The sequence below is a fragment of the Ensifer sp. ENS02 genome, from assembly GCF_014851885.1.
GTDB classification, from domain to species: Bacteria; Pseudomonadota; Alphaproteobacteria; order Rhizobiales; family Rhizobiaceae; genus Ensifer; species Ensifer adhaerens.
Genome location: NZ_JACVAO010000006.1, coordinates 113524 through 170988, shown reverse-complemented (window position 1 = coordinate 170988; position 57465 = coordinate 113524). Strand labels below are relative to the sequence as shown.

Below are 57465 nucleotides of genomic sequence, written 5' to 3'. Positions count from 1 at the left end.
GCGATGTTCCTCTCCACGTTCATATGCGGGAAGAGCGCGTAGGACTGGAACATCATGTTGACCGGACGCCTGTAGGGCGGAATCCCGGCCAGGCTCTGTCCGTCGAGAATGATCTCGCCCGACGTCGGCTGTTCGAAGCCGGCGAGCATGCGCAGAAGCGTCGACTTTCCGCAGCCGGACGCACCGAGCAGCGCAAAGAACTCGCGCGTATAAATATCCAGCGAAAGGTCGTCGACGGCGGTGAAATCGCCGAACCGCTTGGTCACGTTCTTAAAGGAAATGAATGGCTTGGAAGCGGGATCCGCCCAAGGGGCAAAGGACCGCCGGATACTGCCGAGAGACTTCATCATCTATCCCCGAATGATACAGCCGATGGGCACTCTCGTTTTCCCCGGTGCCCCCTTAAGAAAATTGCCCGGATTTTGAGGTCCGGGCAATTCGTTTTCCGCTCTTACTGGCCGGTTACGACCTTTGTCCAGAGTCGGGTCAATACCCTCTGCTCTTTCGCCTCGAAGGGCGTCACCGTGAACAGTTTCTGCATCACCTCTTCCGTCGGGTAGATGGCGGTATCTTCCATGACGGCCTTGTCGAGGAACTGCTGCGAGGCCTTGTTGCCGTTGGCGTAGAAGACATAGTTCGATGCCTTGGCGACGACCTCGGGCTTCATCATGTAATTGAGGAAGGCGTGCGCCTCCTCGACGTGCGGTGCATCAGCCGGGATCGCAAGCATATCGAACCACATCTGCGCGCCCTGGGACGGGATCGCGTAGTCGACGGTCACACCAGCCTTGGCTTCGGCCGCACGGTCGCGGGCCTGGAAGACGTCGCCGGAAAAGCCGATTGCAAGGCAGATGTCGCCGTTGGCGAGCGCGTTGATGTATTCCGAGGAATGGAACTTGCGCACATTGGGGCGGATGCTCGCCAGCAGCTCAGCCGCCTTTTCGAGATCGGCCGCCTCGTGGCTATCCGGGTTGAGGCCGAGATAGGCGAGCGCCGAAGGCATCACGTCGGTCGGGGAATCGAGGATGTGGATGCCGCAATCCTTGAACTTCGCCGCCAGTTCCGGCTTGAAGATGACGTCCCAGTTGGGCTTCTCGTCCGTGCCGAGGATCGCCTTCATCTTGTCGACATTGTAGCCGATGCCGGTGGTGCCCCACATGTAGTCGATGGCATAGTCGTTGCCCGGATCGTACTTGGCCGTACGCTCCATGATCACGTCCCACATATTGGAAAGGTTCGGCAGCTTCGACTTGTCGAGCTTCTGGAACACGCCCGCGGCGATCTGCCTCTGCAGGAAGGTTGCCGTCGGCACCACCACGTCGTAGCCGGAGCCACCTGCAAGCAGCTTCGTCTCCAGGATCTCGTTGGAATCGAAGACGTCGTAGACGACCTTGATGCCGGTCTCCTTGGTGAAATCTTCCAGAATGCTGCTGTCGATATAGTCCGACCAGTTGTAGACGTTGACCACGCGCTCCTGCGCCGAGGCCAGCATGGTCGAGCCGGCCAGAACGGCTGCCGCCAGGGTTGTGACGATGAGCTTGGACATACAACTCCCCTCTTGGTTTTTTCGTATCGGGCCCGGCACGCCGGGACACCGTCCAATCCGCTTCGTTCAGGCCGGAGGTTAGGCATCTTTCTCGATAACCTCAAGCGCTTTCGTGCCGATAAGAAGCGCCGCCCTGTGGGCTCATCAGTTTCACAAGTCGAAGAAAAACGGGCACTTATGGCGCCTTGCTTTCAGCCTGTCGCCTTCGACCCGGCCGCGGCGGCACCGTTAACCATAGCTTTGCCGCCTCTGTACGGACCGCCATTTACGATTGATTAACCATGATCGCCATGCGATTTTCCCGACAGTTGCGGTTCAGGATCTCAGGTGTCGTCATGGGTGAGCAGATCGTCGGCGGGAAAAGCCGCAGGATCGATCCGAAGCAGTTGAAGCGCCTGTCGGTGCTCGAGCCGCAAAAGGCCCTTGCGGCAATCGCATTCGACTGGGCGATGATCGCAGCAGCCATCGCCGTCAGCGAGTATTTCGGCAATGTCTTCGTCTACCTGATTGCCGTGGTGCTGATCGCCGGACGCATGCATGCGCTCGGCTGCATGATCCACGAGGCGGCGCACTATCGCATCATCCGCAACCGGAAACTCAGCGACTGGATGAGCGACCTGCTGCTCGCATGGCCGGTGCTGGCCACGGTCGATGGCTACCGCCAAAACCATCTCGCCCACCATCAGTACGCCAATAGCGACGAGGATCCGGACTGGACAGCGAAGCTCGGCATGCCGCAATTCACCTTTCCGCAAAAGGTTGCGCGCGGCGTCACGCAATTGCTCGGTTACCTCGTCGCGGTCAATTCGCTGCGCGACATGCTGCATATGGCCAAACGCATGGGCAAGAACGACCGTTCAACGCTGCAGTACAAGCTGCTGCGCGTCGGCTTCTACGTCGCAGCCGCCGCGATCTTCACGCTCTTCGGCATCTGGCGGGAAGTGGCGCTCTACTGGGTGGTGCCGTTCCTCACCTTCTTCTGCCTGTTCCTTTATATACGCAGCGTCGCCGAGCATTTCGGCAGCATGGACTATAGCGACGAACTGACGAGCTCACGCACCGTCTATCCGCACGCCTGGGAGAAGCTGTTCTTCGCGCCCCACAACATCAACTACCACCTGGAGCACCATCTGTATCCCGGTGTGCCGTTCTACAATCTACCGGAGCTGCACGCGGTCCTGATGCGCAACAAGGCCTATGCGGACACGGCCCATATCACCCGCGGCTATACTACCGGGCTACCGGCGGAATGCTTTGCCGCGAATGCGCCGCTTCTGCCCAACCAGCACCCCGTCAGCTACTGAAAATCGAAAACGCTGAGCCCGGTCGCCATCTCATCAAGTCCGAGCGGCCGGGTAACGGGCGGCTCGGCACGCGCCAGGCAGCCCTGGCGCTCGCAGAGCCGACAGCCGGCACCGATTTCGACCGCCGGCAGCAGCACCGAACCGTAGACGGTCTCGTCGGCAAACGAAGCTTCGCAGCCTAGAAGCAGGGCTGTGCGCCGGACGCGCTCGTGGAACGCCGCCTGCGGACCCTCCAGCGTGCGTGCGATGGTCAAGAACGCAGCGCCGTCGGGCATCTCGACACGATCGACCAGAAGCTGGCCCGGCACTGAGAAGGCGGCATGGATGTTGAGCTTGGGACAGCCACCGCCGAACTTTGCCTGAGGGAAGCCCGATGCGCCCGCCCTCCGCAAGCGGTGGCCGGCATTGTCGATCTCCATCAGGAAGAATGGCAGCCCTTGGGCGCCCGGCCGTTGCAGCATGGTCAGCCGGTTGGCCGCCTGTTCGAAGGAGACCTGGAAACGGGCGCGCAGGACATCGATGTCGTACTTCGCCCGTTGTGCGGCGGCTAGGAACGCAGCATAGGGCATCATCAGCGCATGCGCGCCATAGCGCGCCAGCTCGAAGCGAGCGATACGGCGTGCCTCCGCGGTCGAAAGCCGTAACGCCCCAAGCTCGGCCGTGATCGCCTCGTGGCAGGCAATCGACACGGCCTCCATCGCGATCTCGCGCAACTGGTCGTAGGGCGACAGCCGCTCGGAAACGAAGAGACGCATGGAGTGCCTGTCGAAGCGACGGCGCAGGTTCGGCATGGCATGGACCGGCAGGCTGCGCACGACGAGGCCATGCTCCTTCTTCAGCCAGGCCTTGAGCGCGCCGATGAGATCATCACCCGGCGAGAGCGCCTCGTGGAAGGCTTCCGCCGCCGCCTCGATGCCGGCAAAATAATTCGGCCGCCCCTCGAAGGTCTCGCGTACCTCGTCCATCGGCAACCGTGTGCCCGAAAGCGCCTCCATGTGCCCCTGCCCCGCCAGGAGGTCAGCCAAGTCCTTGAGGCGCGCTGCCTGCTCGCGATAGGCGCGATAGAGCTTGACGACGCCGCCGGCAGCATTGGGGGCCGCTTCCGCCACCTCGATCAGCTCCTGCTCTCCCGGCAGCTCGGCCGACAGCAGCGGATCGGCGAAAACCTCGCGCAATTGCGTGAGGCTGCCGCCGGTTTCGCCCTGCAACTCGTCGAGGTCGACCTTGTAGACCGAGGCAAGCTTCAAAAGCAGCTGCACCGTCAGCGGCCGCTGGTTGCGCTCGATCAGATTGAGATAGGACGGCGAGATACCGAGGGCCTCGGCCATGGCCGTCTGCGTCAGCGACAGGCCGTTACGAATGCGCCTGACCCGCGGGCCGGCAAAGATCTTGTTCTCGGCCATTTGTAACTACCTTTACAATCCGCTCAACGCAGGGCGCTTTACATTTTTTACAAATTTACTTCGCCGCCCTGTCAAAGGCAAGACAAGATAACCCTTTTGATCTCTGCAAACCACCGTTTCCAATAGCCGAATACTGCAGCGCAATGTAAAAACTGTCACATGAACTCGAAACACAAGTCGCCATACGACAAAAGTCGAATGGGTGTTTGATTTTGACAGGAGGAAGTAATGACTGATTTTTACAAGCTCGTTCCCAGCGCACCGCAAGGCCGCTTTGATGGCGTCGATCGCCCCTATACCGCAGAGACCGTGAAGCGGCTGCGCGGGTCGGTCGAGATCCGCTATTCGCTGGCCGAAATGGGCGCGAACCGCTTGTGGAAACTCATTCACGAAGACGACTTCGTCAACGCGCTCGGCGCACTTTCGGGCAACCAGGCCATGCAGATGGTGCGCGCCGGCCTGAAGGCGATCTACCTCTCCGGCTGGCAGGTCGCAGCCGATGCCAACACCGCTTCGGCCATGTATCCGGACCAGTCGCTTTATCCGGCCAATGCCGCGCCTGAGCTTGCCAAGCGCATCAATCGCACGCTGCAGCGCGCCGACCAGATCGAGACCTCAGAAGGCAAGGGCCTTTCGGTTGACACCTGGTTCGCACCGATCGTCGCCGATGCCGAAGCCGGTTTCGGCGGCCCGCTCAACGCCTTCGAGATCATGAAGGCCTTCATCGAGGCGGGCGCTGCCGGCGTCCACTACGAGGACCAGCTTGCTTCGGAAAAGAAGTGCGGCCATCTCGGCGGCAAGGTGCTGATCCCGACGGCAGCCCATATCCGCAACCTGAACGCGGCACGGCTTGCCGCCGACGTCATGGGCACGCCGACGCTGGTCATCGCCCGCACCGATGCGGAAGCGGCAAAGTTGCTCACCTCCGACATCGACGAGCGCGATCGCCCCTTCGTCGACTACGATGCCGGCCGCACGGTCGAAGGCTTCTACCAGGTGAAGAACGGGCTTGAGCCCTGCATTGCCCGCGCCATCGCCTATGCGCCGCATTGCGACCTGATCTGGTGTGAGACCTCCAAGCCGGACCTGGAACAGGCCCGCAAGTTCGCAGAGGGCGTGCACAAGGCGCATCCGGGCAAACTGCTCGCCTACAATTGCTCGCCGTCGTTCAACTGGAAAAAGAACCTCGACGACGCGACGATCGCCAAGTTCCAGCGAGAGCTGGGCGCAATGGGCTACAAGTTCCAGTTCATCACGCTTGCCGGCTTCCACCAGCTGAACTTCGGCATGTTCGAACTGGCGCGCGGCTACAAGGCACGGCAGATGGCCGCCTATTCGGAGCTGCAGGAGGCGGAATTCGCCGCCGAGGTCAACGGCTACACCGCGACCAAGCATCAACGCGAAGTCGGCACCGGCTACTTCGACGCCGTCTCGATGGCGATCACCGCCGGCCAGTCCTCGACAACAGCCATGAAGGAATCGACCGAGCACGATCAGTTCCGCCCGGCCGCAGAGTGAAAGCCCGGCGGGAGCGTGGCAATCCCTGCCCGCTGCGCTCCTGCCGACCCCTCGCAAGTGAAATGGATGCGGGCGGAAAACCGCAAGCACCTCCAGCCTCGAACCTCAAGGAGAAGTCCAATGACAGTCCAGACACGCGTCAAGGAACGGGCCGAGGAACAGTCTTCGGCGATGACCCCGGACCAGCAGGCGGCAATCCGCATGGTCGCCAACGACCTGCACCGCCTCAACCAGTCCGTCATGAAGGCCGTCGATGCCGGCGTTTCGGTCGAGCTCGTGCGCTCCGCCCGCCACCACGGCGGCGAAGGCAACTGGGGCGACCTGCTGATCCCGGTTATCGTCACCCAGGGCCGGCCATGATGCTCGCCACAACGCTGTTCGCGGCGATCCTGCTGTCGCCGCTAGTGCTCCGCCGCACAGCTGTGGCCGCGAGCGTGAAAGCAACCAAAAGTTGATTTCACCGAAACCGGTTGAAAGTGGGAGAAATTGGAATAGCCGGCTCTTTGCCGGCTATTCTGCGTTGTCAGGATGGCAGCGCACGCAACGAATGCTTGTCACCGCTATTTCAGGTTGATCGAACCCGTGATGCCTGACTATATTAGGCATACCTGTCTTAGGCAAAGGCACGCATGTATCGCTCGACGAAGCCTGCAGATACCGCCGAACTGACGGAGCTGATCTACGGCGCCGCCTTTGGCGATTGCGGCTGGCAGGATTTTCTCGACCGGCTGACGACGACCATGCCCGATGGATGCTCTGCGCTCCACTATCATGACCTCACAGCGCCAGCGTCGTGCGTGCCCTATGTCTCCGGCTTTACCTCTGATGCCATCGACCAGTTCAACGATCACTTCGCGGCGATCAATCCCTGGATACCGAAATCGGTTCTCGTGCCGGTGGGCCGCGGTCTCTCCGGCGAGCATATCGTCTCGCGCTCGGAGCTGATGAAATCGGAATTCTACAATGACTGGCTGAAGCGCCAGACCGGCAGCGAGACCACCGTCGGCGTGACCATCGTGCGCAGCCCGACGCGGACCCTGCTCGTGTCGACCTGCACCTCGTCGACGAACGCGGAACTCAACCAGCAGGCGGCCGATCAATACACGCTTCTCGCGCCTCACCTGAAGCGCGCCTTCGACTTCCTGCGGCGGCGCGACCTGATGATGGCCGAGCAGCATGAGGGCCGGACCCTGCTCGATACGATCGGCGTCGGCGTGATTTATGTGGGCGGCAATCTGCGCATCCGCTCGATGAACCACAATGCCGAGCGAATGGCGGCGAACGGCTCACCGTTCCGGGTCGCGGTCAACGGCCGCCTGTTCATGGACGAACCGGAAACCAATGCGGCGCTCGAGCTTCTGGCCTCGCCGGTCGGCGCACCGGCACAGCCGCAACTGCGTGTCGTCAGGACCGCGGAGCACGGCGCCTTCCGCATTACCTTGGTGCGGCGAAGCGCCAGCATCTTTACCGAACTTCTCGACGGACCGACTGTGGCGGTTCTGGTCGAGCCTGCGACGTCGCTGCTCGGCGATCTCAGGCACGACCATCTGAAGGACAATTATGGTCTGACCCCCGCCGAAATCCGCATCGCCTGCGGTATCGCCGCCGGCCTGACGCTGAAGGAAATGTCGCAGGCCAACGGCGTCAGCTATGAGACGATCCGGACGCAGCTCAAAAGCATCTACGCCAAGACCCGGGTCAACTCGCAGGCGGCACTCGTCAAGCTGCTGATGCGCTGACCCATATACAGAAAAGACCACGGCGGTAGCGTTCCCAGCAGCAGGGTTCAGTCCTTGCTCCGCCTCAGCTGCGGCGCGGTCGCTTTCCGGCAAAGATGTCCACGTGACTACGCAACAGCCTGGTCATGCGGTCGACAACCGTTCGTATTTCCTTGCGGTGCCGATCCTCATTGTTCATGACGATCCATTGCCGGTGCCGGAGCGCCGGGATCTCCTCGCCGGCGCGCTCCAGCATCGGATCGAGATCGCCGACGAAACAGGGAAGCACCGCACAGCCGGCGCCGGCGCGGGCGAGATCGAGCAGCGAGCGCGGCCGTGTGACCGTGGCGACGATCCGCCCCTCCCAGCCCCCTTTCACCTGCTCGTGCGGCCAGCGCAGATAGGCGGAGATCGCCTCCTCCTCGCCGACGGCCACCCAACGCGCGCTCGCGCCCGACGGCGCGTTCTTTTGACGATAGGCGGCATAGGCGACGTCGCCGACCGGACTCGCCGCCAGATAGGCCTCCTCGGGCTCGAAGGCGCGGATGCCGATATCGGTCTCGCGATAGGCGAGGCTGGCGCGTGTTTCGCCGACCGTGATCGCCAGACTGAAGCCGTCCCTTTCGGTGCAGAGCGCCGGAAAGTTCTCCGCCAGCAGCCAGGCGATCCAGGTACCGACGGTGATGCGGACCGTTACGCCCTCGCCTTCCTGCCGCCAGCTCTCGACCCGGCGCGCCGCCGATTCCATTTCCTGAAGCTGCTCGAACAGCAGTTCACCATCGCCGGTAAGCTGGTAGCCGGTCTGGCTGCGCAGAAACAGCGCGCGGCCCGTGCGCTCCTCGAGTTCCAGCATCCGCCGGCCAACGGTCGCCGGGCTGGAGCCGAGCGCCTGCGCCGCTCCGGTGAGCCCACCAGCGCGCGCCACGCTCATGAAACAGCGATAGATATCCCAATCCATGTCTTTCATCGGTGAAAAACATAGAGCGATATCCGATGTATGTAAAACTAGTTTTGCTGCATAAAAGAAGTGATGCCCATCAACTAAGGAGCATCACTATGGAAATGATGGCAATGGTCTACATCGCCGACATGGCCCTGAAAACGCGCCGCTGGGACGAGGATTTCGATCCGAAACCGCCCGGCCTTCTACGTCGGGCCTTCACAACACTCGCGGCCGCGGTCACCAAGCGACGCAAGAGCAGCCTCTACGCCGATAAAAAAAGCACCGCGAAGCCCTGCGGCCACGCGGTGCAATGTTAGCCCCTGCCCTTGTTATATCGCACGGCACCGGTTGCCGTACTTTCGGCTGGCGGCGTTGCCTGCCGCCAGCGAAACCGTCTACCGCACGCCTCAGGCCGCCCGGTAGTTGTCGTAGTCTTCCGCCGCCGGCTCCAGCCGGAACTGCTCGACCAGCATCATCAGCGTGTCGGCCTGGTTTGAGAGCGCGCGGCTCGTCGCCGTCGCCTCTTCCACCATCGAAGCGTTCTGCTGCGTCATCTGGTCCATCTGGTTGACTGAGCCGTTGACCTCGTTGAGCGCCACGGCCTGGTCGCGGCTGGCAGTCGCGATCATCTCGACGTGCTGGCTGACCGTGACGATCTGGGCGCTGATCGAGGCCAGCACTTCGCCGGTTTCCTTGACCAGGTGCGAGCCGGCATTGACCTCGTTGGTCGACTTGTTGATCAAGCCCTTGATCTCGCGCGCAGCTTCCGCCGAGCGCTGGGCCAGTTCACGCACTTCCTGGGCGACGACGGCAAAGCCCTTTCCGGCTTCACCCGCCCGTGCCGCCTCGATGCCGGCGTTCAGCGCCAGGAGGTTGGTCTGGAAGGCGATGTCGTCGATCACTTCGATGATTTGCTCGATCTGGCGCGAGGCCTCCTCGATGCGTCCCATGGCGGCGATCGCGTTGGTGACGACGGTCGCCGAGCTATCGGCGCTGCGTTTCGTCTGGATCACCGCATGGTTGGCTTCGCCGGCACGCTCGGCCGAGGAACGGACGGTGACGGTGATCTGGTCGACGGCGGCCGCCGTCTCTTCGAGGGAGGCGGCCTGGGCCTCCGTGCGCTTCGACAGCGAGTCTGCCGCATGGTGCATGCTGGAGCCGCTCTCCTGGATCGCCTGCGCATTGGCGCGGATCTGGGCGAGCGTGTCCTGCAGGCGGATCAGCGAACCGTTGAAGTCCTGGCGAAGCTGTTCGAGGCGACCATGGAACGGCACGTCGATCTGGCGCGACAGGTCGCCCTGGGCCAGGCGGCCGAGGCCAGCGGCAAGCTCGCTGACGGCGAGATCGATCTGGCGATCGAGCTCGCGCTTTTCCTGGTCGTTGCGGCTACGCTCGATTTCGGCGCGGCTGCGCTGCTCCTCGCTTTCCGCTTCGATGCGGACCTTGGAGAGCGCGTTCTCCTTGAACACGCCGAGCGCACGAGCCATGTCGCCGATTTCGTCGCGGCGACCGTCGCCATCGATCGTCGTGTCGAGGCGGCCATCGGCGAGACGACGCATCGCCGCGGTGATCTGACCGATCGGCTTCTTCAGCGTCAGCGTCAGCGCGATGCCGGCCAGAAGCGCGATGACGACGCCGGCAACGGTGGCGGCAACCGAGATCTGGTTCGCCTCGTTGCGCTCGGTCCCGGCGGCAACCTTCTGCTGTTCGGCAAATTCGGTGAGATCGGTCCAGATCTGGTTGATCGATTGTCCGGCGGCGTCGAAGTCCGCGGTGCGCTTGACCGTGATTTCGACAAGCGCTGCGGCATCTTTCTTCATCGCGGTCAGGATCGGCATCAGCGTGTCGGCGATCTTGTCGAAGGATGCGCCGTCGCTTGCGACACCGCGAAGCGTCGCCATGTTCTGCTGAACGGCGAGCGACTTGTCGAGCAGCTTCTGGCGATTGCCCTCGTTCGTCTGCCCCATGAAGGTGGCGGCGGAAATCTGGATATCGGTGATCGACGACGACAGCCTGCGGGTAGCGGTCAGAACCGATTCCGTCGTGACGATCTGTTCGTCGAGTTCGGCGAAAATCCGCGTGGCGTCGCGCATCTTGCCGACGGAAGCCGCTTCCAGGCGGAAGCTCGCAGTGCGGAAGCGGTCGACATATTTGGAAATGCCGGCAAGCGTTTCCGGTCCGGCGGGCGCCTTCAGGATCGAGCCGATCTCGCTCGAAGCCGAGGTGATGGTCTCGGTGAGCGACTTCTCGTCCTTCGGCAGCAGGCGGAAGATGTCACGCTCGGTGCGGCCGATCATCGGGAAGCGTTCCTTGACCGCCTTCAGCTTCTCCTCGACGGTGATCGCCTTGCTCACTTCGGTGCCGAACTCGTTGAAGAAGCGGCTTGCGCGCATCAGCTTTTCGGCTTCGCGCAGCATGGTCTTGGCGGCGTTCTCGCTCTTGCGAACGGCGTATTGCAGGCGGTTCGACTCTTCATTGATCTTGGCGCGCTCGATCAGCAAGGCGTCGAGGTTCGAGCTCATTGCCGTGCGCAAGTCCTGCTCGCCAACGTGCAGCGTCCAAAGGCCGCCAATGCGGGCCTCGATGTCGCTGGTCGCCGCGATCGCCGCCTTCAATTCGTCCTGGCCGTTCTGGCCGGCAACCTGTGCAGCGGTATCGGCGAGCACGTCCTTCTGCGCCGAGATCGTCGACTGCACGGCATCACGTGTTTCTTCGGTTGTCGAATGCAGGAAGGCGTTCATGCCCGCATAGACATCCTTGAAGCCGCTCAAGGTCTGCAACACGCTGTTGGAAATCTCCATGCGTCCCTGAAGCAGGCCGGATGCATAGAGGCCGGTGATACCGACGGCACAGATGCTGACGACGAAGGGCAGGATGAAAAACAGCACCTTTGTCTGGATCTTGAAGCGGGCAAGAATTCTATCGATGAACATGGAAAACACCTTGGCTCGCAGCTCGCATTCGCCTCCCCCGACGGCTCACTACGTCTTCGCACTCAACGACAAGGCGTGAATGTGCGAACGATCGAGAGCCACCCGATGCGCAAACAGGCTGATGTTTTTCGAAAAATCATGCGGCGCACACCGCCAGTCCGTCGGCAATCATTGCGGATCCACGGCGCCACTCCTCGGCAACGTGAACCTGACGAAACTCACATCGTCACACTATCTGTTTTGAACGATTAAAATTTGTATAAGCGCGTTCCGCCCGCGACAGAAAATCCGTAGGCGTGCGCGGACGCGTCAAATGCGCCCGAGAGACGGCCGCTCAGGGCCGATCCCCTGAACTCAGAACCAAAGAGCCGGGAGGGCTGCGAGGGCAGCAACGGCAAAGAATGCAATCAAGGCGAGGCGCGTGAGCACGGCCTTCTGCTGACGGCTTTCATCGGTGCGGGCGATCGCGATGGCGCGGGGACGGCGGCGGATTTGGTTCATGGCATCCTGTCCTTGTCACATTGACCGGCAACGTTCGGTCCGGATGACCCACATTGCCTGTCACAGTTATATTGCAGCCATGCCGTGGCGGAAGAAAGTCAAAAAATTAGAAACAGTGTTATTTCCGTTTACGCGACAATCCGATCCACCAACTGCCGGCTGTGCCGACAAGGATAAAGGTTCGGCGAGATACATTAACAATCACTGAAGCTCGATCCGCCAAAAGCGGGGAGATCAGGCGTCCTGGCCGGCCGCAAAGCCCGATGCCCAGGCCCATTGGAAATTGTAGCCGCCGAGCCATCCGGTCACATCGACGCACTCACCGATAAAATAGAGCCCCGGCACCGCCTTGGCCTGCATCGTCTTGGAGTCGAGCCCGTTGGTATCGACGCCGCCAAGCGTAACTTCGGCCGTCCGGTAGCCTTCCGAACCGGCTGGCTTGATGGTCCAGGCCTGGATCGAGGTAGCAAGCTGATTGATGGCCTTATCCGAGAGGTCGGCAAGCTGGCGCCCGGTCAGCTTTGCGCCGTCGGCGAAAAACTGTGCCAGCCGCCGCGGCAGGATATCGCCGAGCGCCGTCTGCACCGCCTGTTTGCCGTGGGTGCGGCGGATTTCTTTCAGGATCGCGGCAATGTCGATGTCGGGCATCAGCCTGAGCACGATCTCCTGCCCTTCGCGCCAATAGGAGGATATCTGCAGGATCGCAGGGCCGCTCAGGCCGCGATGGGTGATCAGCACCGCCTCGCGGAACGCCGTCTTGCCGGACCGCGCTTCCGCATCTGCGGCAACGCCGGCCAGTTCCCCGATCGCTTCGAGCTGCGCCGGGTCGAGCGTCAGCGGCACGAGACCGGGCCGCGTTTCTATGAGCCCGAGACCGAACTGCTCGGCGATCCGGTAGGCAAGCCCGGTCGCCCCCATCTTCGGGATCGACTTGCCGCCGCTGGCAACGACCAGCGACTGCGCATCGATCGGCCCCTCGCCCGTCATCACGCGAAAACCGGCACCATGGCGCTCGACACTCTCGATCGTCGTTTCGAGGCGAAGATCGGCATGCACGTCACGCATTTCGGAAAGCAGCATCTTGATGATGTCTTTCGCCGAATGGTCGCAGAAGAGTTGGCCGAGGGTCTTTTCGTGCCAGGCTATGCCATGCTTTTCGACAAGAGCCAGGAAATCGCGCGGGGTGTAGCGCGCCAGCGCCGACTTGCAAAAATGCGGGTTGGTCGACAGGAAGTTCTTCGGTCCCGCATGGATGTTCGTGAAATTGCAGCGGCCGCCGCCGGAGATGCGGATCTTTTCGCCCGGCGCCTTGGCATGGTCGAGCACGGCCACGCGGCGGCCGCGCTTGCCCGCCTCGATGGCGCACATCATGCCGGCGGCACCGGCGCCAATGATGACCACATCTGTCTTTTCAGCCACGAAACACTCCGCTCGTTTGTCCTTCCATTCCGGGGGCAAAGCAGAAAGTCAATGATCAAGCCCATCTAGCCAATTGCCAATCTGTGGTTATGATGCGCTATCCGAAGCCAAAACCGGTGATTTATGCCCTCCAAGAGAAGTGCTGCCCAACAAACAACGAAAATCAGCAAAACTTCGAAAATACCTCCCGCCCTCCACTCCCTCCGAGGTGTAAAGACCTGGAAGGAAGCCACGGACTGGCTCAAGATCCGCGGCATCGAAGACGTCGAATGCATCACGCCCGATCTTGCCGGCGTTCCGCGCGGCAAGATGATGCCGACCTCGAAGTTCACCTCCAATACCTCGCTGGCGCTGCCGTCCGCCGTCTATCGCCACACGATCTCGGGCGAATATCCAGACGAAACCGGCCAGTTCCGCTACGATTCCCGCGACAGCGACATCAAGCTCGTGCCCGATCTCTCGACCCTTTCGGTCGTGCCCTGGGAGACCGACCCGACGGCGCAGGTGATCTGCGACATCGTCGGCTCGCAGGGCGAACAGATCAGCTACACGCCGCGCAACGTGCTGAAGCGCGTGGTCGATCTCTACAAGCAGAAAGGCTGGAAGCCGGTCGTAGCACCCGAGATCGAATTCTACCTCGTCGCCACCAATGACGATCCGGATTATCCCCTGCATCCACCGAAAGGCCGCTCCGGTCGCTCGATTCTCGGCGGCCAGGGCTATTCGATCGCCGGCATCAACGAATTCGACGAACTGATCGACGACATCTACCACTTCTCGGAGAAGCAGGGTCTCGAGATCGATACGCTGATCCACGAAGAAGGGCCGGCGCAGCTGGAGATCAACCTACGCCATGGCGATCCGATCGAGCTGGCCGACCAGGTGTTCCTGTTCAAGCGCACCATCCGCGAGGCGGCGCTGAAACACGGCATCTACGCCACCTTCATGGCGAAGCCCATGCAGGGCCAGCCGGGCTCGGCGATGCACATTCACCAGTCGGTGGTCGAGATCAACACCGGCCGCAACCTGTTCTCCAACCCGGACGGTTCCGCATCGAAGGAATTCTTCCACTTCATTGGCGGCATGCAGCACTATGTGCCGCGCACGCTTGTGATGATGGCGCCCTATGTGAACTCCTTCCGCCGACTGACGCCCGACATGTCGGCGCCGGTGAACACCGCCTGGGGCTACGACAACCGCACCACCGCCTTCCGCATCCCGGTGTCGGAGCCGGTCGCCCGGCGTATCGAGAACCGGCTGCCGAGTTCAGATGCCAATCCCTATCTGGCGCTCGCGGCCTCGCTTGCCTGCGGTTATCTCGGCATCATCGAACAGCGCGAACCGACGGCGCCGACCGAGGACACGGCCAACGAGGGCGAGATCGACCTGCCCCGCGGCCTGCTCGAAGCCGTGGCCCTGCTGGAATCGGCACCGTCGCTGGCCGAGGTGCTGAGCCCGGAGTTCATCGCCATCTATGCCGGCGTCAAACGCGGCGAGTTCGAGACCTTCATGCAGGTCATCAGTCCCTGGGAACGCGAATTCCTGCTTCTCAACGTCTGACCTCAGAGGTTCTCCATGTCCTGGCAAAGCCCGATCTCGCCCGGTTATTCCTGGTATGAGGCGACGGTTCCGGATCGACCGGAGTATCCGGCCATGCCGGGATCGCGGAAAGCCAATGTCGCGATCGTGGGCGGCGGCTATACGGGATTGCAGGCGGCTTACAACCTTGCCAAGCAAGGCGTCGACGTCACCCTGATCGACGCCTGCCGCTTCGGCGACGGCGCCTCGGGCCGCAACGGCGGCCAGTTCGGCACCGGGCAACGCGCCTGGGCGGACGACACGGAAGAAAGTCTCGGCCATGAACGGGCGCAGGCACTGTTCGACATGGCCGAGAACGCCAAGCGTTACGTGCTCGATTTCGCGAACGGGAACGGGATCGACATCGAATTCGTGCCAGGCCAGCTCTCGGTCGGGCACAAGCAAAGCCTCGAAAAAGACTATCGCGACCATGCCGAAGCGATGGCGGCGCGCTTCGGCTATCCGCATCTGACTTTCATGGAGCGCGAGGAAACAGCAAGCCGGCTCGGATCGAACCACTACCACTTCGGCATTCGCGATGCCGGCACCGGCCATATCCACCCGATGAAGCTGCTGGTCGGCCTTGCGAAACAGGCAGCGCTTGCCGGCGCCAACCTTTTCGAGCAGACCAAGGCCCTGAAAATCGACCGCCAGGGTGGCGCGATCGTCATTGCCACCGACCGCGGCACCATCACCGCCGACCGCGTTCTCGTCGCCTGCAATGCCTATGTCGGCAACCTGGAGCCGGTGAGCGCCAGCCACGTCATGCCGATCCGTTCCTTCATCGGCGCGACGACGGTGCTTTCGGACCACCCTGATGTCATTCCCGGCGGCGAATCGGTCGACGATTCGCGCTTCGTCGTGCGCTACTTCCGGAAGTCGCGGGATGGGCGGCTTCTGTTCGGCGGCCGCGAAGCCTATACGGCCGATAATCCGCGCGACATCTCCACCCATATCCGCCGGCAGATCAGCGAGATCTACCCGCAGCTCGCCAATGTCGAGATCACCCACGCCTGGGGCGGCTCCGTCGGTATCACCATGCCGCGCACCCCCTTTTGTCGCGAGGTCATGCCGGGCGTCACCTCGATCGGCGGCTATTCCGGCCACGGTGTGATGCTCTCCAACTATTGCGGCAAGCTCTATGCGGACCTGGCGCTCGGCAAGGACACCGAGCTCGACCTCTTGAAGGCTCTGAAAATCCCGGCTTTTCCGGGCGGAACCCGGTTCCGCTCCGCCCTTCTCTTCTTCGCGCTTAGCTGGTACGCATTACGCGACAGGTTTTGAAAAACGCTTGCGGCGGCATTTTATTGCGCCGCACTCTAGCGCCTTTAAATCGATTAGATTATATGTGCCCCTGACCTGAACAGATCGAGATATCCCATGAGCAGCCAGATCATCCCCGTCGAACCATTTGACTATGTGGTGTTCGGGGGCACCGGCGATCTTGCGGAGCGCAAGCTGTTGCCGGCGCTCTATCACCGCCAGTTGGAAGGCCAGATCACCGAGCCGACGCGCATCATCGGCGCCTCGCGCGCGGCACTCAGCCATGAGGACTATCGCAAGTTCGCCGTCGATGCTCTGAAGGAACATCTGAAGGCGGAAGAGTACAAGGAAGAGGAAGTCGCGAAGTTCGCTGCACGCCTGTTCTACGTCTCCGTCGACGCCAAGTCCGACCAGGGTTGGGACTCGCTGAAGAAGATCCTCGAAGAGGGCAAGGAGCGCATCCGCGCCTTCTATCTCGCCGTCGGCCCTGCGATCTTCGGCGACATCTCCGAGCGCATCCGCGATCACAAGCTGATCACCAAGAACACCCGCATCGTCGTCGAAAAGCCGATCGGCCGCGACCTCGCCTCTGCGACCGAACTCAACGACACGATCGGCAAGGTTTTCCGCGAAGAGCAGATCTTCCGCATCGACCACTATCTCGGCAAGGAGACGGTGCAGAACCTGATGGCGCTGCGCTTTGCCAACGCGCTCTACGAGCCGCTGTGGAACTCGGCCCATATCGACCACGTGCAGATCACCGTGTCGGAAGCCGTCGGGCTTGAAAATCGTGCCGGCTACTACGACAAGGCCGGCGCGCTGCGCGACATGGTGCAGAACCACATCCTGCAGCTCGTCTGCTTCGTCGCCATGGAAGCGCCGACCTCGATGGACGCCGAAGCGGTGCGCGACGAGAAGCTGAAGGTTCTGCGCGCGCTGAAGCCGATCACCTCGTCGAATGTCGAGCAGGTGACGGTGCGCGGCCAGTACCGCGCCGGCGCTTCGGCCGGCGGCCCGGTCAAGGGCTACCTCGAAGAACTCGAAGGCGGCGTTTCGAACACCGAGACCTTTGTGGCGATCAAGGCGGAAGTCAGCAACTGGCGCTGGGCCGGCGTGCCTTTCTACATCCGCACCGGCAAGCGCCTTGCCGGCCGCATGTCGGAAATCGTCATCACCTTCAAGCAGATCCCGCATTCGATCTTCGACAACAATGCCGGCCGCATTTCGGCCAACCAACTGGTCATCCGCCTACAGCCGAACGAAGGCGTGAAGCAGTCGCTGATGATCAAGGACCCGGGCCCGGGCGGCATGCGCCTGCGCAGCGTCTCGCTGGACATGAGCTTTGCCGAAGCCTTCGCCGTGCGCAATGCGGACGCCTATGAGCGGCTGCTCTTCGACGTCATCCGCAACAACCAGACGCTGTTCGTGCGCCGCGACGAGGTCGAGGCCGCATGGAAGTGGGTCGATCCGATCCTGAAGGCCTGGGAAGAAACCGGGCAGCAGGTTCAGGGCTACACCGCCGGCACCTGGGGTCCGAGCCAGTCAATTGCGCTGATCGAGCGTGACGGCCGGACCTGGAACGACGCGATATAGGTGCGCCGATGACGTCTAAGCTTCATACATTCGAAAACGGCGCAGCACTGGCGCAAGGCCTTGCCGATGCGGTCAGCAGCGCTCTTGCTGCCGGTGTCGCCGCACGCGGCTCCGCAAGCATCGCCGTCTCCGGCGGCTCCACGCCCAAGGCATTCTTCCAGGCGCTTTCGAAGAAGGACATCGCCTGGGACAAGGTGACGGTGACGCTGGTCGACGAACGCTTCGTGCCGCCGGAAAGCGACCGCTCCAACCACGGCCTCGTGGCGGCCAACCTGCTTCAGGACAAGGCCGCTGCAGCAACTTTCCTGCCGCTCTACCAGGCGGCCCCGACAGCGGAGGCCGCGGCTGATCTCGCAAGCCGGGAAACGGCGAAGATCGGTGCACCGTTCGACGTGGCGATCCTCGGCATGGGAACGGATGGGCACACCGCATCGTTCTTCCCGGGCGGATCGCAGCTCGCGCGCGCCATCGATCCGGCAACGCCGCGCGGCGTGATCACGATGGAAGCCGAGGGTGCAGGCGAAACCCGGCTGACCTTTACTTTTGCCAGCCTTCAGGATGCGCGGCTTCTGGTGCTGCATATCGAAGGCGAGGGCAAGAAGGCGGTTCTCGCCAAGGCTGAAGATGCCGGCGACGAAAAGGACATGCCGATCCGCGCGATGCTGCGCCGCGCCGCGTCGCCGGTGCAGATTTACTGGGCGCCGTAGATCGGAATGATGTTGGGCCGAACCGGCCCGATAGGAACTTTGGAGACACGTTCAGCCGGTGGCGCGCTCCCGTCGGAATGGACAGGTGTTTCTGAGAAACGCCGGGACGCGGCTTGCGCTCTCCCAAGCTCGCCGCGCTCCGGACGATGACTGGATGAAGATGAGGAGTCTGAAGACTCCGGAACAGGATTTGTCATGTCCGCCGATTCCCGCATTGCCTCGATCACGGCTCGCATCGTCGAGCGCTCGAAACCCCACCGCGAGCCCTATCTCGATCGCGTCCGCCGGGCGGCATCGAGCGGTCCGCATCGCAGCGTGCTCGGCTGCGGCAACCTCGCGCATGGATTTGCGGTCTGTTCCCCCGCCGAGAAGGTGGCGCTTGCGGGCGACCGCGTGGCCAATCTCGGCATCATCACCTCCTACAATGACATGCTTTCGGCGCATCAGCCGTTCGAGACCTATCCGGCGCTGATCCGCCAGGCGGCAAGCGAGGCAGGTGGCGTCGCCCAGGTCGCCGGTGGCGTGCCGGCCATGTGCGACGGCGTAACGCAGGGGCAGCCGGGCATGGAGCTCTCGCTGTTTTCCCGCGACCTGATCGCCATGGCGGCCGGCGTCGGCCTGTCGCACAACATGTTTGATTCCACCGTCTATCTCGGCGTCTGCGACAAGATCGTGCCGGGCCTCGTGATCGCAGCGCTCACCTTCGGCCACCTGCCGGCGATCTTCGTGCCCGCCGGACCGATGACCTCGGGCCTGCCGAACGACGAGAAGGCGCGGGTGCGCCAGTTGTTCGCCGAAGGCAAGGTCGGCCGCGACGAACTGCTCGAGGCGGAATCCAAGTCCTACCACGGACCGGGAACCTGCACCTTCTACGGCACCGCCAACTCCAACCAGATGCTGATGGAGATCATGGGCTTCCACCTGCCCGGCGCCTCCTTCATCAATCCGGGCACGCCGCTGCGCGACGCGCTGACCAAGGAAGCCGCCAAGCGGGCGCTGGCGATCACCGCCATGGGCAACGAGTTCACCCCGGCGGGCGAAATGATCGACGAGCGCTCGATCGTCAACGGCGTTGTCGGCCTGCATGCGACCGGCGGCTCGACCAACCACACGATGCACCTCGTCGCCATGGCGCGGGCTGCCGGCATCGTGCTCACCTGGCAGGACATTTCAGAGCTCTCGGACATCGTTCCGCTGCTGGCCCGCGTCTATCCGAACGGGCTCGCCGACGTGAACCACTTCCACGCCGCCGGCGGCATGGGCTTCCTGATCAGCCAGCTGCTTCGCGCCGGCCTGCTGCACGACGACGTGCGCACCGTCGTCGGCCAGGGACTCGACGCCTACAAGATCGACGTCCGGCTTGGCGCCGACGGCAATGTCGAACGCGTGCCGACGCCGAAGGAAAGCGCTGACCCGAAGGTGCTTGCGACCATCGATCAGCCGTTCCAGCATTCGGGCGGCCTGAAAATGCTGACCGGCAATCTCGGCAAGGCCGTCATCAAGATCTCTGCCGTCAAGCCGGACCGTCACATCATCGAGGCGCCTGCCAAGATCTTCCACGACCAGGCCGAGCTCAATGCCGCCTTCAAGGCCGGCAAGCTCGAGGGCGACTTCGTCGCCGTCGTGCGCTTCCAGGGTCCGAAGGCGAACGGCATGCCGGAACTGCACAAGCTGACGACCGTGCTCGGCATTCTGCAGGACCGCGGCCAGCGCGTCGCCATCCTGACGGACGGCCGCATGTCCGGCGCCTCCGGCAAGGTGCCGGCAGCAATCCACGTGACGCCGGAGGCCAAGGACGGCGGCCCGATCGCTCGCATCCAGGAAGGCGATATCGTCCGCATCGACGCTGTTGCCGGAACGATCGAGGTGCTGGTCGAGGACATCGCACTCAAGACACGTGTGCCCGCGCATGCGGATCTTTCGGACAACGACTTCGGCATGGGCCGCGAGCTATTCGCGCCCTTCCGCGCGATCGCGGGTGCGGCTGATCAGGGCGCCAGCGTTCTCTTCCACTGACATAGAAAAGCGCCGCTCCCATTGGGGCGGCGCTTGGTCTTCAAACGATCGTGAAAAGCTCAGGGCAGTGGCCCGGGGAACATGTCGTTGCGCCCGTCATAGCGCTCGATTTCCAGCGTGAAGACATCGACCCCCTCGATGCAGCGCGCATTGATCGAGATCTTGTTATCCGGATAGCCGCTGCGCATGATCGGAGTCGAACAGGTCGGGCAGAAATGGTGCCCCTCGTTGAGGCCGCGCCAGATGTAGCTCGACAGGCGGCGCTTTTCGGTCAAGAGCTTTACCTTTGCGGCATCCACCTTCCAATGCAGGAAGCCGGAGCGCCGGCAGGTGGAGCAGTTGCAGTCGACGAGCCCACCAAGCTCTTCGTCGACTTCGACGGCGATATCGCCGCAATGGCACGAAAGCCGATAGGGTCGCTGCATGGTTCAGGTCCGAATCCGTTGATTGAGACTACAACCATCCATTGAGCGCCGTGGAGCCGTCAAGCCCAGCATGGCACTCAGCGGTAGATGTCGAGCGTCCGGTTGCGGTGGTTCGGATGGCTGCTGTAGACGAAGATACGATTGAGGTCGCGGTCCGTCAGCATGCGCAGGAAGCGCGCCTCGATGACGTTGTTGGCATGCACCCGCTTCAACAGGCAGCCGACCATCTGGATGCGTGCGCTCGGGATATCCAGGTAGAAATTCTGTGGCAGCTGGTACTGCGTGAGGATGCTGATCAGCGCGCCGCTTTTCGAAAGCTTGATGATTTCGCAGCGACGAGAGCTCAGTTGCGTCATGCCCTTCTCAGTGTATTCGATGCGCGCCTCGTTTCGCGTGTCCTCCATCGGGAAGCTGGTCTCCCGATCGTACATGAAGGACTCTTCCTTGTTCAGGAAGTGCTGCAAGACAGGTGCCGCGCCGTTCATCGAAATGCCTTTCCATATCCCCTTTTGATACAGACTAGCGGCAGAGATTTAACAGACGGTTGGTCCGACGACCGGATGAAAAACCGCCCGGCAAAAACCGGGCGGAGCAAGTTCGTGACCAGGAATCTTGGTTACGCAATCCTCAACGCAAAGCCGCTTCGCACGTTTCCTTGGAAGTAGGCCGCAACTCCGGACGGAAAACCGCTTCGCACTTTTCCTGCAATTGCTTCAGACGCGGTAGCTGCGGCCCTCGTCGTTGAAGAGGTGTAGCTTGGCCTTGTCGGCCGTGAAGCGCACCTTGTCGCCGCGGTGAACCGGCAGGATGCCGGGGATCTTGGCGATGATCGGCTCCTTGTCGACGAGACCCTCGATATAGAGCAGGGTCACTTCGCCGAGCGCCTCGACGATCGAGATCGTGCCTTCGAACAGGAAGTCGTCGCCTGTCGAGACCTGCAGGTCTTCCGGGCGAACGCCGAAACTCGCAATCTTGCCGTTCTGCGAGGAGTCGGTCGGGATATCGAGCGTCACGCTCTTGCCGCCGGTCAGCTTCACCGTCGTCTGCGCGCCGGTCGCCGTGATCGTCGAAGGGATGATGTTCATCGCCGGCGAGCCGATGAAGCGCGCGACGAACAGATTGGCCGGACGCTCATAGAGTTCGAGCGGCGGGCCTACCTGCTCGATGTGCCCCTGCGACAGCACGACGATGCGGTCGGCGAGCGTCATTGCCTCCACCTGGTCGTGGGTGACGTAGATCATCGTCGTGCCCGCCATCTGTTCGCTGAGCTTGGCGATCTCGATGCGGGTGGCGACACGAAGGGCCGCGTCGAGGTTCGAGAGCGGCTCGTCGAACAGGAAGACCTTGGGGTCACGGCAGATGGCGCGGCCGATGGCGACGCGCTGTCTCTGCCCGCCGGAGAGCGCCTTCGGCAGACGGTCGAGATACTTGGTCAGCTGCAGGATATCGGCGGCGTTGCGCACGCGACGGTCGATCTCTTCCTTGCTTTCCTTGGCGATCCGCATGCCGAAAGCCATGTTGTCGTAGACGGTCATGTGCGGATAGAGCGCATAGGACTGGAACACCATGGCGATGCCGCGCTTCGACGGGGGCACGGTGTTGACGCGCTCGCCGTCGATGAACATGTCGCCGCCAGTGATCTCCTCGAGACCGGCGATCATGCGCAGAAGCGTCGACTTTCCACAGCCGGACGGGCCGACGAAAACGATGAACTCGCCCTGCTTGATGTCGAGATTGATGCCGTGAATGACATCGACCGCGCCGTAGGACTTGCGGATATCTTTAAGCAGCAGACCCGTCATTGCACCCTCCTCTTCGGTTCTTCCCGTCTATCTCTGTTGTCATCTGCCTTCACACCAGCCGCGCGAAGTAGGCGCCCCAGGCCGGCAGATGCACCGTTCCGTTCTTGACCTCGGACACGAAGCCGTGCCCTTCCAATGCAGCCACCGGCTCGTTCGGCAGCGTGGCCGCAGCCGGCACGCCGCTCATGTTGAACAGGCAGAAAAGCTTCTCGTTGCCGTGGCTGCGCACGAAAGCAAGCACCGAGCCGTCCGTGCTCAGGAACTCGATCTCGCCCTTGGCAAACGCCGGATACGCCTTGCGGAAATGCAGGAAGCGACGGTAGTGCTCGAGTACCGAGGCCGGATCGCCCTGCTGCGCCGACACGGCGCGCTTGAGGTGTTCCGCCGGCACCGGCAGCCAGGGTTTTGCGCTGCCGAAGCCGCCATTGACCGTGGCACCGTCCCAGACCATCGGTGTGCGGCAACCGTCGCGACCCTTGAAATCCGGCCAGAACTGGATGCCATAGGGATCCTTCAGGTCTTCATAGGCAAGCTCGGCTTCCGACAGCGCCAGTTCCTCGCCCTGATAGATGCAGACCGAGCCGCGCAGCGACATCAGAAGGCTCGCAAGCAGTTTCGCATGAGCGTCGCGATCGGCAACGCCCGCTCCCCAGCGGCTGACATGGCGCACGACGTCATGGTTCGAGAAGGCCCAGCAGGCCCAACCTTCTGGCGCCGCCTTCTGGAAGTTTCGGAGAACCTCGGCGACCGTCGCCGGTGTCAGCGGATCCGGCGCCAAGAATTCGAAGGCGTAGCACATCTGCATCTTGTCGCCGCCGGAGGTATATTCGCCGGCGATCTCCAGACCGCGCTGGCTGTCGCCGACTTCGCCGACCGCAGCGATCGCCGGGAACTCGTCCATAACGGCGCGGAAGCGCTTCAGGAACTCGAGGTTCTCCGGCTGGTTCTTGTCGTAGAGATGTTCCTGATAGTTGTAGGGGTTGACCGCCGGTGCGGTCTGGGCGTTACGGCGCTCCGGCGCCAGCGCCGGATTGTCGCGCAGCTGCTTGTCGTGGAAATAGAAGTTGATGGTGTCGAGGCGGAAGCCGTCGACGCCGCGCTCCAGCCAGAAACGCTCGACGGCCAGCAGTGCATCCTGCACTTCCGGATTGTGCAGGTTGAGGTCCGGCTGCGAGGTCAGGAAGTTGTGCATGTAATATTGCAGGCGCGTCGGATCCCACGCCCAGGCCGAGCCGCCGAAGATCGACAGCCAGTTATTGGGCGGGGTGCCGTCCGGCCTGGAATCAGCCCAGACGTACCAATCAGCCTTCGCGTTCGTCCGGCTCGACCGACTTTCGACGAACCAGGGATGCTGGTCCGACGTGTGCGAGAGAACAAGGTCGATCATCACCCGGATGCCAAGGCGGTGCGCCTCGGCTATGACCGCGTCGAAGTCGGCAAGGCTGCCGAAGATCGGGTCGACATCGCTATAGTTGGAGACGTCATAACCGAAGTCCTTCATCGGCGAGGTGAAGAACGGCGAAATCCAGATTGCGTCGGCACCGAGGGCGGCAATATGCGGCAAGCGGGTAACGATGCCCTTGAGGTCACCGATGCCGTCGCCGTTGGAGTCCTGGTAGGAGCGCGGATAGATCTGGTAGATCACCGCGCCGCGCCACCAATCCCGATCGGCCTGCAAAGTGGAAGTGCTCATTTCGGTCATGCTCATTGTCGTCGAAAGTCCTCAGATGTCAGCCGCCCTTGACCGAGCCCGCCAGCAGGCCGCGCACGAGATAGCGCTGCAGGCTGAAGAAGACGATCAGCGGAACGATGATGGTAATGAAGGCGGAGGCCGTCAGGATCTCCCAGTTGCCGCCGCGTGAACCGAGCAAGTTGACGAGCCGGCCGGTCAGGACCAGTTCGTCGGGCCCCGCGCCCAGGAACACGATGGCGACCAGCAGGTCGTTCCAGGTCCACAGGAACTGGAAGATCGCGAAGGAAGCGAGCGCCGGGAAGGACAGAGGCAGGATGATCTTGACGAAGATATCGAAATCGCTGGCGCCATCGACGCGGGCGGATTCCATGATTTCGCGCGGCAGGCCGGCCATGTAGTTGCGAAGCAGATAGATCGCCAGCGGCAGGCCGAAACCGGTATGGGCGAGCCAAATGCCGACATAGGTCTTGGCCGGCACGCCAAAGAAGGCGCCGACGCCGTTATAGAGCTTCAAGAGCGGGATCAGCGACATCTGCAGCGGCACGACGAGGAGGCCGACGACCACGGCGATCAGGATCGCACGGCCCGGAAACGGCATCCAGGCAAGCGCATAGGCCGCGAAGGCGGCGATCATGATCGGGATGATGGTCGCTGGCACGGCGACCGTCAGCGAATTGATGAAGGAGCGGCCGATGCCTTCGGCGCTCAGGACTTCGACATAGTTGTCGAAGGTAAAGCGCGGCGGCGATGATGCGGTGACGAAGACGCGCTGGCCGCGCGATCCTTCCATCTTCTTGTCGGAAACGATCTCGAAGTTGCCGTCGGCCTGAACGGTCAGTTTCTCGCCGTCGTTGAGCTCGGCGGTTTCGCCGGCCTTGAACGCAGTCGGCTCACGGCTGTTGAAGCCGAAGGCGGAGATCTGGCCCGGCTGACCTTCGAGCAGATTGCCGGAGATCACGAACTTGCCGTCGCGCTCCACCTGGCTTTCGGGGCCGGGCGCTCTCACGACGGTGTTCTGCGACGAAGTCGAAAGGGAAGTCCACCAGCCGGAAACGGCGAGCTGGTCCTTGTCGCGCAGCGACGAGATCAGAAGGCCTGCGGTCGGCAGCGTCCACAGTGCGACGATCAGAAAGACCGAGAGGTGGACGACCCACATGAGGGGAGAACGTGTCGCTGGATTCATCTCAGTGCCCCTTCATTTCCTTGGCCGCATTGCGGATGTTCCAGACCATGATCGGAATGACGAGGATCATGATGACGACGGCGATCGCAGCCCCGCGGCCGAAGTCGCCGCCACCGCGGAACATCCAGTCGAACATGAGGTTGGCGAGCACCTGGCTCTGCCACTGGCCATTGGTCATCGCGAGCACGATATCGAAGACCTTCAGCACCAGGATGGTGATGGTCGTCCAGACGACGGCGATCGTGCCCCAGATCTGCGGTACCATGATCTTGAAGAAGATCTGCCAGCCATTGGCGCCGTCGATGACGGCGGCCTCGATCGTTTCCTCCGGAATGCCGCGAAGGGCTGCCGACAGGATGACCATGGCAAAACCCGTCTGGATCCAGACGAGGATCGCCATCAGGAAGAAGTTGTTCCAGAAGGGCAGCGTGATCCAGGCCTGCGGGGCGCCGCCGAAAGCAACGACGATGGCATTCAGCAGGCCGATCTGTTCTGCACCCTCGGGGCGGAAATCATAGATGAACTTCCAGATGACCGCGGCACCGACAAACGAGATCGCCATCGGCATGAAGATCAGGGTCTTGGCGATATTGCCCCACCAGATCCGGTCGGTGAGCGCCGCGATGACGAGACCGAAGAAGGTCGAGAGCGCCGGGACGACGAGCAGCCAGAGGAAGTTGTTGTAAATCGACTGGCGGAATTCGCCGTCGTTGACCATCCAGGCATAGTTGCTGACGCCGACGAAATTCTGACCCGCGCGGTCGTGGAAACTGTACCAGAGCGACATGATCACCGGGTAGATGAGGTAGGTCGCCAGAGCAAAGAGCGCGGGTGCGAGGAACAGCCACGGGCGGATGGCATTGGTGATGCGCAGGTTTCGCGAGGCGACCACACCTGATTTTCCCTTGGACGGGAAGATCAGGTCGAGAACAAGGCTGGTTCCCCAGAAATAGGCAGCGCAGCCGAGCACCCCGGCCAGCATGAACCCCGCAGCAGCGGCTAGCTGATAAAACATGACATGTCCCTCCCCTTGGGTGCACGTCCCCGTGCAGGGCTGGCGATTGTCGCCGTTCTCATTGGGGCGCGCGGCCTCTCAAGGGTTGGGGGCGGAAACGCACGGAGACCGCAACGCTTTTCCTCGTCCCGCCCTGGCAGCGAACCCGGGTCGGCAACGGGCGGCATTGCTGCCGCCCGTCATCTGTTGTTACTTGATGGCGTCCCAGGCCTTCTGCACGCCGTCCGCGACGTCGGCCGACGACTTGCCGCCGACGAAATCGACCATGCCGGTCCAGAACGCACCCGCACCGATCTTGCCGGGCATCAGGTCGGAACCGTCAAAGCGGAACGTGGTGGCGCTCAAGAGGATCTCGCCCTGCTTCTTCAGCGGCGGGTTGCCGTAGGTGTCGACATTGACGCTCTTGTAGGGCGTCAGGAAGCTCGTCTGCGCCATCCAGACTTCATGGGCGATCGGGGTCTTCAGGAACTCGATGAAGGCGCGCGCCGCCGGCGTGTCCTTGGTGATCATCGCCAGCGTGCCGGCGCCAAGCACCGGATTGCCGAGCTCCTTCTTGCTCTCGTAAGGCGGCATGTAGAAGAAGTCGGCGTCCTCGCCGATCTTCGTGCCCTCGGGGAAGAAGGACGGGATGAACGACGCCTGGTGGTGCAGGTAGCACTTCGGCGGCGAGGCAAAGAGGCCCTTCGGGCTGTCGCGGAAGTCGGTCGAGGCAACCGCTGCTGCACCGCCATCGACGAACTTGTCGTTCTTGGCGAACCAACCGAACTCGTCGATCGCACCGACGACGGCCGGATCGGTGAACGGGATCTCGTTCTTCACCCACTTGTCGTAGACGTCGGCCGGCTGCGTACGCAGCATCATGTCTTCCACCCAGTCGGTGGCCGGCCAGCCGGTGGCACCACCGGAGCCAAGGCCGATGCACCAGGGCTTGCCGCCATCGGCGGCGATCTTCTCTGTCAGCGCCTTCAGCTCTTCCATGGTCTTCGGCACTTCGTAGCCGGCGTCCTCGAAGTTCTCCGGCGAGTACCACACGAGCGACTTCACGTCGATCTTGTAGGGGAACGCAAAGAGCGCAGCATTGCCGTCCTTGCCCTTGTAGGTCGACAGATCGACCCAGGACTGACCGGCGGCATAGTTGTCGAGCAGCCACTTCTGGGTTTCGTCGCCGAGCGGCGTCAGGTAGCCCTTGGAGGCGAGATCGGCGATCAGACCCGGCTGCGGGAGGATCGAGATTTCGGAGGGGCTGCCGGCCTGGGTGTCGATGACGATCTGCTGCTCGTAGTTTTCAGACGAGGAGTACTTGATCTCGGCGCCCGTCGCTTCGGTGAAGTAGGCATAGACGCTCTTGAACAGCGCCTCGTCTTCGCCGCGCCAGGGGCCGAAGATCGTCAGCGTCTGGCCCTTAAGGTCGTGGCCCTTCTTGAACTCCTCGAAGCTCGCCCAGTTGAACTTCGTATCTTCGCCCGGCTTGAATTTGAGGTCGGCGGCGCCGGCTGCACCTGCAATCAGGGCAAAGGCGGCCACGCCCAACAGCAATGATCTCTTCACGTTCTTCTCCTCCCAAAGATGAACCCGGATCCCGCCGGGCAGACGACAATGCGCGAAAAATTCAAAGCGCTTTGAGTTCGCTAACAAACCATTGCGACACGCGCGGAGTCAAGAGCTTTCCCATCGCTGTTCTCCATGCGACGTATTTGTGCCCTGCGGTAACGTTTTGCACCGCGCAATAGTTGAATTCCGCTTTGTTGCTCGAAAAACGGATGCTACACAAACCGGAGGGCGCTGGGGCCAAACACCAAAAATCATATGGGTATCCAAAGCGCTTTGAGAGGAATCCCGACCATGGCGGTCAATCTCAAGCAATTGGCGGAGCTGCTCGGCCTGTCACAGACGACGGTCAGCCGGGCGCTGAACGGCTATCCGGAAGTCAACGCCGAAACCCGTCAGCGCGTGCTGCAGGCCGTGCGTGAGACCGGCTACAGGCCGAACCGCGCAGCGCAGCGATTGGCCACCGGCAAGGCCTATTCGATCGGCATGGTCATGCCGATCGCGCCCGGCATCGATTCCGACGTGCATTTCGGCGAGTTTCTGGCAGGGCTGGCGGAAGAGGCGGTCAAGCACGACTTCCACTTCGTGCTCAATCCGAGCGCGCCGGAGGACGAGGAGGTGACCTTCCGGCGCCTGGCGGCCAGCGGCAATGTCGATGCGCTTTTCCTCGCCTATATGCGCGCCAACGACCCGCGCATCGCCATGTTGAAATCGCTCTCGATCCCCTTCGTCGTGCACGGCCGGTCGATCGGCGAAAGCCGCGACTATCCGTTCCTCGACATCGACAATACGAGTGCCTTCTACGACGCGACACGGCTGCTTATACAGCTCGGACACCAGCGGATTGCGCTGATCAACGGGCCGGAATATCTGGCTTTTTCCATTCGCCGGAAAAAAGGCATGCTGCGGGCGCTCGCCGAACACGGCCTTTCGCTCGACGAGGCGCTTGTCCAGCATTCGCTGATGACCGACGAGCACGGCTACCGCAGCATGCAGCCCTTCCTGCAGCACGCGCAGCCGCCGACGGCGGTGCTCTGTTCAAGTACGGTGCTGGCGCTTGGCGCTGTCAGGGCGATCAACCAGGCGGGCTTGAAAATCGGCGAAGACATTTCGCTGATCGCCCATGACGACGTCTTGCCGATGCTGAAGCCCGAAAATTTCAGCATCCCGCTGACAACGACACGCTCGTCGCTGCGGGCCGCCGGGGCGCGTATCGCCACACGGCTGATCGGCGGCATCCTGAAGCGCGGCGACTATCCGGAGCAGGAACTCTGGCGCGCCGAACTCATCGTGCGCGCATCGACCGGACCTGCCCCGCAAAAATGAAAACGCGCCGCAATCGCGACGCGTCTCATCATCCCATATGAGCCAGGATCAGAAGCGCGGCGGCTTGCGGCCGGCCTTGCGATAGGCGGCAATCACGGTGTTGGCCATCAGCATGGCGATGGTCATCGGTCCGACGCCACCCGGCACCGGCGTGATCACGCCTGCAACCTCGGCGGCTTCCGCAAAGGCGACGTCGCCGACGAGTTTGGACTTGCCCTCACCCTTCTCCGGCGCTGGTACGCGGTTGATACCGACGTCGATGACCGTCGCGCCCGGCTTCACCCAGTCGGCCTTCACCATTTCGGGGCGTCCCACGGCGGCAACGAGGATATCGGCGTTGCGGCAGACGGCGGCCAGATCCTTGGTGCGCGAATGGGCGGTCGTGACCGTCGCGTTGGCGGCAAGCAGCAGCGCTGACATCGGCTTGCCGAACAGGTTCGAGCGGCCGACGACGACAGCGTTCAGACCGGAGAGATCGTCGCCATGGGTCTGGCGCACGAAGACCATGGCGCCGGCCGGCGTGCAGGAGACGAGACCGCCTTCGAGATCGCCGGTCGCAAGTTTGCCGGCATTGACGACGTGCAGGCCGTCGACGTCTTTTTCGGGCAGGATCGACTGGATAATCGGCTCGGAATTCAGATGTTTCGGCAGCGGAAGCTGCACGAGGATGCCGTGAATAGAGGGATCGGCGTTGAGCTTAGCCACGAGTGCAGCGAGCTCTTCCTGGGTCGTTGCCTCGGCCAAGGTGTGCTGGACCGACAGGAAGCCGCACTCCTTGGCCATCTTGCTCTTGGAAGAAACATAAGCGTGGCTTGCCGGATCGTCGCCGACGATCACGACGGCGAGACCTGCGCGAACACCCGCATCCGTTTCGAGCGCACGGGTCGCGGCCTTCACGCTTTCGATCACCGAAGCGGCGACCTTCTTGCCATCAATCACAGTCGTCACGGCATGTTCCTCCTGGCTTCCTGTTCACGCGGCATACTCTAGTTCGCCTCAGAGAAGGCGATGGCCTCAACGCGCCCTATGCTGTCCCAAACGCATAAATGCAAGAGGCGACAACGAGGTTGGCTGCCGTTTCGAGTGCCCCGATGATATTTCCTCTCAAGACTGAGAGGTGCACGTGGTTTCGCCGAAAGCCGTGAGGTCTCAGCCTCACAAGACGTTCGCGAATGAAGCGTGCCTCTCCGCCCGTCGTATCAACGGCGCGCGAGCTTCTGGCGGGAATAGTGCTCGACGCGAGACCTCAGCGCGCGAAGGCCTTCCTGGACCTTGGCGATGTCGGCGTCATCCTCGTCTACGGTCTGCGGCACAGGCTGAGCCGTGACAGGACCCGCCGTTGCGCTCCGGCGAGCAACGGCATAGGCAGCGTTCAGCGATTGCGCATGGTGCGCAGCCGGGCTGAACTGCGGCGGCAGCTCGAGCTTGGCCGAAGCCGGATCAGGCTGCGGCTGCTGGCGCCGTGTGGGCTCGGGGCCGCCATCGGGTTCCGGCGGCTCGGGCGCCTCATCGTCCTCGACCTTCCGGGTTGCGGGAAACAATCCGTTCAAGCTGCGATAGATGCCGAGCAGCACGCCGAGGCCGAGGCCGGCAAAGAAGCCCGCCATGGTGGCGGCGATCACGATGATCTTGCGGGAGGGCCCTTTTGCCTGCAGCGCCGGCTCGGCCTTGGAGATCACCCGGATGTTCTTCGCGGTCAGCTTTTCCTCTTCGCGCGTCTCGCCGGCGCGCTTCAGGAAGGATTCGTAGATCTCGCGGGTCGCCGCCGCTTTTCGCTGCAGCTCGCGCAACTCGACGAATTCGGCGGAGGAATCGATCTGGCGCGCCTTCTGGACGGCAAGCTGCTGCACGAGGTCCTGTTCCGTTCGCTGGGCGCGGTCAAGCTCGGTCCCCGCCGCAGCCGCGATGCGGCGCAACTCGTTGGCGATCTCCGAGCGCGACGACTCGAGTGCCTGCTGAACGGCGATGCGTTGCGGATGGCGGGGCCCGAGGCTCGCATCAAGGGCGCTCAGTTGCGCCCTGGTCGCCGCGTATTGCTTGCGCAGTTCGGAGAGCGCCAGCGAACTGATTTCCTCCGGGTAGGCGCCCGTCAGAACATCGGTGAGCTGCACCTTGCCGGACGCCTCGGCCTTGGCTTTCGCCTCGGCGATGCGATTGCGGGCCGCAGCGACCTGATCACTGAGGCTGAGGAGCTGCTTGTCGGCGATCAATTCGCCGCCGGCGCCGACAATGTCGTTGCTCGCCTTGTAATCCTCGACGGCCTTTTCGGCCGCGTCCAGTTCAGCCTTCAGTTCCTTGATACGCGCGTCGAGCGCAACCGTCGTCTTCTGGAAGAAGCCGGATTGCGCGGCGGTCTCCTCGCCGAGGAACGTGTCCACCAATCGGTTGGCAATCAGTGCCGACTTCTCGGGATCCCTGGTCTTCGCCTCAATGGTGACGATGAAGGTTTTCGGATCGCGCCAGACCTGAATTGCCTCGCCCAAGGTCTTCAGGACGCGCGCGGACGCGTCGCCACCGGCTCCCTTGCCGGCGAATTCCGGGTCCTTTTCCAGATCGAGACTGGCCGCGACCTTTTCCATAACCGTTCGCGAGCGCAACACTTCGAGCTGGCTGTCGACAATGGCGAGAATGCCTTCGGTTGCGAGCGATTGTTTCGACAGGTCGGAATCCGTCAGCCGCACTTCGCGCGGATCGACGTAGAGCTTGCTTTCGGAAACGAAGACGCTGGGCGTCGACAACGCCAGCAGGACGCCACCGACGGCGCCGAGCGCCGTGGTCGCGAGAATGATCTTGCGGAGCTGCCAGACCGCGCGCACCACGGTCTTGATATCCACGAGCGGGCGGTCACCTGCGGCTCGCCCGTCGGCTGTCACTCCCGGCGCAGCCCCCTCAGGCGGACTATCAGCAGGACTATCGGCAAGCCAGCGCGCAAACTTGCCACGCATGCCGCCGAGGCCGGGTTGGTTACGGGCGGCGGGTGCCTTGGCTGTCGGCCGCACCGTTTCGCCGCGCGGGGGCTGACCTTTCGAACGGTTTTCGCGCCGGGCCGCTGATTGATTGGCTGATCCACCGGAACCGGACAGACGACCGAGCAAGGACGAGCCTGCACCCTGCGGGTCGGCGGTGCGCCTGTCTCGCGCACGCGCGGGATCGCGCGCGTCCTCTGCTGCAAAATCGAGCAACGATGCACGCGGAACCGGGCGTTTCTCGTCGTCGATGTTGAACATGACTGATCCCGCGGCTGCCGAAACGGCGAATTCCGAATAGTGAAGCCAACCTAAGGAAACATGGAAAACAAATCGTTAATTTCGGCGGGAAGTGACGGCGCGAACGGCGTGATCTCACGCCTTATTAAGCTTTCCCGCCTATGACGGAGAGACGAGCGCAATTCCAGGCGAACGCTTTGCGCGCCCTGCCCTTGGAAGTGTGAGATATCAAGGAGATAGAGCGTTTCCATCGGCATCGAGCGGGAACGCGCTACTGGAAATGTCGGCCGTGCCCCATCGCATCAAAGCGCTTTATCTCCGCCACCGGGCGCTCATCCACGCTTACCTCTCGATGACCGGAGGTTCGGCGGGCCGGCTCGTGCTGTCGCTCGTCTATTTCATCGCCGTTGCCAACACGCTCGCCATCGCCGATTTCGGGTTGTTCGCGACCGCGTCTGCCGCCGGCATCATGATATCGCGCGTGCTTGCCTTTGGCTTCATGTCGCCGCTCTATCGGGTCGCGACGGTAAAGCCGCTGCTTGTCGGCACCTATAGCGCCGGCTTTCTGGTCGGCGCCGTGCTGTCGCTGCCGTTGATCGCAATCATCTGCGCGATCACCTTCCTCGCCCTCTTTTCCCGCGACATGGCGGCCGGCACTTTTGCTGCCTTCATGCTGGCCGAGATCCTCTGCTGGCGCGGGCTGGAGACCGCCGTCATCGTGCTGAACGGTCTGGGTCGCTTCGGGCGCGGCGCCCTCCTCGTGGTGATCGGAACGGCGATCCGCACCGCCGCTGCCCTGCTCCTTGCGTTGCTCCCCTGGAAAACGCTCGAAGCTTGGTCCTACCTCTATCTGCTTGCGAATGCGCTCGGCCTTCTGGTGGCCCTTCTCTGGTTCTACCCGCGTGTCCGGCTGCGCTGGCAGCCACGGCTTTACTTCCGGCGCTGGGCGGATTCGGTGTCGGTCGCCGGCGCCGAGGTGCTGTTCTACATCCAATCGGAGTTCGACAAGATTGCGGTACTCGCCATTGGCGGGCCGGCGGTGTCCGGCCTCTATGCCATCCTGATGCGGCTGGCGGACCTGACGGCGCTGCCGGTGCGGTCGTTCAACACCTTGCTCGTCCAGCGCATCATGCGAACGCCCGAGGCGATTGCCCGCTGGCGTGTCCGGCTCTCGATCGAACTCCTGGTGGCGCTTGCGTCCTTTGCCGCCATCGCGGCCATGGCATTCTATCTGTGGGTCTTCCCCGATGGCCTCGGGCGCAACGTGTCGGCAGCCGCGCCGATTGTCGCGATGATCGTGCTCGTGCCCTCGTTCCGCAACCTGATCGAGTACCACTCCGAACTGCTCTACGCGACCGGCCGCACTGTGCGGCGCATGCTGAACCTGTTGATTGCCGGCGTCGTCAAGGTGGGGCTGCTGGTTCTCTTGCTGCAGACGACGGCCGACGTCACGACCTGGGCGCCGGCGCTCAACGGGATCTTCCTGGTCCTCTACGCGCTCTCGTTCGGACTGACCTATTCGGCGCTCAGAAAGCCGGCTGATCGGGTCATCTGAAACAAGACAGATGCCTCAGGCCGCGAGTTCGAACACCGCCCGGCGAATATCGTCGAGATCGTGGCCGACGAAGGACTGCACGCCGATGCCGACCTGATGCGGCGCCATGTCCTTCAAGAACGCCCTGAGTCCGGAGAGATCCTGCCGGTAGCTGTCTTCGAACCAGAGCACATGACAGAGCGCGGCATCGGAGGGAACATGACCTTCCCCGCCCAGCACCTCGTCGACGAAGCGCCCGTAGATCGTGCATTCGGAGAAGGCGCGGGTGCGGGTCATCGCCCTCACCCAGTTCCGGCCGTGCAGCGTCTCGATGTGTTCGAGCAGCTTGCGGCTGGTATCGGTGCGCCACGCGATCAGCGTGTTGATATAGTCGTTGGCCGGCAACGTGTAGGGGCCGATCCCGAGAAGCCTGTCGGAATGGGCGAGCCATTCGAGATGGTTGGAGCGCATTTGCGCATTAATCGCCCCGTCCTTGCGGTAGAGCGTCAACCGCTCTCCCTGCCAGAGGCTGCCGGGATCGAAGGCGCGCAGGAAGACGACATCGGAATCGACGGCAAACATCGCCGCCTCGTCGATGTGGCGCGCGAGCACCAGGCGGCGAAGCTGTTGGGCATGCCAGCCACGCAGCGGCAGGCCAAAGGGGCTGAGCCACAGCTTCCGGCGGCCGCCCGAAAGCGGGTCGGTGACGGGATGCAGCCACCAGGGCAGGAGATCGCGTTCGCTGATAACCTGGCGTCTGGAGCCCTCCAGTTGCCGGAAGAGCTTAACGTCGAAATCGGCAACCAGCAGATAGTGCTTCCAATCGCCCTGAAGCTTGCGGTCCATGCTTTCGCACATCAGCCGGCAGCGCTCGAAGTCATTGGAGTAGGACGCTGTGACAATGGCTGTGCGCATGGTCTGACCGTTCACGATGTTCCCGTCCGAAGGCTGGTGTCGGCGACGTTTTCCCGCGCCCGCCCCGACAGCTTGTGCCAGAGGACGTAAAACAGGAAAAGCGGGTTTCCGAGGACATAGCGACGCCACATGCGCCGCGGCTCGACCGCCAGGCGAAAGAACCATTCCAGCCGCATCCGGCGCAGGAACTTCGGCGCCCGCGGAAACGCCTCGGCGACGAAATCGAAGAGCGCGCCGACGGTAATGACCAGCCGGGCGTCCTGCGGCCCCACATGGGCATCGACCCATTTCTCCTGACTGGGGCTTCCCATCGCCACCAGCAGGATATCAGCGTTCAGCGCCCGGACATCGGCAAGCACTTGCTGGGAGTGGTCACGATCGAAGAACCCGTCGGAAACGGGGAGGAACTCGTGCCATGGCGCGTGCCTGCGAAAATTCTCGGCCGCGCGCGCAAGCACCTTCGCACGGGCGCCGATCATCGCAACGCGCAGCGGCCGGTCGACGAAGGTCAGCAGCGCCGGCACGAAGTCCGTGCCGTTGAGATTGGCCGGGAACATGCTGCCGTAAAAGAGATAGGAAGCGATATCGACGCCGTGACCGTCGGGAAAGACGACCTGGCGGCCGAGGACCTCGCGGTACTCGCCGTCGCGCATCATCAGGTTGGCATTGTTGGCGTTGAGGAAGGCGAGCGTTGTTTGCCCACCCGGGCGCGACAGCGCGTCGGCCGCAAAGACAAAGGCGCTCTCCCAATCGAAATCGACCACCGGCATGCCCAGGATGAGGCGCCCGGACAGGGCGGCGTTCGCGCCGGCGGTCGTCTTGGTCACGACCGCCCCCCGTCATGGACCTTCAGCTCGGGCGGAACCGAGGGTGTCTCGGCCGAGGCACTCGGAGCGAGGCCGGCCAGCACATTGCGCATGACCCGCATCAGCTTCGCCTTCTGGGCGCGATGGAAGACCGAACCGTCAAGGCGTTGGCGGTCGCCGCCGCGCGCGCGGGTGACCTTGTCGACCAACAGGCGCGCGAACTCGGCCGGATCTTCGGCCGCGGCGCAATTCTCAGGAAGCGCCTCGATGCCGCGCAACGACGCCTGCGTCGCCACGGATGGCATGCCAAGCTCAAAGGTCTCGATGCTCTTCAGCTGGACGCCCGTACCGCCCCGGCTGACGAGCGGTATGACCGCACTTTCCGTGACGAAGGCGCGTGCATCAGGAACCCGTCCGACGAAGCGAACACCGGGATGGGAAACCGCCGGTATGCCATCCATCTGGCCGGCAATCGCGATCGAAAGATCCTGCGGCAGATGCGGTACGACCTCGGCGAGAAACCAGTCGAGCCCCAATCGGTTCGGCCGCCAGCTCCAGGTCCCGATCAAGCCGAGGTCCTGCTGGAGCTCGGCTGCTTCTGTCGGCACTACTGCCGCATCCCAACCGGTGACCAGCGGCAGCACGAAGGCCCGGTCGCTGACGGCGCGGCCGAAGCCGAAGCGATCGGCCTCCGCAAACGTCCAGACGGCCACCGCATTCTGCGCCAGTTGCTGCTCGTAGCGTTCGAGATACTGCGCCTCGCGCCGGAAAAGAAAGCGTTCGACCGTACCCTTGGCCCGCTCGGCATTCTCAAAGGCAGAATCCGCCTCGACATTGTGCGCGACATAGATCGACGGATGGGGGCGGAAAACCTGCTGGAAAGCGGCCGGCAGTTGCACCGAGTTGAGCACGAGACCGTCGAACGGAGCGAGGCTCTCGAGGATCGACTGAATCCGGCTCGACGACACCACCAGCATCTTGCCGGATGAGACGGTCGTGCGGTTGAGGAAGGCCGTCGCGAGCCAGCTCAACTTCTGCCACGTGCCAACCTTGGCATTGGTGACTTCCAGCTCGCCGAGAAGATGCATATCGCAATCGGGCGCGGGCACGCGTCCCGGCTGGAGAAAACCGATGACGCTGACGCGGTGACCGAGCGCGCGCAGACCGTCGAGCACAGCCCGGTTGGCAATGTCGAAACCGGACGCCGGATTGGCGACGGGAACGAGCGAAGAGACCAGGACCAGATGCATTTTGCCACGCGTCATGAATGGAACTGCGGCCTTCATTAGCAGCATGGGGTGAAGGAGCGCTTAAAGACCCCTTTCAAAATATGCCGCCAGGGTTCAGCATCTGTTTAGGAAGATTTGCTGTATTGCGACACAATTTTGCTTTTACAGGTTTCGCCATGACGACGACCGGCCAGGACATTTCCGTCTACTTCCGGACAGAGCTGGAAGACGCCGGCGACATCGAACTCGTCGTCGTGCTGCCGACGTTCCGTCGGCCGGACCATGTCGTCAAGACGCTGAAAACCATTGTTTCCCAAAGGCCTGACATCTCCTACGCCACGGTCGTCGTCGAAAACGATGCCGACGGGCTGGCCGGGGCTGCGGCGGCCAAAGACTTCTTCCTGGGACATCCTTCGGATTCTGTCGTGATCGTCGCGCATCAGCGCGGAAACTGCCACGCCTACAATGCCGGCTGGGCGACGGCGCTCCAAACCTACCCGAACCTCAAGGCGATCGCGATAATCGACGACGACGAAGTGGCGGCGCCCGAATGGCTCGATTGCCTCATCGCGGCACAGGAAACGACCGGTGCCGATATGGTCGGCGGCCCGCAGCTTCCGGTTTTCGAAGGCGATGGCGGGCAGAAGTGGAAACGCCATCCGGTCTTCACGCCCCATTATGACGCGACCGGGCCGGTGCCCATCCTTTATTCCTCCGGCAACGTGCTCGTTACGCGTGGAGTGCTGGACGCGATGCCGCAACCCTTCCTGGATCCCGCCTTCAACTTCATCGGCGGCGGCGATGCGGATTTCTACAGCCGCTGCAAGGCGAAAGGGTTTTCCTTCGCCTGGGCAACCGACGCCTGGGTTGCCGAGACCGTGCCCGCCCGCCGCACCAGCGCATCCTGGATCAGGGCGCGCAGCCTCAGGAACGGCGCGATCTCGACGATGCTCGAACATCGGCGTGACCCGAGCTTCAAAGGCCGGCTCAGGACCTTCGGCAAATCGCTGGCGCTGCTTGGCGCATCGGTGCCGCGCGGGTTGGAACTGTGGAACAAGAGCGGGCTGGCAGCGGCCGGACTATACCACTTCTATGTGGCGATCGGCCGGCTGATGGCGGAACTCGGCCTCGTCAACGAGCAGTACCGCACCCCGGAAAAGAACTGACGGATACCGCCTCGTCGAGGGCAAGCGGCCGAGCGGAAACCCACCCGGGCGTCCCTTCCAACAATCATCAGTGCGCGCTGCTTGCCTTGACGGCGCCTTCAGGCAACTTGTCGCCGGCGACGTTGCCGTTCTTGTCGGTGATCGGGACCGGCTTTTGCCGCGGCACATTCTGGCTGTTGGCGACGCGTTTGACGTCTTCCTTGGTCAGATACTCGAGCTGCTCGACGAGCACCTCGGTAATCACCTCGTCGCCGAGCTTCTTGTTCAGGCCGTCCTTTACCGTCGTCTTGAAGGTGGGCAGGTCGAACGTACCGGTGTCGGCGATGTCGATGAATTTCGAACCGACGAGCAGATCGTAGAGCTCATCGGTAACCATCTGGCGCAGCGGCGCGCGAAGATTGTTGATCCCCTCCTTGGTGGCGGAGAAGGAAAGCTTGGTCAGGAAATAGCCCTGAACGGAACCATCCCGGATGACCGGAATGGTGATCATCTCACCGGGAACATATTGCTCCGATGCGCGCCGGGCAGCCTCGCCGTCCGGGACGGCGGGCGCGGAGGCGCTTTGCATCGAGAAGTAGACCGATCCGAGCGTGACCGCGCAGACCCAGACCCCGGTGAAAACGAGCTTCAGCATCAGAAATCGCTATAGCGGAACTGCGCTTCGGAATAGATGCCGTCCGCATCGGCATCCTGGGCGGCGGTCTTCAGGAGGTCGACGACGGCGCGAACGGCTTCGAGATGGGCCTCGACCTTCTGCGAATTGACCGACAGCTTTTCGCGCAGGTGCAGAGCATGCGAGGAGAAAGCCGAAGAGTTTTCGCCCGGCAGCATGTCACGGTGCAGCATCGTCAGTTCGTAGAGGCAACGGCTCTTGTGCGCGTTCGATGTCTTGATATCGAATTCCGGGTCGATGCCGATCCGGCTGTTCTCGTTGTCGAGGATCATTTCCAGGCGGCCGAGCACGTTCTGGATCCGGACGTCATTGGATGCCATGGCTTCCATGAATCAACTCCCAATTGGATCACGATGATTTCTGGTCGGATCGACCGGATTCTCAAGCGCGATCTATTCCTATGAATTAGAGCGAAATGCGGATGGAAAACTGCAAGCAGTTCCCCCACCCCGCCCTAGGCTTGCTTGTTCTTGTCGTTGTCGGTCGTAAAGCCGGTCAGCGTCTTGCGCTCGTATTCCTGCACGAGGCTTGCGGCGAGGTTTCGGCTGTTACCGTCCAGCGATGCCTGAACCCGATCGGTGCCTTCGGCGCCCGCGAGCTGTTCGGCAATGCCGATGCCACCGCTCTTGGAGATCACGTCGCCGATCTGCTCGGCCATCATGCTCTTCCAGATATCACCCGCATTGCCCTTGCCGAAAACGTTCTCGCTTTCGGTCGGCAGCATCGACTTCACGAAGTTCTGCAGCACCATGGCCTCGAACTTGCGATAGGTCTCCGGAATCTTCTTCTGTTCGACGCGGTTGTTGAGGTCGCCGAGCCCGCTCGAACCTTCCGGCGACAGATTGAGAACGTTGACGGCAGCGGCAAAGCCGTTGCCGTTTTCCGCCAGACTCGTCGCCTTGAACGCGGCACGGTTGGCCTTCAACCGCGCCTGCGCTTCCTGCACTTCGGTGGGGTCGGCGGCGCGCACGACATCCATCACCAGATCGCTGGGCGGAGAGATGGCCATGACGAATCCTCTCAAAATCGAGCCTGGGCATTGGTCGGCCCGGATCCGCTCCGCCATCGGAGCAAACCGGGAATGACGTACTATCGCCCGTCAAGCTTACGGGAAGCTGGCGCGTTGCCCGTAACGTGTTGATCGATCAGGTCGTAGATGGAATTGTCGGCCTCTTCGCGGTCCTCGGACTGGCGGGCCTCCTTCATGTTTTCCTCGAGCCGGTCGGCTTTCGCGCGCTCCCTCAGCATGCGCGCCTCGTGCGTTTGCTGGATGCCGTGCAGCATCTGGTCCTTCTGCACAAGCCGTCCGATCTGCGAGGAATAGTGGCCGGAGAACATGCGGTGCATCGGATGAGCCGAGCCCATGGCATCGACGACGACATCGATCGTCTCAGCCAGAACCTCGCGCTGCCGCACCATCTCGACGAAATCCGCCTCCGCCATCTGCTCCAGATGGCGTTGGACGGCGACCAGGCGCTTGAGCTTCTGCGAGCGGGTCTTCATGCGGCTATCCTCCCTGCATGACCAGCGCGAAACCGTCGCCGAACAGGCGCAGCATCGCAGCGATACCGAGATAGAGCAGGAACAAGCCGCCCATGATCAGATAGGGCTGCGAGATGAAGTAGATCGGGATCTGTGGCGCCAGCTTGTTCACCATGCCGATCGCCACGTTGAAAAGCAGGCCATAGATGATGAAGGGGCTCGCGAGCCTCAACATGATCATGAAGATCTGCGCCAGCGAATCCGTGAGCGTGATCAGCACACCCTGCGGATCGAAGGGAGTGCCGATCGGCATGGCCCGATAGGATTGAACGATCGCCTCGATCATCACATGATGGAAATCCAGCATGAACAGCACCATCAGGCCGGCGAAGCTGATCAAGCTGGTCACCTGGTTTTCGGGCGTATCTTCGATCACGTCCGACGATGGCGGCGAGGCAAAGCCCATCAACATGGTGATCGCCGTTCCGGTGAACTGCAGTCCAAGGACATAGTAGCGGGCGACAAGGCCCATGACCGCGCCGACCGCCGTCTCGGCGGCGATCAAATAGATGTAGCTGTGCCCCTTGCCGGTTACCTGCGGATAGATGTCCGTCCACATGACCGGCAGGATCGCCATGGAAACCGCGACTGCAATGAACAGCCGCACCTGCATCGGAACGCGCGCGCTGGAGAACCCGGGCATGATCATGATGCAGCCGCCGATCCGGCAGAAGGCCGCAAACAGCGCCAGCACCGTGCCCTCCGGGTCGGTGATCATGAAATGGAGCCGATGATCTTGATCTCAAGGCCCTTGGCAAGCTCGACATGCGAGAGCACGGGCAAGGTGGCAAAGAGGCGCTCGATGATCATGCGCACATAAGAACGGGATTCGGGCGAACTTACCAGCACGAAGGGCATGCCGCGATCGAGATGTTCACGGATAACTTTCGTCGCCTGCTCGCTGAACTCTTCGAGGTGACGCGGATCGATGTCGAACTCGACGACCTCGCCCTTGGCGTCGCGCTTCAGCGCCTGGTGGAAGACCATGTCCCACTTGTTGCCGAGCCTGAGCACGCGCAGGACGCCGTTGTCGGCGAGGTCGCCGCAAAGCTGCTGCGACATGCGCACGCGCACATGCTCGACGATCTGCTCAGTCTTGCGCACATGCGGCGCGAGTTCGGCGACCGCTTCAAGGATCAGATGCAGGTTGCGGATCGAGACACGCTCGGCAAGCAGCAATTTCAACACCGCCTGCAGGCCCGAATAGGACATGTGCGAGGTGCAGATTTCGTCGGCGAGCTTGCGGTACTCCGGATCGAGCCGCTCGATCAGCACCTTGACGTCCTTATAGGAAAGCAGGTGCGGCAGGTTGTTGCGGATCACTTCGCTCAAATGCGTCAACACCACCGAGACGTTATCGATCGGATGGAAGCCTTCGCGCTTGAGGTCCTCGGTAAAGGTTTCGAGGATCGAGACCGCCGGCATGCCGAAGGCGGGTTCGCGGATCTCGTCGCCCGGAACACTCGGCCGGCGACCGCCGCCGGTGACCACCAGGACTTCGCCGACGCGCACCGTGTTGGACGCGATCGTCGTGCCGTGGATGCGGATGTGGTAGGCCTTGTCCGGGATGCTGATGTCGTCCGAAACCTTGATCTCGGGAATGACCAGGCCGTACTGGCCAGCAAACTTGCGGCGCATCTTGCCCACGCGGAAGGCGAGTTCCTGGTGTGCGCCAAGCAGGCGGGTCGAGACCTGCTTGCCAAGAAGCAGCTCGATCTCGGCGGTCTTCAGCACCGACTTGACCGAGTCCTGCTCGCCTTCCTTGGTCTGCTGGAGCTTGGCCGCCTCTTCGGCGCGACGCGCGGCATTGGCAGCCTCGATCTGGCGCGGCACGAGCCAGCTCAGGAACGCCATGCCGCCGCCGAGCACGGCGAAGGGCAGGAACGGCAGGCCGGGAACGACCGCCAGGAGAATGATAAGACCGGAGGCGACCATCAGCGCCTTCGGATAGCCGCCGAGCTGCCCGACCACCGCCTGGTCGGTGGAGCCGGCCGTGCCGCCGCGCGACACCAGAAGGCCGGCGGCGAGCGAGACGATGAGCGCCGGGATCTGCGAGACGAGACCGTCGCCGACCGAGAGCTTGACGAAAACGTCGGCCGCTTCGCCGATCGGCATGCCATGACGCAGGTAACCGATGATGATGCCGCCGAAGATGTTGATCGCGGTGATGATCAGGCCGGCGATCGCATCGCCGCGCACGAACTTGGAAGCACCGTCCATGGCGCCGTAGAAGGAGCTTTCTTCCTCGAGCTCACGCCGGCGGCGCTGTGCTTCCTTCTCGTCGATCAGGCCCGCCGACAGGTCGGCGTCGATCGACATCTGCTTGCCGGGGATCGCATCGAGGGTGAAGCGCGCGCCGACTTCGGCGATACGCGTCGCACCCTTGGTGATGACGATGAAGTTCACGGTGATGAGGATCAGGAAGACGATCAGACCGATGACAAAATCGCCGGACATGACGAGGCTGGCAAAGCCGGAAATGACGCCGCCGGCAGCGCCGTGGCCCTCGTGGCCGTGCGAAAGGATGACTCGGGTGGTGGCGATGTTCAACGCCAGGCGCACCATGGTCGAGATCAGCAGGATGGTCGGGAACGAGGAGAACTCGAGCGGACGCTGGATCCACAGCGAGACCATCAGGATCAGCACGGAAAAGGCGATCGAGAACGCGAGCCCCATGTCGATCAGGAAGGGCGGGATGGACAGGAAGAGGATCGACAGGATCGCGACGATCCCGAGCGCGAAGCCGACGTCCCGGCCCTTCGGTGCTACTTTCGGGATGATCAGCGCTGCTTGCTGTGCCATGTCTCTTCCGTCTCATCATGAGATCAAGGCAGCATTCACACGCGCTGCCCCACTATAGAGACGGAGATAGCGACCCAAGCTTGCGCGAGGGTTTCATGCCGCTGCATGCGAACAAGCTTTAAAGCTGCGGCTTCAGAAACCGGATTGGATGCGCGAGAAGATGATGTCGGTGAAGATCGAAATCTGGGCGCCGATAAAGGGCGCGGACACGGCAACCGTGATCATGACGGCAAGGATCTTCGGGACGAATGTCAGCGTCATTTCCTGGACCTGGGTCAGCGCCTGAATGAAGGCGATGACGACGCCGACAACCATGGCGGCGAGAACGGCGGGCCCTGAGGCCACGATCACGGTCCAGATCGCGGCCTGTACAATATCGAGGGCATCCGCCTCATTCATGGAGTTATCACTTCACCTTGACGCCCGGGCCGATAACAAGCTCCTTGCCGTTATCCAGCACCGCAATGATTCCGTCAGAGTATAGTTTCACTTCCTTAACCACGCCAGTGGTCTTGCCGTCTTCGCTGGTGACGGTGCGCCCGATGACGGCGTCCGCCTCGCTCAGCGACGTGCGCTGCAGCAGGCTTTCAAGGTTCTTGTTGGTCTTGATCGTCTGCTCCACCTGCGAGAAGGTCGCAAGCTGGGCGATCTGCTGCGTCGCATCCATCGGCTGCGTCGGATCCTGATTCTTCATCTGGGCGACGAGCAGCTTCAGGAAGCTCTCGTAGTTGAGCGATGCCTTGGCGGCGTCGCCGCCCGAATCCTGGGCCGAAACATTCGGGGTGTAGCCGTTGTTGCTGACGCCGCTTACCGCCATGGTGCGATCTCCTTGCGAATCTGCTCGACTGTTGCCGGCGTGATTTCCTGCGTGTTGAGAATGCGGTCTTCGATGGCATAGAGGCCGCGGATCGCCTTGAGCGCTTCGAAGGCGCGGCCGTTGGTCACCAGCCCGTCGACGCGCTTCAGTTCGGCGAGGATCTCTTCGTTCTTGAAGCAGTTGAGCAGCATGACGATCGACTTGCGGAACATCGCGGTCGATTGCTCGGCGCCTTCCGGATTGATGAGGATCATCTGCGCGATGAAATAGAGCTGCTTCAGCGGCGTCGTTGCGTCTTCCGGCTGCAGCACGTGGTTTTCGAGCAGGAACGTCACATCGTTCAGGAACTCGACCGCGACCTTCCGGTCCACGCGCAGCACCGCGCCGTTTACAAAAATCCGTTCGCCCGACTTCAGCGAGATACGCAGTGTGCTCTTCATTTCAGTCCATCCCTGATGATGGTGGTAATGTCAATTATGCCCTGGAAGTTGGAGGATTCGCGTTTGCGGATCTTTTCCGTCTCGTTGAGTATCCAGATGGCGATCGAAATCAGATTGGCGCGCAGCTCTTCGTTCAGCTGGTTCTCCGGTGCACGCAGATCCTCGATGAAACGGATCCACAGGCGCCGGGTAAAGTAGATGGCCTCGATGGCCTCTCTCGAATACCCTTTCTGCTGTTTCGCTGCTTCCATGAGCGCGATCGAGCGATCGAGTACCTGCCGTTCTCGATTCTTGGAGTCGGCGACGCCGTCCTCCATGATCTCGGCATAGGAAAATTGGTACATTCAGACATCCTTCATGTTTGTCCGGCTCCTCACACTAGAGGAAATTGAGCAAGCTCATCTGCTGTAGTCGCGACGTTAGTGTATAGGACGTTTCCAACTGCACCTTGAGCGTGTTGATCCGGGTCGATGTCTCGATCGGATCGATGCCTTCGAGGTCGGCGACATGCGTGTTGACCAGCTTGAGCTGCGCGTCGATCGAGGTGTTCGCCTTCTTCACCCGCGATTCCGAAATACCGAGCTGGCTGCGCTCTGCATTGAGGCCGGCGATGCCCTGCTCTGCATACTGCAACGCCTCGACACCGATCGCCGCCCGCACCTCGGGGGTCACGTTCTTGTCCATCAGCTCGGCCGTGATTACGCTTGCCATGGCAAACATGCGGAAGCCGTTGGTATTGGCGTTGGTCGAGCTTTCGATGACTTCGCTGGCGCTGATCCGGCTCGTCATGTTCTGGCTGGATGCGTCCGACCAATTTGCATCCCAGCCCGTACCGGTGAACATCGGCTCGACCGTATTCTTGATGAAGTCCTGCATCTGGGTGACGGTGATCTGGTCGTCGGACGTGATGCTGTTGGCGGTCTTGAACGCCGTAAACGCAGCGTCGAAGGCAGTCTTTGCCGCCGACGTAGCGGTGTAGTCGGCGAGAGGCTTGGCGTCGGTATTGATGCCCGAAAACAGGAACTCGCCGTTGAAGGACGTGTTTGCGGCGGCAGTGAAGGTCTGCAGCGCGCCCAAGATCTCGGTCTTCTGGATCTTAAGCTGGCTCGCGGCATCGTTGCCCTTGTAGGTAACGAGCGTGTCGCGCACCTTTTCGGCCGCTTTCGCCATCGTTTCCAGCGCACCCTGCGAGCCGGAGAGGCGCTGGGTTACGACCGAGTTGGTGCTCTTCATCGAGTTCAGCCGGTCGATCTCGCGCTGAAGGTTGAGCGAGCGCGACGCCGTCGCACCAAGCGTCAAGCCGACGTCGTAGTGCCGACCGGTCGTCTGCTCCTGGGTCGCCTTCAGCAGATCCATCTGGTTCTGCTGAATCGTCATGCGCATGGCGGTCTGGATCGCCAGATTAGAAACGTAGGACGTCTTCATGATTACCTCACAGCTTCCATCAAGGCCGCCATCATGGCGTCCACGGTACTCACCAGCTTGGCCGATGCTTTGTAGGATTGTTCGAGATCGAGCAGCAGCGACAGTTCCTCGTCGATGCTGACCCCGGTCTGCTTGCTGAGCGCTTCCTGGGTGCGCGACAGCATAGCGCGCTTGTTGTCGTCGGCGGTCGATGCCGTCTTTCGGGTCTGCTCCAGCCAGCCGACCGACCCGGTCGCGAAGTTCAGCAGGCTGCTGGTTCCGTCGAGACCGGTCGACGGGTCGAACGTCATGTTCTCGCCCATCTTGTTGATGAAGCCGTCGAGAAGGCCCGTGTAGCCGGGGCTCGGATTTGCCGCACCGCCAGGGTTCGACACAACGCCGTTGAAGCCGCCGTCACGCAAGAGAAGCGGGTTGGCCTTGGCCAGAGCGTTGACAGTGATCTTCGATGCCAGTCCGGGAACGACGGTGCCGGCAGCCGGCACACCCGCGCTTCCCCAGGTAAAGAGGCCCGGCTGGTAGGGAACCGGCGGCACCCCGCTGGGGTTGCCTTCCTTGAAAAGCTCGACGAGACCGCGGGCGATCTCGTCCAGCTGCGACTGGAACTTCGGCCCTATGTCGTCGCGCAGCTGCACGAGGCTCGCAAGCTTGCCCTTGGCGGTCGTATCTGCGCCACTTCCGGGGGCGATCGGTACGCCGTCGACGAAGATCTTGTTGCCGGTGACGGTGGCGTCATAGGTCGTTGTCGGCGCGAACGTCACCTGGCGCGGAATGTTCTCGAAAAGCACCGTGCCGTCGGTGGTGAAGATCACCGTATCGTTGTTGCCGCGCGTAACGGTGGAGATGCCGACGATCTCCGAAATCTGCTTCAGGATCTTGTCGCGCTGGTCAAGCGCATCGTTCGCATCGCCACCGGATGCAGTCGCCGACTTGACCTCGTTGTTCACCCGCTCGAAGTCCGCAAGCAGGCTGTTCAGCTTGTCGACCTCAAGAGCGATTTCCTTGTCGGCATCTTCGCGCATGTTCTGCACGGTGGCAGAGGTCTTGTTCAGGGAATCGGCAAGGTCCTGGGCGCTGGTGACCGCCGCCGCCGCAATCGTCTTGTTGCCCGGGGTCGAGGCCAGCGTCTGCAGGCTGTTGCGAAACTCCGACAGCAGCTTTGACGGCGCAGTCTCGTAGTTGTTACCGCCGAGAGCCGATTTCAGGAGTTCCAGGCCATCGCGAAGCCGCGCCTGGCCGGAGGCTTCGCCGATGCTGGCGATGCTCTGCTTGAGCAGCGCCTCGTTCTGTGCCCGGTAGATGGATACGACCTGCGCGCCGTTGCCGGTGCTGCCCAAGAGGGCAAGGCGACGCGAATAATCCGCATTGCCCGCATTCGCGATGTTCTTCGACACGATCGCGGTCTGTTGCGCCGTGTTGCTGAAGGCCTGCTGTGCGATGGATATTGCGGAGGACAGCGACATGACGCGGACCGTATCTCTTTCAATTACCGTTTCAGGTTGACAAGCACGTCAAGCAGGTCCGAGGCGGTCTGGAACACCTTGGAGTTTGCCGTGTAGTTGCGCTGCGCCTCGATCATCGAGGTCAGCTCGTTGGCGATATCGACGTTGGAGTTTTCGAGTGCCTTGGACTGGATGTTGCCGAAAGCGCCAGAGCCCGCAAAACCGGTGACGATAACGCCTGAATCCGCCCCTTGCGAGTAGACGTTGCCGGACTGCGGCTGCAGCTTGTCCGGGCTCTGGACGGTCGCAAGCGCGATCCGGAACTTGGGAATGAGGTTGCCGTCGCCATACTTGACGTAAACGATGCCTTCCTTGTCGATCTCGAAGCCCGACATTTTGCTCGGCTTGCTGCCGTCGATGCCACCGCCGGTGCTGCTGAAGTCGCCGCCGAGCTGCGTGGTCTTGGAGGTGTCGATCGTGATCGCACCAAGGTTGGCGCCGGTGCCGGGCAGGTTGTTGATGGCCGTCGTCGTCAACGTCGCGGGGACGGCGCCGATGCGCTTGCCGGCCGCGTCGAACGTCATGGTCTGGGTACCGACTGTAGTGCCCGATGTGCGATCGACGACGCTCAGGCCCCAGGCGTTCGGACCTGTCTTGGTGTAGGTGAAATCGAGGATGCGGGTGTTGCCCTGGCTGTCGTAAACAACCATCGAGGTCTTCGACTGATCGTTGACAGCCGCGCCCGACGGCAGGTTTGCTTCCATCGTACCCTTGGTCGAGCCGGCGGCGACCAGGCCCTCGTCCTTGAGCTGGACCGGTACCAGGCCGTCAAAACCGTTGACGACAACGGTCGGATCGACGCCGGCCTTGTACTCGTAGCCCATCAGCGTGAAGCCGGCGGTGTTGACGAGGTTGCCGTTCTTGTCGGGAACGAAGGAGCCGGCACGCGTCAGGAAGTTCTCACCGCCATTGCCCGAGACGATGAAGAATCCGCCGCCGTTGATGGCAAGGTCGCTCGCCGACGTCGTATAGCTGGTGCCGCCTTGCTGGGAGATGCTGTAGCGCACCTGCGTTTCGACACCGCCGGAATTGTAGTTGCCGCCGCCCGAAGGCAGGATCATCGACGAGAACTCAGTGGAGGCGCGCTTGTAGCCGGTCGTGTTGGCGTTCGCGATGTTTTCGGCGACCGTACCCAGACGGTTCGACTGGGCGTTCATACCGGACACACCCGTTCTCATGCTGCCATAGAGACTCATATCGGATCCTCATTTCCTTGTTACGGCGACACTAGGAAGCGGGCCTTGCGTGAACCTGTCTTGGTTCAGTGCCCGCCCATCGGCGTGGCGCTCAGTTCCAGTCGATGCAGTAGCCAAGGAAACGCTTCGAATCGATCGGGTCGAAACCGAGCTTCTTGCGCAGTTTCTTGCGCAGTTTGCTGATGTGGCTTTCGACGACGTTTTCCTCGACGTCCTCGTCGAAGATCCCGTAGATCGCGTTGAAGATCTGCGACTTGGAGACGCGACGGCCGCGGTTTGCGACCAAATACTCGAGAATGCGGCGCTCGCGGCGCGGCAGGGCGAAGACATCGCCGTTGATTTCCGGATCACGGCCGTCGGCAAAAACGCGGATCGGACCAATGTCGGTAAAGTTGGCGATCGCCTTCAAGCGCCGGCGGATCGCAGCGACGCGGGCAAGGATTTCGCGGGGGTGGATAGGCTTGCGCACAACGTCGTCGACGCCGCAATCAAAGAGTGCAAGCGTGTTTTCGAGGGACGGCGTGTCGCTCATCGCGATGACCGGTGCCATCGAGCGATCGCGGATGGCCCGCGGCAGCGTGAAGGTGGTGTCGCCCTGCCCGATCAGGAACGCTTCCACGGCATCGATATCCGAATCGGCAGCCGCGTTTACCCACTCTCCAAACTCCCTGGGATCGAAACCCGTCGAGGGAATACCTTCACGTCCGAAGAGGGACGTGTACCCGTCCTTCACCAGCTCTCTTTCATCAACCACTACGATCATTCGCCCGCCTCCGAATCAGTATGGCTCCGCACTGATTGAGAGGTACGAATCGAGGGATTCATGAACAACTAGAGGAAGTTACTGGGTGGAATTAATAATTGATTAACCATGTTTCGCCGATTTGATCTATATCTAGTAGCACCCGCCCCAAGACGGCACTAAAATAATGTGGAAAAGTTAACGGACTACGACAAATCGCTTGCGGTCACATTGTCCGCGCATTGTCGCCACAATGCGGCAAATGGGATGCCAATACAATTGATGGTTGCTTATTGGCAAAACTGCGTGGCGTTCGGCGTCCACTTGCCGTAGCCGGTCGCGACGAGATTCGCGATCACCCGGCAGACATATTTCTTCTGCGCCGGGTCGTTGTTCGGGCCTGCGTGATAGCGCGCAACGGCCATTGTCCAGGTCTCGTGCCTCGCATGGAGATTGGCCAGGAAGCGCGCGGCATATTCGACATTCTTGCGCGGGTCAAGCATCTCCTGCGGCGAGCTGAAATGCTCGCCATGGAAGTAATAGTTGATCTGCATGCAGCCGAGATCGATGAGCTTGGCACCCTGTGCCCGCGCGTTGCCGAACTGGGCCAGAACGTCCTGCTCGCTGCTGCCGAAATAGGCCTTACCTTCGATGTTCATCGCGTAGGGTTGAAGCGATCCCTTGCGGCCGGTTTCGGTCAGCCCGACCGAATAGAGGATCCCGGCCGGGATATCGTACTTCGCCGCTGCGCTGATGATCTCGCGCTCGCAGACGCCTGCGTCCGCGCTGGCAAAAGCGCTACATGTAGACGTGACCAGTACGAGAGCGCTCAGTGCCGGCAGCCGCATCGTCCGTCCCGCCATTGCCAACCCACCTTTCCGCCGCCGAAGACTGGCTGTCGTCCTGTCGCTGCTGTCGTCCCTGGCCGTTGCCATCGGCGCGTTCTCGGCCCTGCTGCCCGGCCTGGGCTTGGGCCTGCGACCCGCCGCCGGACGACGTGTCGCCGCCGGAGTTGAACACGATGTTCACCTGATCGACCGCAAAGCCCTGAGCGCGCAGCGCCTTGACCAAGTCGTTCTGGTCGTCGCGCAACTGCCGGAAGGCGTCGCCGTTCTCGACCTTCAGCTCGACCTGCAGTTCGTCATCCTTCAGGCGCAGCGTGGCCGTGACAAGGCCAAGCTCGATCGGGTGAAGCTGGATCTTCAGGGTGTTGAGCGTTTTTCCGGCCTGCGTCCACGCGCCCGGCTGACCGAGTGCAGCACTTGGCTGCAGGGAAGTGGTGGCCTCACCGGCGATGGCGTCTGCCACGGCGCTGGTGTTCGGGCTCATCGAGATGCCGAGATAACGCCGGGCCTCGAGCACGGTGACATTCTCGACCTTGGCGGAAGCTTGCGAACGAGCAGCGTCGAACGCCGCATCACCGTCCTTCGAGAGGCTCATGGAAACGGCCTGTCCCTTGCCGTCAGCCCGGGCGAAGCGGAAGAGCCGGTCGGGGTCGTTCTCGCCCGCCTGTGCCTCGGCTTTCGCGCCATGCTCGCTGCCACCGGCAACGGGCGCCGCGCCTTCAATCTGGCCATCCGCTGCCTGGCGCGCGGCCGCCGTCTGTCCCTGAGGCTGCGTCGCCTGGGCACCGCCCAGCAGCGTCAGCAGATCGTCCATCGCTGTCGGTGTCTGCTTGGCTTCAGCGCCCTCGCCGCCGGCGTGGACGTCGCCATCGACCGAGGCGCCATCTGCCGGCGCTTTGCCAATGCCTTTCGTCAAGGCGGCAATGCGCTTGGCGAGTTCTTCATCGACCTCCACTTGAGCCAGATCATCGGACACGGCAGCCGATTTGGCCGGATCGGTCTTGTCGACGGCACGTTTGCCGCCAACGCCGCGCTCGGCCGCCTGGAAATGGTCGCGCAGCGCGTGTTCGTCGAACTGGTCGTTGCGACCAAGGCTGATGCTGCGTGTCACGGCCCTGCCCGCGGCCTTGGCAATATTGTCCTTGTCGATCAAGGCTCCCGCCTCCGCGTCGCTGCCGGCAGCGGCGTCGTTGCCGCCTTTGCCTGAACCCGGCTGGTCGTTGTTTCTTTGCCGCCCGGCATTGGCCACGGCATCTTCAAACGCGCCGGCCGATGCACCACCGGCCTGCTCCTTGCCGCCCGCTCGTCCGCTTCCCGTGCCGACAGGTGTCGGAGGCATGCGCAGGGTGTCCTCAGCCCTCATTTGTCTTCTCCCTTCAGGAGAGCGTCGATCTCTTCGATCTTCGATCGTCCTTTCGCCACGAAGCCATCGTGCTTCGGGTCCGCCACCTCGTCAGCGCCGGATGCGGCCACGGTCTCCGGCGCAACCGCCGGGGTCTGCCCGCTTCCAAAGGGGCTCATGCCGCTGCCAGTTTCCTCGCTTGCGGCCGACGCGTTCGCCTCAACCGGTCTATCGGGTTTAGACGCAAACGCTTGCGTGAGGCTTTCACCGACAGGTGGCCGGACGACGGCGTCCGCAACCGCCTTTGCAGCGTCGCGCAAGGCGCGGTCGCGCGGCGAAAGCTCTGCATCCGATATCGCCGCCAGGCTCGCCGTCGCAGCAAACACGTCATTGGAAGGTACCGAGGCCAATCCGGCATAGAAGCTGGCAAGCAGTTTCGGCTGCGGCGCGCCATCTGCGCCGAGCGCCTCGGCGCGTTCCGACGCGAGCTTTGCGAGTTCTTGCTTGCCGGCGATCGCCGCGCGGCGAGCGACACGAAGGAAGACTTCGCGCTGGCGCGGCGCGTCCATGAAACCCAGGATCTCCGAAATTCGCCCCTGCGCCCCGCCATCGAAATGGGCGACGGCGAGTTCGACGAAGACATCCGCGAACTGGCTGGCATAGGGGGAGGTCAGGTAGCGGCGGGCATAGGTCAGCGCATAGCGGAAGCCCTTGTCCGCGTCGCCCGCCTGAACCGCGAGGAAAACCGAGCGACGCAGGGCAGCCTCTTCGATGATCGTACCCGGGGCCGCGAGACGGGCCCAGTCGTAGTACTTCATCGCGCCCACAGGATCCTGCTGCGACGTCGCGTTGCCGAGGATGAGGTAGAGATAAGGGCCGATGCGGGCGCTGCGGTACTCAGGCGCGGCCTTGGACAGGCTCTCGACGATCAGGCCGCCCTTGCCATTCAGATATTGCGTCAGCGCCTCGGTGACGCGGGAATCGAAGTTCCCGGCCACATCGTGATCCGCAAGGTACTTCAGCGTCTCCGGATTGCCGCCGCTCATGGCATAGACCAGCGCCGCATCGACGTTGCGCGGATCACGGAAGACCGCCGCGTCGGCCGCACGCAGGCGCTTGTCGATGGCGCCCAGCATGAAGCGCTGCATTTCGATCGCCGAATGGTCGCCAAGGACGACCGAGTCCTGCACATATTGCAGCGACCGGATCATCTTGAAGGGTGCGAGCTCCTCGATATCGTTCGCCCTGGCACCCCCGGTTAAAACGGGGGTCGCCAGCACACAGCAGGCCATCAGAGCGGTTCGCAGGCGTCTCAGCATGGCGCTTAACCCGGAGCCGATTGCAAGAGGATCTCGATGCGGCGGTTGCCCGGGGCGTAGGGATCGCCGGGGATCTGCAGCCGCCGGTCGGCGAAGCCGCTGATCTGGCTGACGCGATCTTCCTTCAGGCCACCGCGGACGAGCATGTAATAGGCGCTCTGGGCGCGGGCGGCGGAGAGGCGCCAGTTATCATAAGTGCCATCCTTGAAGGGACGGCCGTCGGTATGGCCGCGGATTGCAACCGCGCCCTGACGCTCAGCCAGCAGATGGCCGATCTTTTCCATCGCCAGTACCAGTTCCTTCTGCGGCACGGCCGAGCCGATGGCAAACATCTGCGCATCGGTCCGCTCGCTGATCGTCACCATCAGGCCGCCTTCAGCGGGTGTCACGACAAGTCCCTCGGCCAGCTGACCCGCCTCGCCGGCAAGCTGCTTCTTCAGCTCGGCCTGGAGCTCGGCCGCCTGCTCCTTGGCGTCGGCCTCGGCGGCCTCGGTCTTCGGCTTTTCGCCGGCTGCGGCGTCCGCCGGGTCCTTGCCAGCTCCCGTATCGGTGTCCTTGCCGTCACCGGCCTGCTTGTCGGCCGCTTCATGCGGCTCCTGCGACGCGTCCGCCTCAGACTTCTTGACGGCCGGCGTCGCGCCTGCGGGCTTCGTCGACTTGTCGGCAAGGGCGGCAACGGTTTCGGCCGTGTTGCCGGCGTCCTTCACTTCGACCTGCTTGGTCCAGAAGTCCGGATCGAACGGGTCACGATAGGCTTCGCCGCCATCGGCGCCGGTGGCCGGGCCGGACTGGGCCGCACCGCCCTCGCCCTTGACGCTGATGTTGGCCTGCTGGCCGACCTCGCGCGCAATCTCGGAAAGAACGGAATAGGGGTTTTCGAAGAAGTCGGCGTCGGAGTACTTCGTCTCTTCGCCCGACGTCGCCGTCAGCTGATCGCCGGTTTTGGCCGAGCCACCGGACTTTTCCTGCTCGCCGTCAACCTTCGAACGCTGCTGCGTTTCTTCGCCCTGCGCATCCTTGGCCGGGTCCTTCAGGCCACGTTCGGCAGGCTTCTGGTCGGTCAATTGCACCGGGTTGAAATAGGAAGCGATCGCCGCCTTCGTCTCTTCGTTGGCGGCATTGATCAGCCACATCACGAGGAAGAAGGCCATCATCGCCGTCATGAAGTCGGCATAGGCGATCTTCCAGGAGCCGCCGTGGTGACCATCATGGCTGCCGCTGTGGCGCTTGACGATGATGATCTCGTGCTTGCCGTTGTGGTGGTTTTCGTCGCTCATGCGAGAACTTTCCGAACTGTATCGGCCCAGGCGGCCATGCGCGTCACGAGGATGGTGCCATCCATCTCGACGGCGAGATCGACATCGTCAGATTCGACGTGCCGCAAGGACGGCATGTCTTCTCCGAGCTGGCGCTTCAGCGCCTCGAAGAGAGACGCCGGGCCTTTGACGACGATGGTGCAGCCTTCGCCGGCCACAAGTCCCTGGCGCAGCATCTGCGCCATATCGGCAACGGCGCGCTGCATGAGGGCATCGCCCATGACGGGCGCGAGCACGCGGGCGGCCTGATCGCCGAGTGCGACGGCAAGCCCCTCGGTCATTTCGTCGATGCGCAGCGCGAGACGGTTCGCGGTTTCCTCTTCGAAGCGCCGCGTCAGCGCCTCGAGTTCGGCCGCGTGCGCCGCCTGAAGTTCGGCTATCTGCTTTTCGTGTTCGAAGACGAGTTCGGCGGTCGCCTCGGCCCGCCCTTCGGCGAAGGCGCGCCGGCGTTCGGCATCGATATCGATTTCCGGCATGGCTGGTCTCGCGCCGAGGCGCTCGCCATCGGCATAGTCGGTATCCAGATCGGGGAAATATTTCGGAGGCATCAGCGACAGCTCGACTTTCGGTGCGCTGAAGTCCTTGAGATAACGGGAGAGCATTGCACTCATGGCCGGCCCCCTGCAGCGGACCTGCGGCAATGCGGCGATCCCCATCTGCTTGAGAGGCGGCGCTCCCTGGCGCGGACTTCCATTGCTCCTGGCACTGCTGACATGTCTCCCTCGGGCCCGACCGTCGGATACGGCAGACCCAGCATTCTTGACGTACATCAGCGTGATCCGGGGTCGGTTGTTCCCGGAGCGATCTGATGCAGGCGGCGGCGCAAAGGTCATTTTGGCCGGCAGTCATCCGACAGGACTGCGAGGGAAGGCTATTCGGTCAAACTTGTGCGAAAATGAATGTGTTGGACCGCGCCAGGGCAATTAGCGCGGTCCAACCGTTTCCACCGGGTGCCGTGACCGACGACGTGGCAGAACTCAAAGTGCCGTCACCCGCATTCGGGGCGATGGGCTCAGTTTGGCGGATCGTCGGCCGGTTCCGGCCGCTGTCCGCCGCTGCGCCTTACTGCTGGAACAGGCGCAGGATGTTTTCGGAATTGGTGTTGGCGATCGAGAGCGCCTGGATGCCCAGTTGCTGCTGCGTCTGCAGCGCCTTCAGCCGTGTCGATTCCTCGTTCATGTCGGCATCGACGAGACGACCGACGCCCTTGTCGATCGTATCCATCAGGTTGGCGATGAAGCCCTCCTGCAACTCGATGCGCTTGGTGATGGCGCCGAGCGTGGAGCCGGCGTCCGTCAGCTGGTTGAGGATACGTTCGACGACGCTGATCATATCGGCCATTTCGGCAGGCGTCGTCGATGCGGTCAGCTTGACTTCCGCCGTCGTACCGATCGGCGTCGTCGCCGGTGCGCCGATCAGGTGGTACAGGCGCGCGCCCGCCGTGCCGGGCGGAGAGGTGAGCTGGGAGGCGTCGTAGTTCCTGGTCAGGATGCCTCGGCTCGCATTCTGCTTGTCGATCAGCATCGACTGCGAGGTGTCGAAGTCGAGCGTCGTGACCGACACATTGCCGTTGGCGTCACGGTTGAACGAGGCCACGACGGACTTCGTGCCGACCGGAGCTGTGGCGGCGTTGTAGAGCCAGTTTTCGCTGGAGAAGGATGCGGACTGGGCGGCCGAGATAAGCTGGTTCTTGAGCTCGGTGATTTCCTTGTCGATCTTCAGCTTGTCGACGCCCGGCTCACTCGCCGCGACGAGCTTGCTCTTGATCGCGCTGACGACCTCGATCGACGAATTCATTGCCGCATAGGCCGTGTCGATCTTGGCGGCGCCGAGGCCGAGGGCGTCCTGAACGGTGGAGAGCGCGGCATTGTCGGAGCGCATGGTGGTCGCGATCGACCAATAGGCGGCGTTGTCGGCAGCCGTCTGCACGCGGTAGCCCGAGGAGATGCGGTCCTGGACTTCCGCCATGTCGGAGTTGATCGAACGCAATGTCTGGAGAGCCGCCATGGCGGCGGTGTTGGTCATGATGCTTGTCATTGGTCACCTGTCCCGAATGAATTCCTAAGGACATTCCGGAGTGTTACCGGCAGCGATGGGACTGGCATCATGCGAATCGCCCCTGTTTTGCCCTGGAGGCGACCCTTCGCTCTTAACCAATATGTAACGATCTCATAGTTAACAAATGGTTAATGTCGTTAGGAAGTCGGTAACAAAGGTGAACAAAAGTAAGGGAAGATGGACGAAGCGTTAAGATGCGTACCGTCACCTATGGAAAGAATGCCGGCGGCATTCGGCACGCCTGGCGGCCATGGAATACCGGAGCGCAAAAGGAAAAAGCCGCACGATCCACGGGGGATGTGCGGCTTCTTTTCGAAGTGACGGGCGAAGATCGCCCGTCATGTTCGGTCGATCGATTAACGGAACAGCGACAGGATGTTCTGCGAGTTCGAGTTGGCGATCGTGAGCGCCTGGATGCCGAGCTGCTGCTGCGTCTGCAGAGCCTTCAGGCGGGTCGATTCCTCGTTCATGTCGGCATCGACGAGACGGCCAACGCCCTTCTCGATCGAGTCCGAGAGGTTGTCGACGAAGCCCTTCTGCAGGTCGATACGGGCGTTGAGCGCACCGAGGTCGGCGGCCGCGTCGGTCATTTGCGAGAGGACGGAGTCGACACCCGAAAGCGCCTGCGACAGGGCGCCTGTCGTCATGTTGGTGATGTCGAGCGTCAGGACGCTGAAGCCCAGCGTTACCGGCGAACCGGTCGTGTCGGAGTAGGTGATGTTGGTGGAGAGCAGGCCCGTTGCAGTGGTGCCGCTCGCGACGTAGGCGCCGGTAGCATCGACCTGGACCAGCGAGCTCTTGTTGGTGTCGTACTGCAGCGTCGTCAGGCTGACATTGCCCTTGGCGTCTCGGTTGAACGAACCGACAACCGACTTCGTGCCGGCAGCGTTGTTCGGGTCGGTGTAAACCCAGTTTTCGCCGGAGAACGAAGCCGACTTGGCAATGCTCACGAGCTGGTTCTGAAGCTCCTTGATTTCCTTCTGGATCTTGCTCTTGTCAACGCCCGGCTCGCTGGCGGTTACCAGCTTCTTCTTGATTTCGTCGACGACGTCCTTGGAGTTTTCCATGGCCGACGAAGCAACGTCGGTCTTGGCAGCGCCGAGGCCGAGGGCGTCCTGAACGGCCGAGAGGGCCTTGTTGTCCGAACGCATGGTGGTCG

At 62.3% G+C, this 57465-nt stretch carries 53 protein-coding genes (2 of these 53 cut by a window edge); 13 read left to right on the top strand and 40 right to left on the bottom strand.

Translation table 11 applies throughout. The annotated features are described in order from the left end of the window. Positions 1-347, bottom strand: partial view of an ABC transporter ATP-binding protein gene (locus IB262_RS14535; RefSeq protein ID WP_176960278.1) — the start only. Its footprint begins 796 nt before the window's first position; only the first 347 of its 1143 coding nucleotides appear in the window; its start codon is at positions 345-347; its stop codon lies beyond the left edge, outside the window. Positions 348-451: 104 nt separating this feature from the next. Continuing rightward, a complete protein-coding gene (locus IB262_RS14530; protein ID WP_306299847.1) occupies positions 452-1492 on the bottom strand; it encodes a polyamine ABC transporter substrate-binding protein in 1041 nt (346 codons plus the stop codon). A gap of 389 nt (positions 1493-1881) precedes the next feature. On the opposite strand from IB262_RS14530, the gene IB262_RS14525 reads away from it, so the two are divergent. After that, a complete protein-coding gene (locus IB262_RS14525; RefSeq protein ID WP_176960279.1) occupies positions 1882-2850 on the top strand; it encodes a fatty acid desaturase family protein in 969 nt (322 codons plus the stop codon). On the opposite strand, the gene IB262_RS14520 is transcribed toward IB262_RS14525, so the two are convergent. Continuing rightward, positions 2844-4253, bottom strand: coding sequence for an XRE family transcriptional regulator (locus IB262_RS14520; protein WP_060601926.1), 1410 nt, complete (start codon positions 4251-4253; stop codon positions 2844-2846). The genes IB262_RS14525 and IB262_RS14520 overlap by 7 nt on opposite strands. Before the next feature lie 228 nt (positions 4254-4481). On the opposite strand from IB262_RS14520, the gene aceA reads away from it, so the two are divergent. The 3 genes from aceA (at position 4482) to IB262_RS14505 (ending at position 7510) form a co-directional block, all read left to right on the top strand. Next, on the top strand, positions 4482-5771 hold the full coding sequence (gene aceA, locus IB262_RS14515) for an isocitrate lyase (protein ID WP_192370679.1): 1290 nt from the start codon (positions 4482-4484) through the stop codon (positions 5769-5771). A 120-nt stretch (positions 5772-5891) separates the two neighbouring features. Further along, positions 5892-6131 (top strand): hypothetical protein, encoded by a 240-nt coding sequence (locus IB262_RS14510; protein ID WP_034800815.1) that lies wholly within the window; start codon positions 5892-5894, stop codon positions 6129-6131. 269 nt (positions 6132-6400) lie between these two features. After that, the gene (locus IB262_RS14505) at positions 6401-7510 is read left to right on the top strand and encodes a helix-turn-helix transcriptional regulator (RefSeq protein WP_060516497.1); all 1110 of its coding nucleotides are present in this window, start codon (positions 6401-6403) and stop codon (positions 7508-7510) included. Positions 7511-7574: 64 nt separating this feature from the next. Here IB262_RS14505 and IB262_RS14500 read toward each other — a convergent pair whose 3' ends face one another. After that, positions 7575-8456 (bottom strand): LysR family transcriptional regulator, encoded by an 882-nt coding sequence (locus IB262_RS14500; RefSeq protein WP_060583999.1) that lies wholly within the window; start codon positions 8454-8456, stop codon positions 7575-7577. A gap of 89 nt (positions 8457-8545) precedes the next feature. Here IB262_RS14500 and IB262_RS14495 point away from each other — a divergent pair, with 89 nt between their 5' ends. Next, positions 8546-8749, top strand: a complete 204-nt coding sequence (locus IB262_RS14495; RefSeq protein ID WP_090294944.1) for a hypothetical protein — start codon at positions 8546-8548, stop codon at positions 8747-8749. Positions 8750-8839: 90 nt separating this feature from the next. On the opposite strand, the gene IB262_RS14490 is transcribed toward IB262_RS14495, so the two are convergent. The 3 genes from IB262_RS14490 to IB262_RS14480 all read right to left on the bottom strand — a co-directional run bounded on the left by IB262_RS14490 (position 8840) and on the right by IB262_RS14480 (position 13285). Next, positions 8840-11365, bottom strand: coding sequence for a methyl-accepting chemotaxis protein (locus IB262_RS14490; protein WP_034800805.1), 2526 nt, complete (start codon positions 11363-11365; stop codon positions 8840-8842). A gap of 354 nt (positions 11366-11719) precedes the next feature. Beyond that, positions 11720-11866: a hypothetical protein gene (locus tag IB262_RS14485; RefSeq protein WP_089044690.1), complete on the bottom strand. Its 147-nt coding sequence runs from the start codon at positions 11864-11866 to the stop codon at positions 11720-11722. A 234-nt stretch (positions 11867-12100) separates the two neighbouring features. After that, positions 12101-13285, bottom strand: a complete 1185-nt coding sequence (locus IB262_RS14480) for an NAD(P)/FAD-dependent oxidoreductase (RefSeq protein ID WP_090294945.1) — start codon at positions 13283-13285, stop codon at positions 12101-12103. Positions 13286-13408: 123 nt separating this feature from the next. On the opposite strand from IB262_RS14480, the gene IB262_RS14475 reads away from it, so the two are divergent. From IB262_RS14475 to edd, 5 genes are all read left to right on the top strand, one after another. Continuing rightward, positions 13409-14845 carry a glutamine synthetase family protein gene (locus tag IB262_RS14475; protein WP_034800800.1) on the top strand — a complete coding sequence of 479 codons (1437 nt, stop codon included), beginning with the start codon at positions 13409-13411 and terminating at the stop codon, positions 14843-14845. 15 nt (positions 14846-14860) lie between these two features. Continuing rightward, positions 14861-16147, top strand: a complete 1287-nt coding sequence (locus IB262_RS14470; RefSeq protein WP_090294947.1) for an FAD-binding oxidoreductase — start codon at positions 14861-14863, stop codon at positions 16145-16147. 96 nt (positions 16148-16243) lie between these two features. Beyond that, positions 16244-17719 (top strand): glucose-6-phosphate dehydrogenase, encoded by a 1476-nt coding sequence (zwf, locus tag IB262_RS14465; protein ID WP_060516507.1) that lies wholly within the window; start codon positions 16244-16246, stop codon positions 17717-17719. A gap of 8 nt (positions 17720-17727) precedes the next feature. Beyond that, positions 17728-18426, top strand: a complete 699-nt coding sequence (gene pgl, locus IB262_RS14460) for a 6-phosphogluconolactonase (RefSeq protein ID WP_090294949.1) — start codon at positions 17728-17730, stop codon at positions 18424-18426. A 195-nt stretch (positions 18427-18621) separates the two neighbouring features. Beyond that, positions 18622-20442, top strand: coding sequence for a phosphogluconate dehydratase (gene edd / locus IB262_RS14455; RefSeq protein ID WP_034800791.1), 1821 nt, complete (start codon positions 18622-18624; stop codon positions 20440-20442). A gap of 59 nt (positions 20443-20501) precedes the next feature. Here the strand turns inward: edd and IB262_RS14450 are convergent, their stop codons facing one another. The 7 genes from IB262_RS14450 to IB262_RS14420 form a co-directional block, all read right to left on the bottom strand. Next, entirely contained in the window at positions 20502-20867 is a 366-nt protein-coding gene (locus IB262_RS14450; RefSeq protein ID WP_090294950.1) for a GFA family protein, read from the bottom strand. A 77-nt stretch (positions 20868-20944) separates the two neighbouring features. Beyond that, positions 20945-21352: a hypothetical protein gene (locus IB262_RS14445; RefSeq protein WP_034800789.1), complete on the bottom strand. Its 408-nt coding sequence runs from the start codon at positions 21350-21352 to the stop codon at positions 20945-20947. Between the two features lie 228 nt (positions 21353-21580). After that, on the bottom strand, positions 21581-22669 hold the full coding sequence (ugpC, locus tag IB262_RS14440; protein WP_060516511.1) for a sn-glycerol-3-phosphate ABC transporter ATP-binding protein UgpC: 1089 nt from the start codon (positions 22667-22669) through the stop codon (positions 21581-21583). A gap of 49 nt (positions 22670-22718) precedes the next feature. Continuing rightward, the gene (locus IB262_RS14435; RefSeq protein WP_090294952.1) at positions 22719-24377 is read right to left on the bottom strand and encodes an alpha-glucosidase family protein; all 1659 of its coding nucleotides are present in this window, start codon (positions 24375-24377) and stop codon (positions 22719-22721) included. A gap of 22 nt (positions 24378-24399) precedes the next feature. Continuing rightward, complete coding sequence (locus IB262_RS14430; protein WP_089044685.1) at positions 24400-25545, bottom strand: carbohydrate ABC transporter permease; 1146 nt, start codon at positions 25543-25545, stop codon at positions 24400-24402. 1 nt (position 25546) lies between these two features. Then, entirely contained in the window at positions 25547-26560 is a 1014-nt protein-coding gene (locus IB262_RS14425) for a sugar ABC transporter permease (RefSeq protein WP_060516515.1), read from the bottom strand. A gap of 189 nt (positions 26561-26749) precedes the next feature. Next, a complete protein-coding gene (locus IB262_RS14420; RefSeq protein ID WP_192356781.1) occupies positions 26750-28108 on the bottom strand; it encodes an ABC transporter substrate-binding protein in 1359 nt (452 codons plus the stop codon). Between the two features lie 294 nt (positions 28109-28402). Here IB262_RS14420 and IB262_RS14415 point away from each other — a divergent pair, with 294 nt between their 5' ends. Continuing rightward, positions 28403-29434: a substrate-binding domain-containing protein gene (locus tag IB262_RS14415; protein WP_034800775.1), complete on the top strand. Its 1032-nt coding sequence runs from the start codon at positions 28403-28405 to the stop codon at positions 29432-29434. 48 nt (positions 29435-29482) lie between these two features. Here the strand turns inward: IB262_RS14415 and folD are convergent, their stop codons facing one another. Further along, positions 29483-30382, bottom strand: a complete 900-nt coding sequence (folD, locus tag IB262_RS14410; RefSeq protein WP_112975988.1) for a bifunctional methylenetetrahydrofolate dehydrogenase/methenyltetrahydrofolate cyclohydrolase FolD — start codon at positions 30380-30382, stop codon at positions 29483-29485. Between the two features lie 251 nt (positions 30383-30633). Continuing rightward, complete coding sequence (locus IB262_RS14405) at positions 30634-32661, bottom strand: GumC family protein (RefSeq protein WP_112975989.1); 2028 nt, start codon at positions 32659-32661, stop codon at positions 30634-30636. Positions 32662-32929: 268 nt separating this feature from the next. On the opposite strand from IB262_RS14405, the gene IB262_RS14400 reads away from it, so the two are divergent. Further along, positions 32930-34195, top strand: coding sequence for a lipopolysaccharide biosynthesis protein (locus tag IB262_RS14400; protein ID WP_318266770.1), 1266 nt, complete (start codon positions 32930-32932; stop codon positions 34193-34195). Positions 34196-34210: 15 nt separating this feature from the next. On the opposite strand, the gene IB262_RS14395 is transcribed toward IB262_RS14400, so the two are convergent. The 3 genes from IB262_RS14395 to IB262_RS14385 are packed head-to-tail and all read right to left on the bottom strand — an operon-like array spanning position 34211 to position 37160. Then, the gene (locus tag IB262_RS14395) at positions 34211-35089 is read right to left on the bottom strand and encodes a DUF6492 family protein (protein WP_112975991.1); all 879 of its coding nucleotides are present in this window, start codon (positions 35087-35089) and stop codon (positions 34211-34213) included. An 11-nt stretch (positions 35090-35100) separates the two neighbouring features. Beyond that, the gene (locus IB262_RS14390) at positions 35101-35916 is read right to left on the bottom strand and encodes a WecB/TagA/CpsF family glycosyltransferase (RefSeq protein ID WP_348646916.1); all 816 of its coding nucleotides are present in this window, start codon (positions 35914-35916) and stop codon (positions 35101-35103) included. Beyond that, a complete protein-coding gene (locus tag IB262_RS14385; RefSeq protein WP_234824383.1) occupies positions 35913-37160 on the bottom strand; it encodes a glycosyltransferase family 4 protein in 1248 nt (415 codons plus the stop codon). Before IB262_RS14385 ends, IB262_RS14390 begins: the two co-directional genes overlap by 4 nt. Before the next feature lie 140 nt (positions 37161-37300). Between IB262_RS14385 and IB262_RS14380 the strand changes: the two genes are divergently transcribed. Then, positions 37301-38290, top strand: a complete 990-nt coding sequence (locus IB262_RS14380; RefSeq protein ID WP_060602191.1) for a glycosyltransferase — start codon at positions 37301-37303, stop codon at positions 38288-38290. Positions 38291-38357: 67 nt separating this feature from the next. Here IB262_RS14380 and IB262_RS14375 read toward each other — a convergent pair whose 3' ends face one another. The 21 genes from IB262_RS14375 to IB262_RS14275 form a co-directional block, all read right to left on the bottom strand. Continuing rightward, positions 38358-38924 (bottom strand): hypothetical protein, encoded by a 567-nt coding sequence (locus tag IB262_RS14375; protein ID WP_034800764.1) that lies wholly within the window; start codon positions 38922-38924, stop codon positions 38358-38360. After that, a complete protein-coding gene (locus IB262_RS14370) occupies positions 38924-39292 on the bottom strand; it encodes a hypothetical protein (protein ID WP_034800762.1) in 369 nt (122 codons plus the stop codon). Before IB262_RS14370 ends, IB262_RS14375 begins: the two co-directional genes overlap by 1 nt. Before the next feature lie 125 nt (positions 39293-39417). Continuing rightward, complete coding sequence (locus tag IB262_RS14365) at positions 39418-39972, bottom strand: rod-binding protein (RefSeq protein WP_034800760.1); 555 nt, start codon at positions 39970-39972, stop codon at positions 39418-39420. Between the two features lie 80 nt (positions 39973-40052). Then, a complete protein-coding gene (locus IB262_RS14360) occupies positions 40053-40466 on the bottom strand; it encodes a hypothetical protein (RefSeq protein ID WP_060516519.1) in 414 nt (137 codons plus the stop codon). A 4-nt stretch (positions 40467-40470) separates the two neighbouring features. Continuing rightward, the gene (gene fliR / locus IB262_RS14355) at positions 40471-41223 is read right to left on the bottom strand and encodes a flagellar biosynthetic protein FliR (RefSeq protein ID WP_034800756.1); all 753 of its coding nucleotides are present in this window, start codon (positions 41221-41223) and stop codon (positions 40471-40473) included. Continuing rightward, positions 41220-43307, bottom strand: a complete 2088-nt coding sequence (flhA, locus tag IB262_RS14350) for a flagellar biosynthesis protein FlhA (protein ID WP_192493680.1) — start codon at positions 43305-43307, stop codon at positions 41220-41222. Before flhA ends, fliR begins: the two co-directional genes overlap by 4 nt. Before the next feature lie 132 nt (positions 43308-43439). Beyond that, complete coding sequence (gene fliQ, locus IB262_RS14345; RefSeq protein WP_034800750.1) at positions 43440-43706, bottom strand: flagellar biosynthesis protein FliQ; 267 nt, start codon at positions 43704-43706, stop codon at positions 43440-43442. A 7-nt stretch (positions 43707-43713) separates the two neighbouring features. Further along, on the bottom strand, positions 43714-44124 hold the full coding sequence (flgD, locus tag IB262_RS14340; RefSeq protein WP_034800748.1) for a flagellar hook assembly protein FlgD: 411 nt from the start codon (positions 44122-44124) through the stop codon (positions 43714-43716). Then, positions 44115-44564 carry a flagellar biosynthesis repressor FlbT gene (flbT, locus tag IB262_RS14335; protein ID WP_034800746.1) on the bottom strand — a complete coding sequence of 150 codons (450 nt, stop codon included), beginning with the start codon at positions 44562-44564 and terminating at the stop codon, positions 44115-44117. The genes flgD and flbT overlap by 10 nt, the downstream gene beginning before the upstream one ends. Next, positions 44561-44908 carry a flagellar biosynthesis regulator FlaF gene (gene flaF / locus IB262_RS14330; RefSeq protein ID WP_034800744.1) on the bottom strand — a complete coding sequence of 116 codons (348 nt, stop codon included), beginning with the start codon at positions 44906-44908 and terminating at the stop codon, positions 44561-44563. Before flaF ends, flbT begins: the two co-directional genes overlap by 4 nt. A gap of 34 nt (positions 44909-44942) precedes the next feature. Next, positions 44943-45989: a flagellar hook-associated family protein gene (locus IB262_RS14325; RefSeq protein WP_060516522.1), complete on the bottom strand. Its 1047-nt coding sequence runs from the start codon at positions 45987-45989 to the stop codon at positions 44943-44945. Between the two features lie 2 nt (positions 45990-45991). Continuing rightward, on the bottom strand, positions 45992-47449 hold the full coding sequence (gene flgK, locus IB262_RS14320) for a flagellar hook-associated protein FlgK (RefSeq protein WP_060516524.1): 1458 nt from the start codon (positions 47447-47449) through the stop codon (positions 45992-45994). Between the two features lie 23 nt (positions 47450-47472). Next, complete coding sequence (locus IB262_RS14315) at positions 47473-48684, bottom strand: flagellar hook protein FlgE (protein ID WP_034800738.1); 1212 nt, start codon at positions 48682-48684, stop codon at positions 47473-47475. 91 nt (positions 48685-48775) lie between these two features. Continuing rightward, positions 48776-49447: a response regulator transcription factor gene (locus tag IB262_RS14310; protein WP_034800735.1), complete on the bottom strand. Its 672-nt coding sequence runs from the start codon at positions 49445-49447 to the stop codon at positions 48776-48778. Positions 49448-49716: 269 nt separating this feature from the next. Beyond that, positions 49717-50274: a lytic transglycosylase domain-containing protein gene (locus IB262_RS14305; RefSeq protein WP_162728772.1), complete on the bottom strand. Its 558-nt coding sequence runs from the start codon at positions 50272-50274 to the stop codon at positions 49717-49719. Continuing rightward, the gene (locus IB262_RS14300) at positions 50225-51634 is read right to left on the bottom strand and encodes a flagellar hook-length control protein FliK (protein WP_192493679.1); all 1410 of its coding nucleotides are present in this window, start codon (positions 51632-51634) and stop codon (positions 50225-50227) included. The genes IB262_RS14305 and IB262_RS14300 overlap by 50 nt, the downstream gene beginning before the upstream one ends. Further along, a complete protein-coding gene (motC, locus tag IB262_RS14295; protein ID WP_034800729.1) occupies positions 51631-52932 on the bottom strand; it encodes a chemotaxis protein MotC in 1302 nt (433 codons plus the stop codon). The genes IB262_RS14300 and motC overlap by 4 nt, the downstream gene beginning before the upstream one ends. A 5-nt stretch (positions 52933-52937) precedes the next feature. After that, complete coding sequence (locus IB262_RS14290; protein WP_089044677.1) at positions 52938-54209, bottom strand: MotB family protein; 1272 nt, start codon at positions 54207-54209, stop codon at positions 52938-52940. After that, on the bottom strand, positions 54206-54859 hold the full coding sequence (locus tag IB262_RS14285) for a hypothetical protein (protein WP_060602188.1): 654 nt from the start codon (positions 54857-54859) through the stop codon (positions 54206-54208). Before IB262_RS14285 ends, IB262_RS14290 begins: the two co-directional genes overlap by 4 nt. 451 nt (positions 54860-55310) lie before the next feature. Further along, positions 55311-56285, bottom strand: a complete 975-nt coding sequence (locus IB262_RS14280) for a flagellin (RefSeq protein WP_034800723.1) — start codon at positions 56283-56285, stop codon at positions 55311-55313. A 377-nt stretch (positions 56286-56662) separates the two neighbouring features. Further along, positions 56663-57465: the 3' portion of a flagellin gene (locus IB262_RS14275; protein WP_192356777.1), read on the bottom strand. The gene runs 148 nt beyond the window's last position; only the last 803 of its 951 coding nucleotides appear in the window; its start codon lies off the right edge, out of view; it ends in the stop codon at positions 56663-56665.

Coding starts and splice junctions, on each gene's coding strand:
- IB262_RS14485 (WP_089044690.1), bottom strand. CDS start 11,866: ATGAACCAAATCCGCCGCCGTCCCCGCGCCATCGCGATCGCCCGCACC.
- IB262_RS14530 (WP_306299847.1), bottom strand. CDS start 1,492: ATGCTGGCCTCGGCGCAGGAGCGCGTGGTCAACGTCTACAACTGGTCG.
- ugpC (WP_060516511.1), bottom strand. CDS start 22,669: ATGACGGGTCTGCTGCTTAAAGATATCCGCAAGTCCTACGGCGCGGTC.
- pgl (WP_090294949.1), top strand. CDS start 17,728: ATGACGTCTAAGCTTCATACATTCGAAAACGGCGCAGCACTGGCGCAA.
- aceA (WP_192370679.1), top strand. CDS start 4,482: ATGACTGATTTTTACAAGCTCGTTCCCAGCGCACCGCAAGGCCGCTTT.
- IB262_RS14375 (WP_034800764.1), bottom strand. CDS start 38,924: ATGCTGAAGCTCGTTTTCACCGGGGTCTGGGTCTGCGCGGTCACGCTC.
- IB262_RS14290 (WP_089044677.1), bottom strand. CDS start 54,209: ATGAGCGACGAAAACCACCACAACGGCAAGCACGAGATCATCATCGTC.
- IB262_RS14360 (WP_060516519.1), bottom strand. CDS start 40,466: ATGAAGACCCGCTCGCAGAAGCTCAAGCGCCTGGTCGCCGTCCAACGC.
- IB262_RS14315 (WP_034800738.1), bottom strand. CDS start 48,684: ATGAGTCTCTATGGCAGCATGAGAACGGGTGTGTCCGGTATGAACGCC.
- IB262_RS14380 (WP_060602191.1), top strand. CDS start 37,301: ATGACGACGACCGGCCAGGACATTTCCGTCTACTTCCGGACAGAGCTG.
- IB262_RS14285 (WP_060602188.1), bottom strand. CDS start 54,859: ATGAGTGCAATGCTCTCCCGTTATCTCAAGGACTTCAGCGCACCGAAA.
- fliR (WP_034800756.1), bottom strand. CDS start 41,223: ATGATCACCGACCCGGAGGGCACGGTGCTGGCGCTGTTTGCGGCCTTC.
- IB262_RS14425 (WP_060516515.1), bottom strand. CDS start 26,560: ATGTTTTATCAGCTAGCCGCTGCTGCGGGGTTCATGCTGGCCGGGGTG.
- IB262_RS14490 (WP_034800805.1), bottom strand. CDS start 11,365: ATGTTCATCGATAGAATTCTTGCCCGCTTCAAGATCCAGACAAAGGTG.
- zwf (WP_060516507.1), top strand. CDS start 16,244: ATGAGCAGCCAGATCATCCCCGTCGAACCATTTGACTATGTGGTGTTC.
- flgK (WP_060516524.1), bottom strand. CDS start 47,449: ATGTCGCTGTCCTCCGCAATATCCATCGCACAGCAGGCCTTCAGCAAC.
- IB262_RS14450 (WP_090294950.1), bottom strand. CDS start 20,867: ATGCAGCGACCCTATCGGCTTTCGTGCCATTGCGGCGATATCGCCGTC.
- IB262_RS14520 (WP_060601926.1), bottom strand. CDS start 4,253: ATGGCCGAGAACAAGATCTTTGCCGGCCCGCGGGTCAGGCGCATTCGT.
- IB262_RS14430 (WP_089044685.1), bottom strand. CDS start 25,545: ATGAATCCAGCGACACGTTCTCCCCTCATGTGGGTCGTCCACCTCTCG.
- IB262_RS14395 (WP_112975991.1), bottom strand. CDS start 35,089: ATGCGCACAGCCATTGTCACAGCGTCCTACTCCAATGACTTCGAGCGC.
- IB262_RS14280 (WP_034800723.1), bottom strand. CDS start 56,285: ATGACAAGCATCATGACCAACACCGCCGCCATGGCGGCTCTCCAGACA.
- edd (WP_034800791.1), top strand. CDS start 18,622: ATGTCCGCCGATTCCCGCATTGCCTCGATCACGGCTCGCATCGTCGAG.
- IB262_RS14325 (WP_060516522.1), bottom strand. CDS start 45,989: ATGAAGACGTCCTACGTTTCTAATCTGGCGATCCAGACCGCCATGCGC.
- IB262_RS14475 (WP_034800800.1), top strand. CDS start 13,409: ATGCCCTCCAAGAGAAGTGCTGCCCAACAAACAACGAAAATCAGCAAA.
- flhA (WP_192493680.1), bottom strand. CDS start 43,307: ATGGCACAGCAAGCAGCGCTGATCATCCCGAAAGTAGCACCGAAGGGC.
- IB262_RS14405 (WP_112975989.1), bottom strand. CDS start 32,661: ATGTTCAACATCGACGACGAGAAACGCCCGGTTCCGCGTGCATCGTTG.
- IB262_RS14310 (WP_034800735.1), bottom strand. CDS start 49,447: ATGATCGTAGTGGTTGATGAAAGAGAGCTGGTGAAGGACGGGTACACG.
- IB262_RS14385 (WP_234824383.1), bottom strand. CDS start 37,160: ATGACGCGTGGCAAAATGCATCTGGTCCTGGTCTCTTCGCTCGTTCCC.
- IB262_RS14505 (WP_060516497.1), top strand. CDS start 6,401: ATGTATCGCTCGACGAAGCCTGCAGATACCGCCGAACTGACGGAGCTG.
- IB262_RS14365 (WP_034800760.1), bottom strand. CDS start 39,972: ATGGCCATCTCTCCGCCCAGCGATCTGGTGATGGATGTCGTGCGCGCC.
- IB262_RS14445 (WP_034800789.1), bottom strand. CDS start 21,352: ATGAACGGCGCGGCACCTGTCTTGCAGCACTTCCTGAACAAGGAAGAG.
- IB262_RS14495 (WP_090294944.1), top strand. CDS start 8,546: ATGGAAATGATGGCAATGGTCTACATCGCCGACATGGCCCTGAAAACG.
- IB262_RS14510 (WP_034800815.1), top strand. CDS start 5,892: ATGACAGTCCAGACACGCGTCAAGGAACGGGCCGAGGAACAGTCTTCG.
- IB262_RS14370 (WP_034800762.1), bottom strand. CDS start 39,292: ATGGAAGCCATGGCATCCAATGACGTCCGGATCCAGAACGTGCTCGGC.
- IB262_RS14305 (WP_162728772.1), bottom strand. CDS start 50,274: ATGCGGCTGCCGGCACTGAGCGCTCTCGTACTGGTCACGTCTACATGT.
- IB262_RS14300 (WP_192493679.1), bottom strand. CDS start 51,634: ATGAGGGCTGAGGACACCCTGCGCATGCCTCCGACACCTGTCGGCACG.
- motC (WP_034800729.1), bottom strand. CDS start 52,932: ATGCTGAGACGCCTGCGAACCGCTCTGATGGCCTGCTGTGTGCTGGCG.
- flgD (WP_034800748.1), bottom strand. CDS start 44,124: ATGGCGGTAAGCGGCGTCAGCAACAACGGCTACACCCCGAATGTTTCG.
- IB262_RS14415 (WP_034800775.1), top strand. CDS start 28,403: ATGGCGGTCAATCTCAAGCAATTGGCGGAGCTGCTCGGCCTGTCACAG.
- IB262_RS14470 (WP_090294947.1), top strand. CDS start 14,861: ATGTCCTGGCAAAGCCCGATCTCGCCCGGTTATTCCTGGTATGAGGCG.
- IB262_RS14500 (WP_060583999.1), bottom strand. CDS start 8,456: ATGAAAGACATGGATTGGGATATCTATCGCTGTTTCATGAGCGTGGCG.
- flaF (WP_034800744.1), bottom strand. CDS start 44,908: ATGTACCAATTTTCCTATGCCGAGATCATGGAGGACGGCGTCGCCGAC.
- IB262_RS14525 (WP_176960279.1), top strand. CDS start 1,882: ATGGGTGAGCAGATCGTCGGCGGGAAAAGCCGCAGGATCGATCCGAAG.
- flbT (WP_034800746.1), bottom strand. CDS start 44,564: ATGAAGAGCACACTGCGTATCTCGCTGAAGTCGGGCGAACGGATTTTT.
- IB262_RS14435 (WP_090294952.1), bottom strand. CDS start 24,377: ATGAGCATGACCGAAATGAGCACTTCCACTTTGCAGGCCGATCGGGAT.
- fliQ (WP_034800750.1), bottom strand. CDS start 43,706: ATGAATGAGGCGGATGCCCTCGATATTGTACAGGCCGCGATCTGGACC.